The sequence below is a fragment of the Proteus sp. fly-1089 genome (assembly GCF_040138965.1).
Taxonomy (GTDB): domain Bacteria; phylum Pseudomonadota; class Gammaproteobacteria; order Enterobacterales; family Enterobacteriaceae; genus Proteus; species Proteus vulgaris_B.
This window is the reverse complement of record NZ_JBEETS010000008.1, coordinates 115,344-173,014: the sequence shown is the minus strand read 5'-3', so window position 1 is coordinate 173,014 and position 57,671 is coordinate 115,344. Positions and strand designations below refer to the sequence as shown.

Sequence of the window (57,671 nt, the reverse complement as noted above, 5' to 3'; positions counted from 1 at the left end):
TCATCACCCCGGCCATTAATAATCGCTTTCATCATATACAAACTAAAACCTTTTGCCTGTTCAAACTTAATTTCAGGAGGCATAGAAAGCTCTTGTTTTGCAGTTACGACATCCACAATCACAGGACCATCATGTTCAAAAGCTTCTTTCAGTGCCTTATCCAGATCTTCCCCTTTTTCGACGCGAATACCTTTGATACCAGATGCATTAGCAATGGCTGCAAAATCAGGGTTATGCAAATCTGTGCCATCCGTTAAATACCCCCCCGCTTTCATCTCCATAGCCACAAAACCTAATACACTGTTATTAAAAATAACCACTTTCACTGGCAAATTCATTTGTGCTAACGAGATAAAATCACCCATTAGCATAGTAAATCCACCATCGCCACACATTGCAACAACTTGGCGTTTTCTATCTAATGCTTGTGCACCAATAGCTTGAGCCATCGCATTTGCCATAGAGCCATGATTAAACGAGCCCAGCAAACGACGTTTTCCATTCATTCCTACATAACGAGCCGCCCACACGGTTGGTGTTCCGACATCACAGGTAAAAATGGCATCATCATTTGCCAACTCACTCAATCTACGTGCTAGATATTGTGGATGAATAAGTTCTCGTTCACTTGGTTGTGCAAGTGCATCCAAATCTTGTCGTGCTTTCGAGTAATGTTTCAATGAAGCATCAAGGTGAGAGGTATCTGTTTTCTCTTTTAAACGAGGCTGTATAGCATTTAGCGTTGCTTTAATATCACCAATCATTGCCATATCGACATGACAATGTGAACCGAGACTACTTGGATTAATATCGATTTGAATAATATTGGCTTTTGATGGATAAAACGCGCGATAAGGAAATTGTGTTCCTAATAGCACCAGCGTATCCGCATTTTCCATCGCATGATAACCTGATGAAAAACCAATTAACCCAGTCATTCCTACACTGTACGGATTTTTCCACTCAATGTGCTCTTTGCCTCGCAATGCATGTACAACAGGTGCTTTTAAAGTTTGAGCTAATTTAATCACTTCATCGTGTGCCTGAGCGCACCCTGCACCACACATTAAGGTAATATTTTTTGCGTTATTCAGTGCATCAGATAATTTTTCGATTTCAAAGCGATTAGGCATAATCAGTGGGAACTGCAGCGGATACCAATTTTCAGGCGCATCTTCTGGAGCGGGTTTTAGCGCGACATCACCCGGTAAAACCACAACCGCCACCCCTTTTTTCAAAATCGCGGTTCGCATAGCGATAGCGAGAACTTGCGGGATCTGCTCTGGGTTCGAAACTAATTCACAATAATGACTGCATTCACGGAAAAGCTCTTGAGGATGAGTCTCCTGAAAATAATTGCTACCAATTTCAGCAGAAGGAATATGGGCAGCAATGGCTAACACTGGTACATGATTACGATGGCAATCAAAAAGCCCATTGATAAGATGTAAATTTCCCGGCCCACAAGAGCCAGCACAAACCGCCAATTCGCCATTGACTGCAGCTTCGGCACCTGCAGCAAATGCGGCCACTTCTTCATGGCGAGTTCCCATCCACTCAATTGTTCCCATTTTTCGCAAGCTATCACTTAATCCATTGAGTGAATCACCTGTCACGCCCCAAATACGTTTTACACCTGCATTATGGAGTACTTTAGCAATATAAGTTGCAACTGTTTGCTTACTCATGGTGATCTCTTTCCTCAGTTTTGGGTAAATTATATCTCTGCGCGCTAAGCCTATTTCCTTGTGTTCTTCGATTTCTTTCCCTTACCTGCTTACAGAGAAATTTATTTTACTAACTCAAATATAAAGAATAACACCTATCACTATAATGTCACTGTCGTGATAAAGTAAGTCTCGGTAAAAAATGTAAAAATAAAATATCACTTCCAAATACATTCATTAAATTTATAATAATCGCATTAAATAAGAATATATCTCATTAATAACGTATTATTATTTAATAAATAATGGACAAACATTGTTTATAGGATTATTTTAATAATTAAAATAATTTTTAATTATGGTTTTCCTCATCACATTTTTATTAACAATTAAGCTGACTCATTTCAGCCTTACTCACTGTCTTTATTCAAAAATTTAACTTTTTTCTATTTGTTAATAAATTTATCACCATTGTATTATTTCATGCCCCATGAAAAAGAGGTATGAAGTAAACATGACATTGGTCACGCTACCTTTTGCTTTTTGTCCTCTAGAATAAAGCCTGATTATTTTTCAACGGAGATTAACGGATGGACAAAAGTAGAAGTCCGATAAAGGTTTTCTTTATTAGTATTCTGGCAGTCCTTTTCTTAATTTTTATTTCACAATACGTGATTGGTAAAAAAGAAATTAAGATTGGCATTGCAGTAATACCTATTCTACCAATGCTCTTTGCTGTCATTATTGGTATGTGTATATCTGCTGGATTTACCCGTAAAAAAATTAAAGTATGGGGTAAATTATTTACAGAAAAAGAAGAAGGCTTCTGCGGTAAAATGGTAGGTTTTAGCCTACTTATTTTAGGTACTCAATATGCAGGGATGATTGTTCCTAATATTAAAATGATTTTAAGTGTCGGCATTCCTTTATTTGTTCAGGAACTCGGAAACTTATTACCAGTGTTAATTGCAGTTCCATTAGCGATTAAATTTGGATTTGGTCGTCGTGCAATTGGTGCTTGTTCATCTATTAGCCGTGAACCTTCTATTGCTGTTATTCAAGGTAAGTTTGGTACAGGCTCGCAAGAATATATTGGTGTATTAGCCATTTATTTATGTGGTTCTGTTATTGGTACTTTGTGGTTTAGTGTATTAGGTAGTATTGCTCCATTAACAGGGTTACACCCACTTGCGCTTGCCGCAGGCTCTGGCGTGGGATCTGGTTCAATGTTAAGTGCTGCATCAGGTGCATTAATTAATGGTCTTGATGAAGCTTTAGCACAGCAAGTATTAAGTGTTGCTGCTGCATCTAACTTATTATCATCAGCACTTGGCGCACTGTCATTAACCTATTTAGGTTTACCTCTTTCAGAAAAAATTTATAAAATTTTCACCAGAGGCAAAACTGCATGAAAAATATAATTATTGATATGAAATTTGTATTCGTTGCTATTTTACTGGCAATGTTTACTCAGACGTTAACATCAGGGATCGCTCTTTATGCAATGTGGGATAGCTTTATTGCTATGTCATTAGTGGTATTTATTTCACTCGTTGCAAAACATTATTTACCTTCATCTTTACCAACATTTGCTTATGCAACAATTATCGGAATACTTATTTGTTTACCCGAAACACCAGTAAGAGATTTCTTTATTAGTTCGATTGGTAAAGTCTCTTTCTTATCTTGTTGTGTACCTTTATTAGCATTTGCTGGTTTATCTGTTGGTGGTCAATTAGAAGAACTTAAGAAAATGTCATGGAAAGTTATTCTTATTTTCATGATTGTTTCAACATGTTGTTTCTTTGGAGCATCAATCGTCGCGCAAATTGGATTTACTATCCAGGGAGTTATCTAATGAATAATATTTATAATGTCAGTGAAAAACTCTTTCAATTAAATGACTTTAGTAAAAAAACACGACAAGACTTGCACAAAATACCTGAGTTATCAGGTGAAGAATATAAGACATCAAAGTATTGTCGTGAATTAATGGAAAGTTTTGGTTATCAAATTAAAACTTTTGATGGATATACCGGCTTTACTGCTGACTTAATTGTTAATGCTGAATTTCCATTAATTGCCATCCGTGCTGATATGGACGGATTAGAAATGCCAGACTTAACCAATAATGAACATAGCTCAATTCACCAAGGTTGTGCGCATAACTGTGGTCACGATACTCATATGACCATGGCATTAACCAGTGCAAAATATCTTGCCGAAAATAAAGAAGAGATGAGCGCGAACGTCCGCTTTATTTTCCAAATGGCTGAAGAAGATATGCGTGTTCCTGGTGCTGAAAAAATGGTTGAAATGGGTTGTATGGAAGGCGTTGATGAAACCTACGCACTTCATAATGATGCAGCTATTGAAACGGGTTGTGTACGCTTTAATGATGGCGTGATGTCATCTTATGGCTCAGCATGGACATTAGATGTTTATGGCGTTTCTGCTCATGGTTCAACACCACACAAAGGTTTAGATGCCATTCGCGAAGCAACTCGCCTAATTGATTATATGGATTATGTTGTTGCGAAAAAAACAGATCCATTTAGCCCTGCAGTCTTTGGTTGTGGCATGATCAATGGGGGAACTATCCCTAACGCATTAGCTGACCACGTTCAAGCTCGCGGTACTATCCGTTCTATGGATGAAAATACCGACCAAGTACTGAAAGCTAGTTTTGATGAAATTGTGGCTCGTAGTACGGCTGGTGGATTTAAAACTACATTAAGCTATAGCGGATACCCTGCTGTTGTGAATCATCCAACTGCACATCAGCGTTTATTAGATGCAATGCGTAAATTCTTACCTGAAGAGAATATTGAATCAAACGGTAAGCCAATGACAGGCAGTGAAGACTTTAGCTATATGGTTAATGCGACTAAAGGTAAAGTCGGAGCCATGTTCTTCTTAGGAAGTGGTAACCAAGCGAAAGGAATTAATAATTACCTTCACGCTAATCCTTATTTTGTCGATGATGATTGTTTATTAGTTGGCGCTCAGATCTTTGTTAACATTCTGACTCGCTAATCTTTTATTATTCTGCCCAAAGCCCGTTATTGCCCCCGCACAACGGGCTTTTTCTATTCTGTTATCTATTCTGCAACGCTATTATTGATATTCACAGAGCGTAAATCAGGTAATTCTTGGTAGACCTCTTTACTATGCCATTGGCTTTCCCACTGTTCTGGCATCTGAATAATATTTTTATCAATATGTGGTGCATAAAGAGAAATAAACTCATGCATATAATCCTTCATATGAGTATGTTTACTGACACAAATGTGGGTATAACTCGGTTGTACAAGATGATCGATATTTATACATTTTAATGCTCCACTATCTTCCGTTTCATCATAAGAAGCCGTTGCAATAACACCAATACCTAAATGACGCTTAACGTAATATTTAATAATCTCTGTATCCGTTGCTGTTAATGCTACTTTGGGCTTAAGATTATTTTTATAAAATACCTTGTCTAACTTCGATCCTCGCGTAAAACCAAAAACATAAGTAATTAATGGATACTCTGCCATTTGTTCAATAGTAACTTGTTCATCATCTTGTAATTCAGCAAGAGGATGGTCATAAGGAACGAGTAAACTACGTGTCCAGCGATAACAAGGTAGGGTAATTAAATCTTCATACAAGTGCATAGACTCTGTTGCTATAGCAAAATCAACATCACCATTTTTAACCATCTCAGCCAACTGTGCTGGAGCCCCTTGATGAAAATGCAAAGAAATATTCGGGTAATAGCGACGAAAATGGTCAATAACATTGGGCAATGAATAGCGAATTTGGGTATGTGTTGTTGCAATATGCAAATCAACTTTTTTATTACGATCTTCTTCAGCCACAATACTTTTAATACGATCAACTTGTCCGAGAATATCACAGGCAATTTTATGCACTTCTTTACCCATTGGGCTTAATGCCAATAAATTATTATTTTTACGGACAAACAGAGATACACTGAGTTCATCTTCTAATATTTTGAGTTGTTTACTAATTGTGGGTTGAGAGGTGTAGAGTTTTTCAGCCGCATTAGTAATGTTGAAATTATTTTTTACGACTTCAACAAAGCTTTTCAGTTGATTAATGTTCATAGAGGTACCTGGGTTAATCTGCACAAATGCGCGGTTAATTATTAATTTTATAAATTTTTATTCTAAATATGCGTAATAGAGAAACTATCTTTAATATCTCTGTCTTGATATCTCATCATACTATCTTGATTTAATCTTATAATAAGCATAGCGAGATCTATTCTATTATCCACACATTCACTTTAACTATTCGAAAGAATAATAAAGCAAAATAAGGTGTTATTATTTTCTACTTATCTATCAACCTTTGTATTATGCACAATACTCATACAAATGCGTTAGCCTGAATCAAAAAAACAATAAATCCACCTAACTCAATGTTATTAAGATAGAATTTTAATTTTACTTTCACGATTTTATTGCAAACACTTTCATTTCACCTAAGCTAAATTTACAATCACTAACACCATAAATTTTACAGAAAAGCAGAATTACGTTATGATAACGATCACATTTTAATACTTAGAGGCTATGTTTTGTTATATCAAAACAACAAAGAAAACTTCCTATTATCTTATTCAATCTCATCTATACTTAATAAATATTCTCTTATCTATTAGCTTAATATCACTATTTAATTTTGGTAGAAGTAAGCTGTTTTTTAGTGAATTTTTATCACTCACTCTTCTCGCTAACAAATAGTCACTTCATTTCTTTTAATTAATTGAATAACAAGAAATTACGAATACCTTAATAAAGGTCACTTAATATGAAAATGAAGAAAAAAAGAAACAAACCACTACAAATCAATGATATAACCATTATTGATGATAGTAAGCTCAAAAAAGCCATCACTGCTGCCGCATTAGGTAATGCCATGGAATGGTTTGACTTTGGTGTTTACGGCTTCCTTGCTTACGTTTTAGGTCAAGTCTTCTTCCCTGGAGCATCACCTGGCGTACAGATGATCGCGGCTCTTGCCACCTTCTCTGTACCATTCTTGATAAGACCATTAGGCGGTGTTGTATTTGGAATGCTAGGGGATAAATTTGGTCGCCAGAAAGTTTTATCTGTCACCATCATTATTATGGCACTCAGTACGTTTGCCATCGGTCTTATCCCTGCGTATGAAACCATCGGTATTTGGGCACCAGTCTTATTATTACTTGCCAAGCTAGCACAAGGCTTCTCTATTGGTGGTGAATATTCAGGAGCTGCAATTTTCGTTGCTGAATACTCACCAGATCGTAAACGTGGATTTATGGGAAGCTGGTTAGATTTCGGTTCAATCGCAGGCTTTGTCATGGGTGCGGGTGTTGTTGTACTTATCTCAACTATTTTGGGTGAAGCCGCATTTCATGAATGGGGATGGCGTATTCCGTTCTTCTTAGCATTACCGTTAGGTCTTATTGGCTTATATTTACGTCATGCTTTAGAAGAAACACCTGCATTCCAACAACATGTTGATGCAATGAATAGCGACGACCGCAAATCTATTCAAGATCCACCTCGTGTTTCATTACGTGAAATCGCATCGAAATATTGGAAAAGTTTAACCGTATGTGTAGGTTTAGTGATTGCCACTAATGTCACTTACTATATGTTATTAACCTATATGCCGAGTTATTTATCTCATAACCTAAACTATTCGGCAGATCACGGTGTGCTGATTATCATCGCGATTATGATAGGTATGTTGTTCGTACAACCTGTAATTGGGTTATTGAGTGACAAAATTGGCCGTAAACCCTTTGTTATTGGCGGTAGTATTGGCTTATTTGTCCTTGCTTACCCTGCGTTTATGATGATTAACAGTGATGAAATCGGTTTAATTTTCTTAGGATTATTAATTCTTGCGGTTTTACTTAACTGTTTTACGGGAGTAATGGCATCTATTTTACCGGCCATATTCCCGACTCATATTCGTTATAGTGCATTAGCAATCGCATTTAATATCTCCGTATTAATAGCAGGTGCAACACCAACAGTAGCTGCATGGTTAGTTGAAGCGAGCGGTGATTTATATATGCCTGCTTATTATCTGATGATTGTTGCCGTTGTCGGTTTGATCACGGGGATTAAGATGATTGAAACTGCCAATAAACCGTTGCGTGGAGCAACACCGGCAGCATCTGATAAATCAGAAGCTAAAGAAATTTTGTCAGAGCACTATGATAGTATTGAACACCGTGTTGAAGATATCGAAGCGGAAATTGAAGCATTGCAGAAAAAACGCCAAGCCCTTATCGATCAACATCCTAAGTTAGATTAAGAGAGGTTACATGCACCCGTCCCCTGTTCATTTAGTTTGGTTTCGTAATGATTTAAGAGTGATGGATAACAAAGCACTCTTTAATGCTTGCCAAGATAAACACGCACAGGTGCATGCCCTTTTCACTATTACGCCTGAACAATGGAGAGCCCATCATATGGCTTTGTCATGTCAGGCGTTTATTCATGATGCATTACTTAATCTTTCGATATCACTGGCACAACTTAATATTCCACTAACATTAGTGATTAGCGACACTTATTCAAATGCCGCTAATGAAGTCGCGCGCTATTGTCAACAACATCAAGTTACTGCGCTTTTTTTCAATCACCAATATGCCTTTAATGAGCAATGCCGTGATAAAAAAGTGACAGAATTACTAGAGAACAAGACAACCGTTTATGCCTATCATGACAATGTGTTTATTCCACCGGGTAATGTAGTCACCCAACAAGGGGAGATGTATAAAGTTTTTACTCCCTTTAGAAATGCATTCTTGCGACTCTTTTTTTCACAAGATAACGCTTCGTTACCTATTCCAGAGATCAGAACACATCAAAAAGCAGTATCACCTTTAAAAGCTCCGCTGTTTTCACTTGAAAATACAAGTTCACCCTCTTTTATCGCCACTGAAGAAGAAGCACTTAAACGCTTAAAACAATTCTGTTATGAAAGCGCCCCACACTATGCAAAATGGCGAGACATTCCTGCAGTTGATGGCACAAGTCGATTATCCCCTTATCTCACTCATGGATTACTGTCTGTTCGCCAATGTTTTAATCGCCTATATCAAACAGAGCCTGATTTTCTAGAAAATAGTGCATCAGGTGCTTTTATCTGGTTTAACGAATTAATTTGGCGAGAGTTTTATCAACACTTAATGGTGGCAAATCCCCATTTATGCAAACACATTGCCTTTCAGCTTTGGACAGAAAAAATTAATTGGCGCAATGATAAAGAGGAATTTAATGCTTGGGCACAGGGTTTAACCGGATTTCCTATTATTGATGCAGCAATGCGACAGCTTAATCATACAGGTTGGATGCATAACCGTTTACGGATGCTCACCGCCAGTTTTCTCGTCAAAGATCTGTTAATTGATTGGCGGTGGGGTGAACGTTACTTTATGTCCCAACTTATTGATGGTGATTTCGCTTCAAATAATGGCGGCTGGCAATGGGCCGCATCAACAGGAACCGACGCAGTACCTTATTTTCGAATTTTCAATCCCACAACCCAAGGTCGTAAGTTTGATCCCGATGGCGAATTTATTCGTCATTGGCTTCCTGAGCTAGCCAATGTGCCTAGTCGATATATTCACACCCCTCATGAGTGGGCGGCAAAAACTAATAATCCTCTTGATTATCCATTACCGATAGTTGATCACGCCAAAGCACGAATAAGCGCGATTGAGTCTTATGAAGAGGCAAAAAAAGGGTAAGATAGTAAAACTTTATTTATTGATAATTGGCTCAATCTTGTGAAAACACCCCAAATTTCTGTCATCATTCCTATGTTTAATGAAGCGTCTCGTATTACGAGATTATTGGATAGTGTGATCACTCAAACTTTCACCGATATTGAAGTCATTATTATTAATGATGGCTCGACAGATAATAGTGCTGAAATCGCAACGTCTTATTGTCAAAAAGATGCACGTGTGAAGCTTTATCATCAAACTAATCAAGGATTATCCAGTGCAAGAAACACGGGGTTAAAATATGCTCAAGGTGAATGGATAGTTTTTTTTGATAGTGATGATTTTATTAAGCCTGAATTACTCGCACATTGGTATCAACTAGCCGTTACGCAACACGTTGATGTTTTAATTGGCAATGGCGAACGATTCAATCCAAGTGATCTTAAAAAGCACCAAAGACCAATCCATCAACGACAGCCTTATCAAAAAGTCATAAAAGGTAGTGAGTGGATCATTTATGCCGTCGCTCAACATCAATGGCCTCATTTCGTTTGGTTGCAATTAATCCGACATGACTTAATAAAAAAATACCAACTGCAATTTACTGAGGGGCTTTATCATGAAGATATTTTGTGGACAACGCAATTAGCGCTTGTTGCAGAGCGGATAGGTTTTGATAACCAACCTCTCTATTATTACTGTGCTAATCCTGACTCGATTACACGTAAACCCGACCCACAAAAAGAAGCCAAGCGAACACAAAGTTATTTGCAGATAATCTTACAACTATTAAAAGAAGCCGATAAACAATCTGATCAGTTATTAGCAAAAGCACTCCGCCAACAGGCCGTTCGTGAATTAGGCAGTTTTTTTATTCTTTTTCGTAAATGTTGTGATGCAAAAAATCAAAAAATAATTGCAACACAATTTTCTAGTTACTCTTTATTTTCCTCTCTCAATAAAGGGGTAACTGATTGGCATCAACGCTGGTTTATTTTTCGTGTTAACTGCATTTTATTTATCGCATCTTTAAAATAAATAAGCATAAAAAACAGCGCCTAATTAAGCGCTGTTTTTCATTTTTAATTCGCTCAGCACTAACCAGTATTACGCATACCCGCTGCAATACCGGCAATCGTCACCATTAGCGCTTGTTCAATACGGGGATCAGACTCGCTATGAGTACGAGAGCGCTGTAATAACTCAGCCTGAAGTACATTTAATGGATCGGTATACACATTACGTAGTGCAATAGATTCCGCTACCCATGGTAAATCCGCCATTAAATGCTCATCTTTTGAAATTGCCAAGACACTCTTAATATCATCAGAAAGTTGTTGGCGTAATTTCGCTCCTAATGGCCATAAACGCTCTTCAACTAAACGTTGATCATAATATTCCGCTAACCATAAATCTGCTTTGGCATACACCATTTCCAACATAGCAATACGTGTATTGAAGAACGGCCAGTTCTCACACATATCGTCTAATACCGTTTGTTTTCCGCTATCGATTTCATGCTGTAATGCAGCACCAGCGCCTAACCAAGCAGGTAACATTAAGCGATTTTGTGTCCACGCGAAGATCCACGGGATAGCACGTAATGTTTCAACGCCGCCCGTTGGGCGACGTTTGGCAGGACGTGAGCCAAGAGGTAATTTTCCTAATTCCCCTTCTGGGGTTGCCGCCCTAAAGTAAGGCACAAAGTCTTCTTGCCCTCGAACATAATCACGATACATTGCACAAGAAACGTCAGACAATGAATCCATCACTTCAATCCAAGGGGCTTTGGGCTCTGGTGGTGGCAGTAAATTCGCCTCTAAAATCGCACCAGCATAGTGAGCAAGGCTACTAATTGTCACTTGTGGCAAACCAAACTTAAAGCGGATCATTTCACCTTGCTCAGTTACACGCAGGCCACCTTTCAGGCTTCCGGGTGGTTGAGAAAGTAATGCTGCATGAGCTGGTGCACCGCCACGACCAATAGTACCGCCACGTCCATGGAATAGTGTTAATGTTACACCTGATTTTTCACAGAGCTTGATCAACGAATCTTGAGCACGATATTGTGCCCATGACGCAGCCATCACACCTGCATCTTTTGCAGAGTCTGAATAGCCAATCATCACCATTTGCTTATCATCAATTAAATCGCGGTACCACGGAATATCAAACAAACGCGTCATCACGCTTTCAGCGTTATTTAAATCTTCAAGTGTTTCAAATAACGGAGCAACAGGTAAGCGAATATCCGCACCCGCTTCTTTTAATAAAAGTTTTACTGCTAATACATCAGAAGGCACTTTTGCCATTGAGATAACATAAGACGCGATAGAATCTTTTGGTGATTGTGCAATAACACGGCAAGTCTCAAATACTTCTTGTGTCGGAGCACTAGGCTGCCAATTTGTAGGAATAAGAGGACGCTTAGAGTTTAATTCTTCTAGTAAGAATGTTTGCTTTTGTTCTTCCGACCAAGTTGCATAATCGCCTAACTCTAAATATTGTGTTAATTCAGAGAGCGCTTCCGTGTGATTGGTACTTTCTTGGCGAATATCCAGTTTAACCAGTTGTAAGCCAAAACAACGGATACGACGTAATGTATCCAACAGTTGCCCATTGGCAATAATACGCATACCGCACTGAGTCAGCGATTGATAACACGCATACAGTGGTTCCCAAAGCTCTGCATTATCAATTAATAGCCCTTCAGGTGGTAAAGATTGTTGGCCTTTAATACGTTGTTCTAAATAATCACGAGTCACTTGTAAGCGAGTGCGTAACTGTTTAGCAATTTCACGATAAGGCTCTGCAACATCAGCACCACCCGCCAATTCACGTAATTCAGGTGTACTTTCTGTCATCGAAAGTTCTGAAACAAGGACTTGGATATCATTTAAGAATAAATCAGCGGCTTTCCAACGGCTTAATAGTAAGGCGTGGCGTGTGATCTCAGCTGTAACGTTTGGGTTACCATCACGGTCTCCTCCCATCCATGATGTAAAACGAATAGGTGAGGCTTCTACAGGTAAGTTGTAATCTATCGATTCTTTAAGCTGTTCATTAAATTCACGTAAGAAAGCGGGCACGCCTTCCCATAAACTATTTTCAACAACAGCAAAACCCCATTTTGCTTCATCAATTGGCGTTGGACGGATTTTTCTAATTTCATCTGTGTGCCATGATTGAGCAACTAACTGGCGTAAGCGACGCATAATATTCGTGCGTTCATAATCGGCTAAATCATCATGGTCGAGTTGAGATAAACAAGTATTCACTTCAACCAGCTTATGGATCAGTGTACGACGTGCAATTTCAGTTGGATGCGCCGTTAATACCAGTTCAATAGAGATTTGTTCTACGGCTTCTTTTAATTGTGCGTCCGTAAAATTCTTATCTTTCAGTCGAGAGATTAATTTTGCCAATGCCACCGGATTACTCGCAGCTTCACCATGAGGTGAAATGCTATGGTATTGTTCGGCTACATTCGTCAGGTTCAAGAATTGATTGAATGCTCTAGCAACAGGTAATAATTCATCATTAGAGAGATTCTGTAACGTGAGTAACAGCTTTTGTCGCTGTACTTCATTACCCGCTCGTGATGATTTAGATAATTTTCGAATAGATTCAACCTTATCTAAAATTTCTTCACCAAGTGCTTCTTTTATTGTATCTCCAAGTAGCTTGCCAAGCATACTGACATTGCTACGCATAGCAGAATATTGTTGATTCATGAGACTCCTGACCTTGTCTTTGTGGCGGTAACAACATGCATCTTCCTATTAGAAAAGTCATGTCCTCCCAGTTGTGTAATTAACTTTCATTTCTAATGTGACTTTATTTTGATTTTTGTGATAAGCCACACTGCTTTTTTTACTTAGCCTACTATTCATATCAGAAAATAATCGTTTTGGGGGATTTTTCTGAAATTTAATTACGACTTTAGTCTTATAAGAATGGCTAATATTCGTGTTGTTTTGGCTCAATTTTGCCAAGAATAAGGACATTTTTTCGTTTCTTATCTACTAAGAAGAGTTTTTTACTAGAAAGGAGAGAATATATGAAAATTTATCTGGCGAAAAATTTAGATGATTTTTTTTAATATTGATAATTTGTCTGGTCTGTTTTTGCTTTTTAGCTTATTTCTCTGATGTGTTATAGCCAATAGCGCTATCTCATCTCTTTATTTCCTTATCTTTTACATTTTTACTCGATTAAATTTTCCGATTAAAACTTTCATAAGATAAAAACGAATAAAGCGCTGAAAAGTCAGCGCTTTAAATTAAGAATAACGAATTATTTTTTCAGTAAATTAAATTGTCTGTTGTAAAATACGTGGTAAATCGAATTGTACTCTTAATAACGTTCAAATACGTTGTAACTGTACTTCAACTTCCACTCAAGACGCTTAAATTTCACATCATGAGCTACTGACAATAGTTCTCTTTAGCTTGATGGTTCACCTCCGTCATTTCATTTCTTAGTGGGACAATATGTCTTACTACTTTTGACATCAATCGCTCCTTTGTGACTAGAGATACTTCAAGTATAGCCAAAGAATTAAAAAAAATTGAGTGATATGACACAAAAATGACAAAAGGTTATCAGCATAAAATAATTCGCTGATAACCTTCATAAAAAAGAAATAATTAAATTATAGTAATTGAGAAAGACGGTTTAAATCTGATTGAATTGCGCCAGCGGTCACATCTCTTCCTGCTCCCGGCCCTCTTATGACTAATGGGTTATCACGATACCAACGACTTTCAATCGCAAACAAATTATCTCCAGGTAACAATGATGCCAGTGGATGATCTTTTCTCACTGCTTCCACACCCACCTTGGCTTTTCCATTGGCATCAAAACGCGCGATATACCTCAATACCATATCCATTTCATTTGCTGCGGCTAATCGCTGTGCCATCTGCTCATTGATCAACGCGCTGTTATCAAAGAACTCTTCTAGCGACCCTGTTTCAGCTTGTACAGGCACTAAAGATTCAACTCGTACTTGCTCTGGCTCAATGTCATAACCCGCTTCACGAGCAAGAATAACCAGCTTACGCATTACATCTTGTCCTGATAAATCAATTCGCGGATCAGGCTCTGTTAATCCTTGTTGCCATGCTTGTTCTACCAATTCACTAAATGGCACAGAGCCATCAAATTGTAAGAATAACCACGATAATGTACCTGAAAAAATACCACTAATTGATAAAATAGAATCGCCACTTTCACGTAAATCGCGCACTGTATAGTTAATTGGTAAACCTGCGCCTACAGTGGCGTTATATAACCAATGACGGCCAGTTTTAGAGAAGGCGTCTCGTGTGGTGCGATAGCGCAAACTTGATGCAGAGCCTGCAATTTTATTAGCGCTAATAACATGAAAACCATAGCTGGCAAAATCTTCATAAGATGCAGCAAGGGACTCATTCGCTGTAATATCAACAATCACTAAATCATCATAAGGGTGTGCTCTCATCCAAAGATAAAGTGATTCTTCAGTATGTTCTGTTGCTTCTTCATCAAAGAAAGCCAAGGCACGACTAGGATCAATGCCTTGATAATCAAGTAAACTACGGCGGCTATCAACGACACCAGCAAGAATAAATTCAAAATCACTGCGTGCGGATAACGGCTCTTGTTCTCGAGCAAAAAGCTCTAACCAACGAGAGCCAATATTGCCTTTACCAAACAGCACTAAACCAATTTGTTTTTCAGCTCTAAATAATGTTTGGTGTAAACCTTGTAATAGATGCTCAGTATAATTGCGCAATACAGCAACTAAGCTGATGTTATCTTCAGCATGCCAAATAAATTCAACCGGTTGATCTTTAAGTTGCTGATAAAAACGGTGGCAATGCAGTGGATTTTTACACACACCGGCCCCAACTAACGCCACTAAAGAAAACCCTTCACGTAAATGTAATTTACCCGGCAAAACTGCATCTTGTAATACATCTAACGCACTGTTAGCCACTTCACTGGTATAACAAAGTTGTAAAAGTTGGCTATCTTTATCCACACCCGTTGCTAAAGGACGAATTTGCGCACGCTTAAGCAATTCATCAACTTCTTTTGCTACTTGCTCAAAATTTTGATGAGAAGAGAGTTGTAGCTCAATTAAACAAACATCGTCATGGCTTGTGACTATCTTAGCGCCAGTTCCTGATGCTAAGACACGTTCTATGCGAGTAGAACCCTGCTCTGGTTGATAACTACAACGAAGTTGCAAATCAATGTTACTACCTGACACGGGTTGCAATGTCCGTGTATGTAAAACTGGAGCGGCTAAACGCGCCAATTCACTGGCTTCATCTAAGCGTAATAAAGGTAATAAGCAGGCATCTTTAACTTTACGTGGATCAGCGCTATATACCCCTGCAACATCACTCCAAATGGTTACTTTTCCGACATCAGCTAACGCACCGACTTGTGTCGCTGAGTAGTCACTACCGTTACGACCCAGTAAAACGGTTTCACCTTGTTGGTTACGACTAATAAAACCCGTTACTACAAAACGGCTTTCAGGATGCTTGGCTAATAGTGATTGCAATAATGGTCGAGATAACGTTTCGTTTACTTGAGGTTGTGCGGCTCTTTCTGCACACAGAAATTCACGAGCGTCTAACCAAACACTCGGTAAACCTTGTTCAGTCAGTAATTTTGCCATTAATTTCGCAGACCAAATTTCACCATGACCGACAACTTCGGCATAAGTCGCATCTGTAATAGGCTTATCAAGCAAATAACTCAAACGTTCGAGATCAGCAATAAAGGATTGAGAAAGAAGTTCGGCATTCTCTTTTGAAAGAAGTCCTTCGATTAAGGATAATTGGTAACGTCGTAATGTTTGCTGAACTTGATGCGCTGAAATGCGATCACTTTGACTTAGTTTGAGCCAGCTAATTAGCTGATTAGTTGTTGAACCTGCTGCTGAAACAACCATAAGATCATTAGGTTGGCTATAGTTTGTCATGATATTCACGACACGTTGATAACATTTTATGTCTGCAAGACTGCTACCACCGAATTTATGTAACTGGCGGCAAATCGGTTCCGCCTGTTGTTTAATTGCCACTACGCTCATGATCCATGGTTACCTTTTAGTTGCTGCATCAAACGCACTTTGCAAATCGTTAATTAAATCCTGACTATCTTCAATGCCTACTGAGATACGAAGTAATGAGGAACTTATTCCTGCTGTTATTTTCGCCTCTTCTGACATGCCTGCATGTGTCATCGTGGCAGGGTGACAAATTAAGGTTTCTACCCCACCTAAAGATTCTGCCAGTGTAAAGAGTGTTAATTGAGATAAAAAGAGTTTAATCACTGCCAATCCGCCTTTTAACTCAAAACTTAACATCGCACCGAAACCTTGCTGCTGTTTTTTTGCTATTTGATGGCCTGCATGATTTTCCAGTGCGGGGTAATATATTTTCTCGACTAAAGGTTGTGTCTGTAAAAATGCCACTAATGTCTGCGCATTTTCTTGTTGAAGTCGAATTCGCGGCACGAGTGTTCTTATACCTCGTAATAATAAATAGCTATCAAACGCGCCAGATGTAACACCGATATTATTTGCCCACCAGCTTAACTCCTCAAGCAGTTTCTGACTCTGACAGATAACAACACCTGCCACAATATCAGAATGCCCGTTAAGGTATTTTGTGCAGGAATGCACAACAATATCTGCGCCTAATGTTAGTGGCTTTTGCAAAATAGGACTCATAAAAGTGTTATCCGCCACCACTAAAGCTCCTTGATGATGAGCCAATTCGCTGATCTTTCGAATATCCGTTATTCTCAGTAATGGGTTGCTAGGAGTCTCAATAAAAACAATTTTAGGCTTGTGAGTTAAAGCTTGTTGTAATGCGACATCATCATTTTGATCAACAAAAATGACACGATAAGCGCCACGTTCTTGTTGACTATTAAACAGACGATAACTCCCCCCATAACAGTCATGAGGTGCAACAATGACATCACCTGGTTTAAGAAAAACCGTGCAAATTAAATGAATTGCTGACATTCCACTACTTGTGACAACTGCGCCTACACCACCTTCTAGCTCAGCTAATGCTTTTTGCACCATATCGCGAGTGGGATTGCCACGGCGAGAATAATCATGTTCGCGAGGCTGATTAAATTCTAAAAAATTATAGGTACTAGAAAGATAGATAGGCGGTACTACACAACCAAATTGTGAGTCTTCATTTAGCCCATTATGGATAGCAATTGTTGCTGTTTTCTTCGTCATACAGGCACCTTGTCACAGAGATAAGTGGGAAAGTCGACAACAGCATATCCAATTAGACACCAAGACGTCAACACATCTAGACATCTAAACTCCTTTACGGATAGATTAAGTAATGGAATAATACATGAATTAAGGATATCGCCAGTGATAATTGCTTTTTCTCTCATCTTCAGTCAGAAGAGTCGGTGGTTTTAGAAAAGTCATGATAAACTGGCATCGCCCATCAGAATGTGGGTTTTCCCCTATTCTGACTTCAACTAAATGATATTAATTAAGGTAATCCATGGCTGAATGGAACGGTGAATATATCAGCCCTTACGCTGAGCATGGCAAAAAGAGTGAGCAAGTAAAAAAAATTACAGTTTCAATTCCTTTGAAAGTGTTAAAAATTTTGACTGATGAACGCACTCGCCGTCAGGTTAATAACCTAAAACATGCAACCAATAGTGAATTATTGTGTGAAGCATTTTTGCACGCATTTACCGGACAGCCTCTCCCAAATGATGAAGACTTACGTAAAGAACGTAACGATGAAATCCCTGAAGAGGCAAAAGAAATAATGCGCCAGCGCGGGGTTGATCCCGATACTTGGGAGTATTAATCAGCGTCAATTTTTTGACTTATTGCTTGATTAACACGAACAAAAAAGCCCAAAGCAAAAACTTTGGGCTTTTTTTCAATTCCAAACTGTCCGCAAGATATTAGACTTTGCTGATATCTTGTGACAACAAATATCTTATTTGCTGCCTGGGATTTTGAAACGTTTGTTGAACAGATCAACACGACCACCGGTTGCAACATCACGTTGTTTACCAGTATAGAATGGGTGGCATTTATCACAAACGTCCAGATTCAGGTTGTGACCTGCTGTGGAGTTGATTTTCATAACGTTACCGCAAGAACAAGATGCAGTAATTTCTTCGTATTTAGGATGGATATCTTTTTGCATGGAAAACCTCTACTAAGGCCGTGTCGCCATTCAGCCCACAGCCGAACACCACACGTCGTGTTGATTGAAATTAAGTGTCTGGTAATTTATCTACCAAAGGGGGCGGATCATACAGAATATCCACTAAACGCGCAATGAAATCTGCACACTTTTTGTGATATTCTTAACGCTACCTTTTCGCTAAAACACTCGGAAACCCTGATATGACTATAGTTCAGGTAATTTTACCTGTACCACTGTTCTCCTCCTTTGATTATCTGTTACCAGAAGAGATCAATGCGCCTGTTATTGGCAGTCGGGTGATTGTTCCTTTTGGGAATAAACGCCGTTCTCTTGGCATTGTCAAAGGGCTCAGCACACATAGTGAGTTTCCTATCGAAAAGCTAAAACCTATTGAGGAAATTCTCGACACTGAAACACTCTTCCCGGGTGTACTGTGGGATATGTTAAATTGGGCTTCCGCATATTATCACTACCCTTTAGGAGAAGTATTATTTCATGCCATGCCTATTTTATTACGACAAGGCAAACCGGCTGAATTTACTCCATTATGGCAATGGTATGCCACAGAAGAGGGAGCTAATCTCGACCTTAACAGTTTAAAAGGGGCGAAAAAACAACAACAAGCCTTAGCAGCACTTCGTCGTACACCTTTATATCGTCACCAGCTTGATGAATTCGATATCACCACGGCAACACTCAATAACCTAAAGAAGAAAGAGTTTGCAGACTTACGCCCAATACAACCGGCCCCCATACATTGGCACAATGATTTTGCAGTGCAAGGCGAACGATTTAAATTAAATACTGAACAAGCTATCGCGGTTGGTGCCATTACGGCTCAAGCTGATCAATTCTCACCTTGGTTATTATTAGGGATCACTGGTTCAGGCAAAACAGAAGTTTATTTAAGTGTATTAGAAAAAATTCTCGCACAAGGTAAGCAAGCCTTAGTTCTAGTACCTGAAATTGGCTTAACACCTCAAACTATTCGTCGTTTTAAAGCCCGTTTTAATGCCCCTGTAGATGTTTTACATTCTGGATTAAATGATACAGAACGTTTAGCCGTTTGGTTACGAGCCAAGCGTGGTGATAATGCAATTATTATTGGCACACGTTCAGCACTTCTTACTCCTTTTCAACATCTTGGTATTATTATTATCGATGAAGAGCACGACGGCTCTTATAAACAACAAGATGGTTGGCGTTACCATGCTCGTGATTTAGCGGTATTCCGTGCAAAACAAGAAAATATTCCTATTGTGATGGGAACAGCAACGCCATCAATTGAGACCAGTTTTAATGTTGAACAAAAGAAATATCAGCAATTAACACTCACCCAACGAGCAGGCAATGCGAAGCCAGCAACCGAACACTTGATTGACTTAAAAGGACAACCACTTACAACAGGGCTGTCTCCTATTCTTATTAAAGCGATAAAAGAGCATCTGAATGCAGGAAACCAAGCCATGCTCTTTTTAAATCGTCGCGGATTTTCACCCGCATTGTTATGCCATGAATGCGGGTGGATAGCAGAATGTCCTCGCTGTGATCACTATTACACACTACATCAAAAACATGGCATGTTGCGTTGCCATCAATGTGATAGTCAACGACGAATTCCAGCGCAATGCCCACAATGTGGTTCAACTAATTTAATGCCTGTAGGGTTAGGAACAGAGCAACTTGAGCAAGGGATTGGTGAGTTATTTCCTGATACGCCTGTAACACGAATTGATAAGGATACCACCAGCCGTAAAGGGGCCTTAGAGCAACAACTTGAAGATATTTACCAAGGTGGCTCCCGCATTCTTATTGGTACACAAATGCTAGCCAAAGGGCATCATTTTCCGGATGTGACTTTAGTGGCTTTATTGGATGTTGATGGCGCTCTGTTCTCCAGTGATTTTCGCGCGGCCGAACGCTTTGCCCAGCTTTATACACAAGTATCAGGTCGTGCTGGCCGAGCAGGTAAGCAAGGCGCCGTATATTTACAAACTCACCAACCTGATCACCCACTTTTATTAACGCTATTAGAGAAAGGCTATGATGCTTTTACCAAAGAAGCCTTACAAGAGCGACAAGCCACCTTCTTACCGCCTTATTCCAGCCATATAATGATCCGTTCAGAAGATCATAATAACCAACGTGCGCCTCAATTTTTACGGCAACTCAAACAGTTTTTTGAACAGCACCCAATGCGAGATCCCCATTTATGGGTTATGGGGCCTGTTCCTGCTATTCAAGCTAAACGTGGAGGGAACTATCGTTGGCAATTATTACTACAACATCCTTCGCGGGGTTATTTACAAAAATTAATGTCTGTCACTTATCATCAAATTGTGGCTTTACCTGAAAGTAAGAAAGTAAAATGGAATATTGATGTTGACCCAACAGATTGTTGATCGTCTATTTATATCTATTTGAATATATTTTAGCCACATTTATGTTGATAATAAAATTCTGATTAAATACTAGTTACAGTTCAAGACTATTTATCAATTTTGCGAACTAACTCATAAAAACGATTGGTATCACACTTTTTATGCAAACTAGGTAACAGTATCTATTTAAAAAGCGGGTAGAATAACAATTTAGAATATTTCTCGAATTAAAACCGTCGATAAAATCTTTTTTTGAACACCGGCGGTTTTTTTGCAAATAAAAAAGCAATCGTTTAACTAAACCATCCAAAAGGGAGGTATGGGGTTTGCAACAGAATAATAAAGATAATACGCAAGCAACAATGAAAGATGTTGCCCTTGCAGCCGGCGTGTCCACAGCAACTGTGTCACGTACTTTAATGAATCCGGAAAAAGTATCCTCACAAACCCGCCAGAAAGTTGAACAGGCTGTTCTTGACGTGGGCTATTACCCACATAACCTGTCAAAAAATCTTAAGCGCAATGAGTCAAAAACGATCCTTGTGATCGTCCCTAACATCAGTGATCCTTTTTTTACTGATGTTGTGTGTGGCATTGAAGAAACTGCGGCACAACATGGTTATCTCGTTCTTATTGGTGATTGTAAACATCAGCAAAAACACGAAAATGCATTTATTAATCTCATTATCACCAAACAAATTGATGGTATGTTGCTTCTTGGTTCACATATTCCTTTTGATGTTTCCAAAGAAGAGCAAAAAAATTTGCCTCCAATGATTATGGCGAATGAATTTGCGCCTGAGCTCGAATTACCTACTGTTCATATCGATAATCTCACTGCATCTTTTAGAGCAACGCACTATTTACAACAAATGGGGCATAAGCGTATTGCTTGTATTACAGGTCCTGAAGATATGCCTTTATGCCGTTATCGTTTGCAAGGCTATATTCAAGCAATGCGTAGAACAGGTGTACCTTTACGTGAAGATTATATTATTCGTGGTGATTTTACCCATGAAAGCGGTGCAGAAAGTCTGAAAAAGCTAATTTCTTTACCTGAACCACCGACAGCCGTATTTTGCCATAGCGATATTATGGCAATTGGTGTGATGTGGCAGGCTAAAAAATTAGGATTGGAGCTACCAAGAGATCTCTCTGTAATTGGTTTTGATAACCTTGATATCACACGTTATAGCGAACCCGCACTAACTACAATGGAACAACCTCGTTATGAAATTGGACGTCAATCTATGTTGTTATTGCTCGATCAATTACAAGGTAGACCTGTTGCACCAGGTTCTCGTTTATTAGATTGCGAGCTAATTATAAGAGATAGTGTCTGTCAGCTTAAAAGCTAGGCAAAACACACTATGTTAAGTAACATATCGTTCGTGATACCAATTCCTTTAATTATCAGCGAATCGAACTGTGGCACAACGAGACTATGTGGGACGAGGGCAGACATCTGCTCGTCGCAAAAAAACAACGAAAAGTAAAAGTAAAAAGGCTGCTAAAGGGTTGCCTTTAACAACACTTATCACGGCAATCGCAATTGTGGCGCTGTTTATCGGCGGCCTCTATTTTATTACGCATAATAAAAAAGAAGCCGTAGAAACAGAACCAGCAATCACTGGGCAGCATCCAGCGAATAGTTTACCGCCTAAACCGCAAGAGCGTTGGCAGTACATTAAAGAACTGGAAAATCGTCAGGTGGGCACACCTTTATTGCCCGAATCGCCCTCTTCAGGTAGCCAGATTAATCCGAAAGCAACACTTTCACCTGAGCAGCTGCGATTTTTACAACAAATTGAAGCAGATAAACGTCAACCTGCTGTTCAGTTACCCGAAGTCCCTTACAATGGGGAAGTTCCGCGCTCGCAAGTGATAGTAACACCACCAGCAACACCCCAGCCTTCTGTTGTTCAACAACCAACACAGGCTCAACCAGAGCAAGCGCCTGCACCTACTGTTGTTACACCGCCTAAACCTGCTGTTATTGAAGCAAAATTTTTAGTGCAATGTGGCTCATTTAAAAAGACAGAGCAAGCTGAATCAGTAAGAGCAACACTGGCTTTTTCTGGCGTTGAAAGTCGAGTAACAAAAGGCAATGATGGCTGGATACGCGTATTATCAGGCCCTTACAGTAAAGAACAAGCCAATTCAGTAAGTAGACAAGCCGCCGGTGCTGGCGTATCAGGTTGTATTCTTCGCTCTTCTGGGGGTTGAAAAATAAATTTTCTCCCCCACCTATAATTCTAATTCACATTACGGGCAGTGCTGTATTTCAAATATAGCTACTTCCCGTCTCATTTTTATTGATTAAACCAGGGGCTGACTCATGACTACAATCGTAAGTGTTCGCCGTAAGGGCCAAGTTGTAATCGGTGGTGATGGACAGGCGACGATGGGTAATACCGTCATGAAAGGCAATGTTCGCAAAGTACGCCGTCTTTATAACGACAAGGTCATTGCGGGATTTGCTGGCGGCACTGCTGATGCTTTTACTCTTTTTGAACTGTTTGAACGCAAATTAGAACTTCACCAAGGGCATTTAACCAAAGCTGCGGTAGAGCTAGCAAAAGATTGGCGTACAGACAGAATGCTACGCAAATTAGAAGCGCTACTTGCTGTTGCGGATGAAAACACATCCCTTATCATCACGGGTAATGGTGATGTTGTTCAACCAGAAAACGATTTAATTGCTATCGGTTCTGGTGGCCCTTATGCACAAGCAGCGGCAAGAGCTATGCTAGAAAATACTGAACTTTCTGCACGCGAAATCGCTGAAAAAGCGCTGAGTATCGCTGGAGATATCTGTATTTACACTAACCATAATGTCAACTTTGAAGAACTCTCTTCAAAAGAGTAAGGATTTGAGAGCATGTCTGAAATGACTCCTCGCGAAATAGCCAGCGAACTTGATAGATTTATTATTGGTCAAGACAAAGCGAAACGTGCTGTGGCAATTGCCCTACGTAACCGCTGGCGTCGTATGCAGCTCGACGAAGCGCTGCGCCATGAAGTAACACCTAAAAATATTCTGATGATTGGCCCTACTGGTGTGGGTAAAACTGAAATTGCACGTCGTTTAGCAAAATTAGCCAATGCACCTTTCATCAAAGTAGAAGCAACTAAATTCACAGAAGTGGGTTATGTGGGTAAAGAAGTTGATTCTATTATCCGTGACTTAACCGACTCTGCGGTCAAAATGGTGCGTAGCCAAGCGATTGATAAAAATCGTTTCCGTGCTGAGGAAATGGCTGAGGAACGCATTCTTGATGCACTTATTCCACCTGCGAAAAATAACTGGGGTGTCACAGAGCAAGCCTCTGAACCTTCAGCCGCTCGTCAATCTTTCCGTAAAAAATTACGCGAAGGTCAATTAGACGATAAAGAGATTGAAATTGAATTATCTGCAACACCAATGGGTGTTGAAATCATGGCTCCTCCAGGAATGGAAGAGATGACAAATCAATTACAATCTATGTTCCAAAATTTAGCCGGGCAAAAACAAAAAGCGCGTAAGATGAAAATCAAAGATGCGTTTAAGCTGATTGTTGAAGAAGAAGCCGCTAAATTAGTTAATCCTGAAGAGCTTAAACAACAAGCTATTGATGCAGTAGAACAACACGGTATTGTCTTTATTGATGAAGTAGACAAAATCTGTAAACGTGGCGGTCAAAGTTCTGGCCCTGACGTTTCTCGTGAGGGTGTACAACGTGACCTCTTACCACTGGTTGAAGGTTGTACAGTTTCAACAAAACACGGTATGGTAAAAACAGACCATATCCTGTTTATTGCGTCAGGTGCTTTCCAAGTTTCCAGTCCTTCTGATTTAATTCCTGAGTTGCAAGGACGTCTGCCAATTCGCGTTGAACTTCAAGCGCTGACAGCAGAAGATTTTGAGCGTATTCTTACAGAGCCTAATGCATCGTTAACAAAACAGTATGAAGCTTTAATGGCAACCGAAGGGGTTTCTATTAGCTTTACTGAAGACGGTATTCGCAAAATTGCTGAATCAGCATGGCGTGTAAATGAAACAACCGAAAATATCGGTGCTCGTCGTTTACATACTGTTTTAGAACGCTTAATGGAAGAAATTTCCTACGATGCAAGCGAACGACAAGGCCAATCTATATTGATTGATGCAGAATATGTGAAACAGCATCTGGATGAGCTTGTAGCAGATGAAGATCTGAGTCGATTTATTTTATAATCAACTTGTGCGATCCTTATCAGCAATATTTACGTGGGAGGCTTGCCTCCCATTCTTATTTTTATAATAACAACGAACATGAGTATCGAATTTCAGCATGAGCTCTCTAAATTCCACTAGCCGGACTCAAGCCTGGCTTGAAAGTTTACGACCCAAAACACTGCCTTTAGGGTTAATTGCCATTGTGACTGGTTCCGCATTAGCGTATTGGATGGGGCATTTTGAGCTACCTATTGCACTGCTTGCTATTTTGACAGCGGGCACATTACAAATTCTATCAAACCTTGCTAATGACTACGGTGATGCAGTAAAAGGCACTGATACAGAAGAGCGTTTAGGGCCACTTCGTGGAATGCAAAAAGGCGTAATAACAGCAGCTCAAATGAAAAAAGCGCTGATCCTTAATGTTATTATTTCCTGTATCTGTGGTATTGCACTGATTATTGTCGCCTGTAAAAAGCCAGAAGACGCTATTGGCTTCTTAGTGATGGGATTACTCGCCATTGTCGCAGCCATTACCTATACCGTAGGCCGACGCCCTTATGGCTATATGGGATTAGGTGATATTTCTGTCTTAATATTCTTTGGTTGGCTAAGTGTCATCGGAACTTATTACTTACAATCTAACACCTTCGATATTGTCACCCTACTTCCAGCTACAGCCTGTGGTTTACTGTCTGTCGCCGTTCTAAACATTAACAATATGCGCGATTTAGAAAGTGATATCCAAGCGGGTAAGAATACATTAGCCGTTCGCTTAGGCCCTGCTGGCTCACGAACTTACCATACCTGTGTCATTTTTCTCTCTATTGCTTGCTTAATTATCTTCACGCTTTTGTATATGCACCGCTGGACAGCATGGCTATTCTTACTCGCAACACCAATGCTTTTATTGCATATTAAACGTGTTAATGCCGATCATTCTGGTGAAGCGATGCGCCCTTTACTTGAACATATGGTAAAAGCAGCACTACTCACTAACGTGCTCTTCTCTTTAGGTTTAGTTTTAGAATAATTTAGCCCGATTGTTGATTTGACTCACTGAATTTTCAGTGAGTCTTTTGCCAACAGCCCCTGTTAAGGGATATACTGGCTTTTCCTGTGGCAACCTGACGTAATCTCCTATGAAATATGATACTTCTGAACTCTGTGATATCTATCAAGAAGATATCAATGTCGTAGAACCGCTTTTCTCAAACTTTGGTGGTCAAAGTGCCTTTAGTGGGCAAATCATCACCGTGAAATGTTTTGAGGATAATGGCCTGCTTTATGACTTACTTGAAGAAAATGGCAAAGGCCGTATTCTTTTAGTCGATGGCGGTGGCTCTGTACGTAAAGCCTTAATTGATGCTGAACTCGCACAACTTGCCGTTTCTAATGAATGGGAAGGTATTGTGGTTTACGGTGCAGTGCGTCAAGTTGACGCATTATCAGAGCTTGATTTAGGTATTCAAGCCATGGCGGCAATACCCGCAGGTTGCCCAAGTGAAGGTATTGGTGAAAGTGATATCCGCGTCAATTTTGGCGGTGTTACATTCTTCTCTGGTGATTATCTTTATGCCGATAACACAGGGATCATCTTATCAGAAGAGCCTTTAGGCTTAGATGAAGATTTAATTGAAGAATAATTTTACTTTTATCTGCTTTCTTATGATTTAAGATACAAAAGCCACCGTCTGGTGGCTTTTGTTTTTAGGCTTCAGAGACAAAACAAAGACAATTATTGTACATCTTCCATTTTGCCTAACAAGGCGCGTAAACGCTCTTGCCAGCTTGATTGCTCTTGTTTCAATTCTTCGTTTTCACGAACAAGCGCTTCTTGCGATCCTTTAGTTGCTTGAACTTCTTGGTTCAGCGCATCATTTTTTTCTTTTAGCTCTTCAATTTCCATCTGTAATAACGTGATGGTATCAATAGCTTGTTGTACTTTTGATTCTAACTTTTCGAAAACTTCAAATGACATACTGTAATCCCCCATATAATCGATACTTCCGATTGTAAGTAGCCTATCAACAACTGTCTAGCATCTTCCGTGGAATTACATTCTTTTTTCAATTTATCAAAAACACTGGTCAGATCACATTACAAATGTCGAACAAGTCACTAATTAAGAGCGTTTTCACTCATTTTCTTGATGAGACACACAAATTTCAATTTCGCTTATTCTCGTTTACGCTCATTAACGATAAATTTACAGTTATCTTTTCAATTCGAAAAGAATACTAACAATAAATAACCCTCTTTCAGGATAGAATATATGAGCCAGACGAAAACCTCTCTTACAGGTCAATGTCTTTCTGAGTTTATCGGAACCGCATTGCTAGTCTTCTTCGGCCTTGGTTGTGTTGCAGCAGCACGTATCGCTGGTGCTCAGCTAGGTCTTTGGGAGATAAGTATTATCTGGGGGCTGGGTGTTGCCTTAGCCGTTTATCTTACCGCGGGCACATCTGGTGCTCACCTGAACCCTGCTGTTACCGTTGCATTTTGGTTGTTTGCCTGCTTTGAGCGCAGAAAAGTTATTCCTTATATCATTGCACAAATGCTAGGTGGCTTCTTTGCTGCCGCTGTTGTTTACTTTATGTACTACAGCGTTTTTCTCGACTACGAACAAGTTAATGGCATTGTCAGAGGCTCACAAGAAAGTCTCTTCACTGCCGGTGTATTCTCTACTTATCCCGCAGCTCAAATTTCTGTTGCACAAGCCTTTGTTGTCGAAATTATTATCGCCGTTATCTTAGTTGGCTTAATTTTAGCACTTACTGATGACGGTAACGGGGTTCCTAAAGGTCCTTTGGCCCCTCTATTAATCGGTATTTTAATCGCTGTTATTGGTGGTGCATTTGGTCCATTAACCGGATTCGCCCTAAACCCTGCCCGTGACTTTGGTCCGAAACTGGTTGCGTACTTTGCTGGCTGGGGTGATATTGCACTGACTGGTGGACGTGATATTCCTTATTTCTTAGTTCCAATGATTGCTCCATTTATCGGTGGTATCTTGGGTGCATTGGCTTACCGTAAATTAATTGGCCGTCACTTACCTTGCGATACCTGCAAAATTGAAGACGATAAATAATACTTAGAGCAAGATTGTTGATTATCAGAACAGGTTACTAACATGACAACAGAAACAAATACATCAAGCGAAAAAAAATACATTGTTGCACTTGATCAGGGTACAACCAGCTCACGTGCCGTAGTTATTGATCACGATGCAAATATCGTCAGTATCTCACAACGCGAATTCACTCAAATTTATCCTAAGCCAGGCTGGGTTGAACATGATCCAATGGAAATTTGGGCAACACAAAGTGCAACCTTAGTTGAAGTATTAGCAAAAGCAGATATTCCATCTGATCATGTAGCGGGTATTGGTATCACAAACCAACGTGAAACCACCATTGTATGGGATAAAGAAACGGGTAAACCTGTTTATAACGCAATTGTATGGCAATGTCGTCGTACTGCCGATTTCTGTACCCGCTTAAAAGATAAAGAAGGTGTTGAAGAATATATTCGTCAAAATACTGGTTTAATGGTTGACCCCTATTTCTCTGGTACAAAATTAAAATGGATCCTCGACAACGTCGAAGGTGCGCGTGAAAAAGCAGAAAATGGCGAGTTGTTATTCGGTACTGTCGATACTTGGTTAGTTTGGAAAATGACACAAGGTCGTGTTCACGTTACCGATTTCACTAACGCTTCACGTACCATGTTATTTAACATCCACTCTTTAGATTGGGATCAGAAAATCCTCGATCTGCTGGATATTCCTCGCAATATGTTACCAAAAGTGGTGCCATCTTCAGAAGTTTATGGCCAAACCAACATTGGTGGTAAAGGGGGTACTCGTATTCCTATCGCGGGTATGGCAGGTGACCAACAAGCTGCACTTTATGGTCAACTTTGCGTACAAAGTGGTATGGCGAAAAATACCTATGGTACAGGCTGCTTCTTACTGATGAATACAGGTACAGAAGCTGTTCGCTCTAATCATGGTTTGTTAACAACTATCTGCTGTGGCCCTCGTGGCGAAGTGAACTATGCATTAGAAGGTGCCGTATTCGTTGGTGGTGCATCCATTCAATGGCTACGTGATGAGTTAAAACTCATTGATGAAGCAACTGACTCTGAATACTTTGCAACTAAGGTTAACGATACTAATGGTGTCTATGTTGTTCCTGCCTTTACCGGCTTAGGCGCACCATATTGGGATCCGTATGCCCGCGGTGCTATCTTTGGTTTAACCCGTGGTGCTAACCGTAATCATATTATTCGTGCAACCTTAGAATCTATCGCTTACCAAACACGTGATGTTTTAGATGCAATGCAAGCCGATTCCGGTGCACGTTTACAATCATTGCGTGTTGATGGTGGTGCGGTTGCCAATAACTTCTTGATGCAATTCCAGTCTGATATTTTAGGCACTCGTGTTGAACGTCCTGTTGTCCGTGAAAGTACAGCATTAGGTGCGGCATTCCTTGCGGGTCTTGCTATTGGTTTCTGGAATGATTTAGAAGAAGTTAAAAATAAAGCGGCGATTGATAAAGAATTCCGCCCTGGTATTGAAACCACTGAACGTAACTATCGTTACAATGGTTGGAAAAAAGCCGTTGCCCGAGCACAAGAATGGGAAGATCGCGGTTAATAATTTAAAAGTTGAGAGAGATGTAGCCTAGGCTACAAAACCAAAATGCCGAGAAATTCTATTCTCGGCATTTTTTATTTAATTTACTACGCTAATGATCTAAATAGTATGTTCTTCATGGCTAAAACGGTGAGCCAAAGGAAGCCAACAAAGCATAATAGCCACTGACATAGCAAACATAATCATACCTAAGCTAAATTGATTGTGTTGTGGTAATAAGGCTGAAAACCATGTTGCAACACCTGATCCCACATTTTGTAATCCACCCACCAGAGCACCCGCAGAGCCTGCTAAATACGGAAATGGCTCCATTGCACCCGTTGTTGCTAATGGAAATAACATACCAGCACCAAAGAAAAATAGTGCGGCAGGTACCAGAAGAGTCCAAATATTAATGATATTTAGCCAACCGGGGAGCCACATTAAAATACCGGCTGATAAACAACAAAAAACAGAGTGCCACATCAATTGCACAAAGGTTTTACCTTCACGACCAGCATACCAAGCCCCAAAGAATGCGGCAGGGATCGGTAAAATAAATAATATACTGATAGTAATACTATTTAAGCCTAATACTCCGCCCATTAAGACACCGCTTGATGCCTCAAAAACCGCAATACCTGATAATGCACAAATTAGCATAATCAAAAATGCACTGAAGGTACTATTGGAAAGTAGCAAGTAAAATGAGGACAGCATTTTACGTTTCTCAACTTGTACTGGGCGAGTTTCGGGCATCCAACGATACATACAAAAAAGAACACTACTTCCCAATAATAATAAGAAGATATAACACGCATGCCAGCCAAAGAAGTGAGCGACAACACCACCAATCATCGGCGCTAATAATGGGCTAACTAAAACCCCCATGTTTAACAAACTATTGGCGTAACGTAATGCCGTACCTGTATATAAATCACGAGGTTGAGTACGCGTCATGACACCAGCCACACCTGTTCCCATCCCTTGTAAGGTACTTGCAATAACCAGCGTGGTTAAATTTTGTGAAAAAATCGCTACCAGTGTTGATAAACAAAAAATCGTCATCCCGACTAAAATAACAGGACGACGCCCTACTTTATCGGAGATAGGCCCATAAATGAGCTGTGAAAAACCATAAGAAAAAAGATAAGCGCCCATTACTTGCTGTACAGCACCTGTCGGCTCACCAAAGTAAACCGCCATATCCGCAATCACTGGAACATAGATGGTTTGCGTCATTTGACCCACAGCAACCAGTGCAATTATCAATAATAATAGATTTGCATGCTCTAACTTTCTCATTTCTTTTCTTTGCTCAGGAATTTCAAATAAATAAATTAACGGACAGGCGTACGCTACAGAGAATTTATAAAAATAAACTCTGCAAAATATGCACCTTTTAAGAATGAGACTAAGTTAACAAATTTGTAGAAATTTGCGAGATAGTCAGCAATTTTTGTACACCGCCTAATGTCAGAGAAAAACACCATAGTTGTCAATATAAATGTACATATTGTGTCATTCATTGACAAAATTTCAGTTAAATAACATCACCACATCATCTTGATAAATAAAAAATCGCTTCCTATTTAGAATGAATAAGCGACATAAACGCATTTATCGTAAGGAGATAACCTCTATGGCAAATTGGGTGAATGGAAAAGTTATCCAAGTTAATCGCTGGACTGACACGTTAATAAGTCTTGTTGTAAATGCCCCTGTTGATAAATTTACAGCGGGGCAATTTGCAAAATTAGCATTAGATATTGATGGCGAACGAGTGCAACGTGCCTATTCTTATGTGAATGCGCCGAATGATCCTAACTTAGAATTTTATCTGGTGACTGTACCCGAAGGAAAATTAAGTCCTAAATTAAGTGCTCTAGAAATAGGGGATGAATTACTTGTCACAGAACAAGCTAGTGGCTTTTTTGTATTAGAAGAAGTTCCTAGCACCAATACACTTTGGATGCTTTCTACAGGAACAGCCATAGGGCCTTTTTTATCAATTTTACAATTAGGCCAAGATCTGGATAGATTTGAAAATATCGTTCTTGTTCATGCAGTTCGATATGCTAATGACTTAAGTTATCTCCCTTTAATGGAAAAACTCGTTGAGCGTTACCAAGGGAAATTACGTATTCAAACTATTGTTAGCCGTGAAAATCATATTGGCTCATTAACAGGTCGTATCCCTGCATTAATTGAAAGTGGCGCCTTAGAAAAAACGGTAGGCTTAACCATTTCCCCAGAAGAGAGCCATATTATGTTATGTGGTAACCCACAAATGGTAAGAGATACCCAGCAACTATTAAAAGAACAACGAGAAATGCGTAAACACTTACGACGTAAACCGGGGCATATCACCAGTGAACAATATTGGTAATATGAACAGAAGAATAAATAAGGGCAATTTTCTCTTTTGCCCTTATCTGATTTATTTTAATAAAAAGGATTAACGCCAGCGACGGTAATTCACTTGCTCTGTGTGTTTACCAAAGTAGTTTTCACTTTGATTGCCAATAAATACACCACAATCAAGCAACATAATCATCCCAATAAAGGAAGGAAGAAAACGCCCCATCGCCCATTGCCAAAAAGGTTCTAAACTGCTTGTATCAGCCAGTCCCAGCATCACGGCAAGTAAAAGCAATAAAAGCCATATTCCTCTTTTATTTCTATCATGGAGTCTTTTAGTAAAAATCGCACATAAAGGATACAGAATAAAGAAGATCAATATCCACGTTACAATAGCAGGTAATGGATAAATCATATCATTGATAATAAAAAGGCCTAAAAAAAGAGCAAAACAAGCACCTAAACCTGCCCAGAAATCACGGCGTCCAATTCGCCCTTTGAATGAAAATGCCCAATGTTGTAAGGTCATAAATTCTCAATAATTTACTTAATGTGTGAATTACACTGTCCATTTAGTATCAAATAATACAGACTAGTCAATAACAGCACTGACAAACGGAGGACAGATGATAAAAGAAAGTACACTTTCTACGTTATACCTGATAATCATAAGCATTGCTCTTTGTTTGCCAACTACTGTTTTTGCAACAGGGATATCTGTCGCACAAAAGCAGCCCACTAAAGATGATATCGCCTATCTTAAACAGGATGCACCCGTTTTTGAGATAACGATCCCGGAGCTACGAGCAAAATTCAACCAACAAAATCCATTGCTCTCGCTTAATGAATATAAAATTATCACTAATCACGATATTGCCATTCCGCTTGTCAGAGCCGCAACTCGTATTACACCTTATCTTTACTCTTCAGCAATATTAGAACGTGGTAGTGAGAAAATTAAAAGCCTACAACTGACGCTTATCCACACACCAGACTCACCTGAATTAGAAAAAATGAACCGTGAGTTCACCACACAATATATTATGACTTTGATCGCTCAATTTGACCCTTCAATAACGCCTACACAAATTCAAGAAGTTCTCGATTTATTTGCATTTAAAAACAAAACTCCGGCTTATGTAAGCCATAATGTTGGCGCAATCCGCTATATTATTGCGCATGAAGGTGAACAATTAACAACCTTTGCCATTGAACCGATTAAGCTTTCTTTAAACAGCAAGATCGTTTCAGCTATTCCGTGATAAAAAACAAAGCTATTCTATTCATTGTTCTCTATACTGTTGTGTATCAACAGAATTCATGTTTATTAGCAAACTAAATTTAAACCACTCGGTTGGAGGAAAAGTTATGCGCCATCCATTAGTCATGGGTAACTGGAAACTCAACGGCAGCATTCATATGGTTCATGAATTAATTGCTGCACTACGTAAAGAAGTTAGCGGTGTTGCAGGTTGTGATGTTGCTATCGCACCACCCGCAGTTTACCTATGCCAAGCACGCCATGAGATTGGTGGAAGCCGTATTGCATTAGGTGCTCAAGATACAGGTGTTAACTTATCGGGCGCTTTTACTGGTGAAACTTCAGCAGAAATGCTGAAAAACGTTGATGTTAAATACGTTATCATTGGTCACTCTGAACGTCGTACTTATCATAAAGAATCTGACGAGTTTATCGCTCAAAAATTCGGCGTATTAAAAGAGCTAGGTTTAACGCCAGTATTATGTATTGGTGAAACTGAAGCAGAAAACGAAGCGGGTAAAACGCAAGAAGTCTGTGCTCGCCAAATTGATGCTGTTTTAAATGCTCATGGTGCAGCTGCATTTAAAGATGCGGTTATTGCTTATGAACCAATCTGGGCTATCGGTACCGGTAAATCTGCAACTCCAGCACAAGCGCAAGCTGTTCATAAATTTATTCGTGATCATATCGCGAAGAAAGATGCCGCTATCGCTGAACAAGTTATCATCCAATATGGTGGCTCTGTTAACGATAAAAATGCAGCTGAACTGTTTGGTCAACCAGACATTGATGGCGCATTAGTCGGTGGCGCTTCACTGAAAGCTGATGCATTTGCCGTTATCGTTAAAGCAGCAGCACAAGCAAAAGCGAAAAAATAATTTTTATCTTTCAGGCTTACGCCTTTAATAGATAAAAAAATAAAGAAAATCACCTTGCTGAATATAAAACCAGAAGGTGATTTTTTTGTTTTTGCTTTATGACATATCAACGACGACTTATTTCATCAAACACACCACCTGTCGCAAAATGTATTTTCTGTGCTGATTGCCAATCACCAAAAACCTCATCAATCGTAAATAGTTCGAGTTTTGGGAAACTGTTCTGGTATTTCTCAGCAATCACTTTATCTCTAGGGCGATAATAGTTTTTTGCTGCAATCTCTTGTCCCTGTGGTGAGTAAAGATAGTCTAAATATGCTGTGGCAATTTCTCGTGTTCCTCGTTTATCAACAATTTTATCCACTACAGATACCGTAGGCTCTGCAAGAATAGAAACCGAAGGTGTAATAATCTCAAACTTATCGGCACCTAATTCATTAATTGCCAATAATGCCTCGTTTTCCCATGCAATCAATACATCACCAATACCCCGTTCAACAAATGTATTGGTTGCGCCTCGCGCTCCTGAATCTAACACTTCAACTTGCTGATAAAGTGCTTTCACGAATGCTTTTGCTTTTTCGCTATCTTGATGATTAGCTTTTAACCCATATCCCCAAGCGGCAAGATAGTTCCATCTTGCACCACCAGAAGTTTTAGGGTTAGGTGTAATAATGGAAACACCGGGGTTTATCAGTGAATTCCAATCCGTTATCTGCTTAGGATTTCCTTTTCTCACCAGAAAAACAATCGTTGAAGTGTAAGGTGCGGAGTTATCAGGTAGTCGTGTTATCCATTGCTTATCAATGCTTCCTCTTTGTGCAATTGCATCAATATCATAGGCAAGAGCTAATGTCACAACATCAGCCTCAATACCATTAATAACTGACGTGGCTTGTTTTCCTGATCCACCATGCGATTGACGAATAGTGACTCTATCTCCCGTTTTCTGTTCCCAATATTGACTAAATGCTTGGTTATATTGTTGATAAAGCTCCCTTGTCGGATCATAAGAAACATTTAATAACTGAATATCTTTAGCCCATAAATTATTAGAAAAAAGCAATGCAACTAAAGTCGTTGATAATAAACCCCATTGTTTAAACATATCGCTCCATCCCCTATCGTTAAATATTTAGCTAGGCTGACAGAAAGTTTTATAACGATGAAATAACAAAAAGCCGATTGATATACACAACAGGAATATAACTATCTATACAAGGGATGTTAGGCAATGTTGATGGAGAATAAGATTATTAAATGAAATGTTTTCACTCGAGAAACTACTCTGACACGGAGACAACATGTATCAGAGTAGTTCACGAATAAGGATAGTACTCAGAAAGGCTAGGGTATTACGATAACACTATTGATTAATAGAGTTTTTTCGCTGTTTCATACCAATCAGCTTTAAAGACACGTTTCATATTCATAACCGCATCAATAATATCATGGTGAACCAGTTTTTCATTTTGAATACCAACACAACGACCGCCGTAACCTTCTAATAGCAGTTGTACAGAATAAGCACCCATACGTGAGGCTAAAATACGATCGTAAGCAACAGGGGAACCACCACGTTGAATATGACCTAATACTGTTGCACGTGTTTCATGTTTAGTTTCAGCTTCAATAAAACGAGCTAATTCATGCACATCACAAACGTGTTCTGTGATTGCGACGATTGCGTGGCGTTTACCACGTTCAATACCTGCTTTGATTTCCGCCAGTAGCTCATCGCGATTAAACGGTAATTCTGCCTCAGGTAGAACAACAAATTCACATCCACCTGCAATTGCCGCAGACAAGGTTAAGTCACCACAATAACGGCCCATCACTTCTACGATAGAGATACGTTTGTGAGACGTTGAAGTATCACGTAAACGGTCGATTGCTTCAACTGCCGTTTCTAACGCCGTGAAATAACCAATGGTGTAATCAGTACCGGCTACGTCATTATCGATTGTGCCGGGTAAACCGATACAAGGAAAACCAGCTTCCGTTAATTTTTTCGCACCTAAATAAGAACCATCACCGCCAATAACAACTAAAGCATCAAGCTCATTTTGTTTCATGTTATCGATGGCAACAGCACGCACATTGTCTTCACGGAATTCAGGGAAACGAGCAGAACCAAGGAATGTACCACCACGGTTGATCATATCTGACACGCTAAAACGGTCGAGTTTTTTCATGCGATTTTCATATAGCCCCATATAGCCATCAAAAATCCCATAGACCTCTAAACCTTCACTTAGTGCGGCACGAACAACACCACGGATCGCGGCATTCATTCCGGGTGCATCACCACCACTTGTTAAAACCCCAATTCTTTTGATCCCATTGACCATGATTACCTCTGATTCTTATTCGATGTAATTATTGCAAAATTGTTGGAATAACTTTTTATTTCAATATCGGCTTATCTGGTGTTATTTTCCGATATCGCAAATGCTGAATTGATTCAACAATACCATTGTACGCATATTTTTTACCAGTTCATCATTATCGTACATTTTTTTTCATAAACTTGATGCGCATTAAACTAATCAGACAGTCTGTATAAAGTTTAGACTATCTTATCTCAAATGTGTTTCTCTAATAAGTTAACACTTTTTATACAGACACTTTACTGCCTTTTTGCATTCACCTCAAAAAAACGCTATTTATGCTAAAAAATAGCATCGGCATATTTTGATAAATATTCAGTTTTTCTCTAGTACAGCATTCTATCTAACGTTTATCTCTCTATTTCGTGATGACATTCATTCAACGAAAATAATTATCTAAGGTACATTTGTGACCCACAACAAAGTTCTCTGGGTGATTTACCGCTTTTCAACCTAGACTGATACAGTAGAACTCACACTTACATAGGAGGTTTTATGTTTGATTTAACGGGTAAAATCGCTTTGGTTTCAGGTGGTGCAAAAGGCATTGGTAAAGGTATTGTCATCGCCCTAAAAAAGAGTGGAGCTAAGGTGATTATTGCGGATATTGATGATGTTGCTGGCAATAAAACAAAACAAGAATTAAATGTCGGTTTTATGCACCTGGATGTCACTCAGCAATCCGCCTGTGAAAAAGTGGTTGATGATGTCGTAAAAGAGTATGGCAAACTTGATATTCTTTGCTCCAATACTGGCATTTTCCCTCAAGCAACGATTAAAGAGATGACCGAAGCTGATTGGGATAAAATGCATACAGTTAATTTGAAAGGTATGTTTTTTTTAGTGAAAGCAGCACTTAGTGTAATGGAGAAACAAAAACAAGGTCGCGTGATTATCACCTCATCCATTACAGGAGCAATCACAGGCTATCCAGGTTGGAGCCACTACGGCGCAAGTAAAGCAGGACAACTTGGCTTTATGCGTAGCGCAGCATTAGAATATGCTCGTCATGGTATTACCATTAATGCCGTGATGCCTGGAAATATCCTCACTGAAGGCTTACAAGCCCAAGGTGAAGCATATTTAAATCAGATGAAGGCTTCTATCCCAACACATACTTTAGGTGAGCCAGAAGATATCGGCTACGCCGCCGCCTTCTTTGCCTCAAATGAAGCAAAATATATTACAGGCCAGACAATTATCGTCGATGGTGGACAGATTTTACCTGAATCGCCAGAGGCGTTGTTGTAGATTTCGGGCAAAAAAAAGCCCCTCTCCAGAGGGGCTGCAAAAGACAGGGATGGTGTCTATGGCAAGGAAAAAACTTCGTTGTTGCTACTTACTCTCTAACTAGGTACTGCTGCACTACACTCTTACTTACTTCATTACTAATTCTGTTGACCTTGTTGGTCAAAATCTGACATTTGCTGTTGGTAATTCTTTTCCAACTGCGCTTTCTGTTCTGGGGTTAATAACTGATACATCTGATTATGGACTTTCGCCATTTCAACATGGCGCTCAATCGCTTGTTTATCCATATCCTGCATTTGTGCTCTTACTGCAGCTTCATCAAATTGAGGTGCAGTAACTAATTTATGCATATTCTCATGACGTTGACGGTAGTTTCCGTTATATCTGTCTTGATGATGCTGGCGCATTAAATCGCGCATTTGAGTACGTTGTTGCTCGGTTAATGTGATGCCGTTAAACATATGAGATCCACCATAATTGCGATCCATCATATGTCCACCGTTATTCATCATATGGCCACGTTGTCCGCGGTGACCTCTATAATCACGGTCGCCATGCATACCATAGCCATAACCGCAGTGATAATTACCATTATATTGTTGCTCAGTAGGCGGATTGGTATTTGCGGTTTCTGCTAATACCACCGTCGGAGCTGCTAAAAACATTGATGCTAATGCAACTACTGCTACTTTACGCATTGCTCTTACTCCTAAACTCGGTGATTAATACCGACCTAATTAATGCTACCTAAATATGTGTAATTCTTTGCTATGTGGATTACTATACAGTTGCGGCTGCAAACTAGCGTCAGAGCGTGTAAAAGAACGTAAAGTCATAGATTCGCGCTATTTATTATCGTATTTTTCTCTTGGAGGAATTGACGAATGCATAAAATCTTATTAGTGGATGACGATCGCGAATTAACATCGCTATTGAAAGAACTGCTTGAAATGGAAGGCTTTAATGTTGTAATCGCCTCTGATGGCGAACAAGCACTTAAACTTTTGGATGCTTCTATCGACTTGTTATTACTGGATATTATGATGCCACGTAAAAACGGGATTGAGACACTCAAAGAGTTACGCCAAAATTTCCAAACCCCTGTCATCATGTTAACGGCAAGAGGCAGTGATCTTGACCGAGTACTTGGTTTAGAGCTTGGTGCTGATGACTATTTACCAAAACCTTTTAATGATAGAGAACTGGTTGCTCGTATCAGAGCTATTTTACGTCGTTCTAACTGGAGCGAACAAAAACAGACTGATAGCAATACATCTCCAACATTACAGGTTGATAAACTACAACTTAACCCAGGCCGACAAGAAGCGAGTTTTGATGACGAACCGCTAGAGTTAACAGGAACTGAGTTTACTTTGCTTTATCTACTTGCTCAGCATTTGGGACAAGTCGTATCACGCGAACATCTAAGTCAAGAAGTGCTTGGTAAGCGCTTAACGCCTTTTGATAGAGCGATTGATATGCATATTTCCAATTTACGCCGTAAATTACCAGAAAGAACAGATGGACAACCGTGGTTCAAGACTTTACGTGGACGTGGTTATCTGATGGTTTCAATAACTTGATAAATATTCTTTATGATAAATAGTCTGTCAGCGCGTATTTTTGCAATATTCTGGCTGACGCTAGCATTAGTTCTTATGCTAGTTATGATGGTTCCAAAGCTGGACTCGCGCCAGCTTACACCTCTTTTAGAGAGTGAATACCGTCAAGGTGTTATGCTAGAACAACATATCGAAGCGGAATTAGCACAAGATCCCGCGAACGATCTCCTTTGGTGGCGTCGATTAATTCGCGCTATTGATAAATGGGCACCTCCTGGTCAGCGTTTAATTATCGTAACCAGTGAAGGACGCATTATCGGCGCTCAACGTAATGAGATGCAGGTTGTCAGAAATTTTATTGGTCAATCTGATAACGCCGATCACCCTAAAAAGAAAAAATATGGCCGTTCTGAGATGTTAGGGCCATTTTCAGTAAGAGATGGTGAAGATCATTACCAGCTTTATCTTGTTCGTCCATCAAGTAGCCCTCAATCTGATTTTATCAACTTATTATTTGATAAACCGTTATTGCTACTCATATTTACCATGCTTATCAGCACACCGTTATTAGTGTGGCTTTCTTGGAGCCTAGCAAAACCAGCAAGACAACTTAAGAATGCGGCTGATGATGTTGCGAAAGGTAATTTACGTCCTCATCCTGAACTAGAAACAGGCCCTCAAGAGTTTTTAGCAGCAGGCACCAGCTTTAATCAGATGATAAGTGCCCTCGAACGCATGGTTGAGGCACAACAACGATTGATTTCTGATATTTCTCACGAGCTTCGCACACCATTAACACGCTTACAATTAGCGAGTGCATTGTTGCGTCGTCGTAGTGGTGAAAGCAAAGAGCTAGAACGTATCGAAACAGAAACTCAGCGCCTTGATGGTATGATTAATGACTTGCTGGTACTTTCTCGTAATCAACATAAAAATGAGTTATTACGTGAAACGGTAAAAGCCAACGAGCTATGGGATGACATTTTAGATAACGCTAAATTTGAAGCTGAACAAAGTAATAAGACACTGCAAGTCACAACGCCTCCGGGAGCATGGCCTATTTACTGCAATCCATATTCTCTGGCGAGTGCATTTGAAAATATTGTTCGTAATGCCCTGCGTTATTCAAATTCTCGCATTGAAGTTGCCTTTACTGAACAAAATCAAGGTATCACCATTATTGTTGATGATGATGGCCCAGGTGTTAGCCCTGAAGATAGAGAACATATCTTCCGACCATTTTATCGCACTGACGAAGCAAGAGATCGTGAATCAGGTGGCACAGGCTTAGGATTAGCCATTGTTGAAACAGCAGTAAGCCAACATAGAGGCCATGTTAAAGCTGATGATAGCCCATTAGGCGGGCTGAGGGTTGAGATTTGGTTGCCGAGAGCGGGAAAATAAACCTAATTTAATTAAATTACATAAAGAACCACTAGTCATTCAAATCTTATGATTAGTGGTTTTATTTTCATGTTATCTGTAAATATAGTTTTTCATTTCAATAATATCTTACTGAATAACATAATCAGATAACAATCATCTCTAAATATATCACTTATTACACTTTTATAACTTAACCAACAGACTATCTAATAATATTACCCCAGCAATGCATTACCGCATTTCATAAAGCTCTCTTTAAGACTAATATATTTACATTGTGTATAATAACAAAATTATACACATCATGAACTCTGGGTACTTTCCCAGTGCGGTAGCTATATTTTTAGCTTTCAGAGAATCAGTTAATGAATACAATAACAGTCACAAGCCCATTGTTCCCACCATTAGAAACTTTAGAACCTTACTTAAAAGATATATGGGATAAAAAATGGCTAACGAACAATGGGTATTATCACCAATGCCTTGAAAACGCGCTTTGTGAATACTTAGATGTCCCTTATATCAGTTTATACTCGAATGGAACATTAGCCTTAATAGCAGCAATCAATGCATTAGAACTTGAAGGTGAGGTGATAACGACACCATATAGTTTTGTTGCAACAAGTCACGCTCTATTACACAGCAATATCTCTCCTGTCTTTGTTGATATCGAACCAGATACCTATAATATCGATCCCAGTAAAATAGAAGCTGCAATCACAGATAAAACAAGTGCTATTTTACCTGTTCATGTTTATGGTCGCCCATGTAATTATGAAGCAATACAAAAAATTGCAGATAAGTATAATATTCCTGTCATTTATGATGCAGCTCATGCCTTTGGCGTTAAAGAAAATAACCGCTCAATATTAAACAATGGTGATCTATCTATTTTAAGTTTTCACGCAACTAAAACTTACTCCACCATCGAAGGGGGAGCAATTATTTGTCACACCAAAGAAATGAAAGAAAAACTCGATAGATATAAAAACTTTGGTTACACAAATGAAACAGTAATTGATGAGTTAGGCTTCAATGCGAAACTCAATGAAGTACAAGCTGCATTTGGCCTAGCTACATTAAACTATATCGATGAAGCAATAGATAAAAGAAGAAAAGTCTCTGAGTTTTATCATGCTCATTTGAGTAATATACCTGGCATTACTCTACCTAATATACCAGAAAACTTAATGTGGAATTATTCTTACTATCCTATAATAATCGATGAAAATAAATATAGTAAAAAAAGAGATGAGCTTTATCTAAAATTAAAAGATAATAATATAATCAGCCGTCGGTATTTTTATCCATTAATCACTGACTTTAATATTTATAACCAATACAAAGTAGAAACACCAATTGCAAAAAAAATATCTGAAAGTGTTATTTGTCTACCAATTCATCATTTATTAAGTAATGATGATTTAAACAGAATTATAAATGTTATTAAAAGCTAAAAAAATGACAATAAATAAGTTAAAAACACCTCTTCCTGAAAAAGAAATAATTGATAGATGGAGCTCTGAAGAGGTTATCGTTAGTGTAATATGTTGTACGTATAATCAAGAAAAATATATAGAAGACACTATACTTGGTGTGCTTTGCCAAAATACATCTTATAGATATGAATTTATTATACATGATGATTGCTCTACAGATTCAACATCAAATATAATAAAAAAATATGCAAACAACTACCCCACTATAATTAAACACATCATTCCATCTAAAAATATTTATTCACAAGGAATACAACCTGGAATTAATGCATTTTCATTTACAACAGGTAAGTATATTGCTTTATGTGAAGGTGATGATTTTTGGATAGATGAAAATAAACTAACAAAACAAGTTAAAATTTTAGAAACAGAAAAAAATATTAATTTATGTTTCAGCTCAGCTTATACACTACAACCCAATGGAAAAATTGAGATTGTTGCAAACTATAACGATCAAGTTTCTATTTCATCTCTTTCCACTGTTATTCGTCAGGGTGGTGCATATATGCCCACTGCTTCCATTATATTTAGAAGAGAAGTTTTCAAATTATTTAAAGATAATTTTTCAAGAGCCTCTATTGGCGACTATTATTGCCAAATACTAGGTAGTATAAGAAAGGGAGCTATATATTTACCAGATATTACATGCGTCTACCGTATTAATTCAGTAGGTTCTTGGTCCGAAAATAGAAAAAATATTAATAAAGAATTTTTAATTTCAGAAATAAATGAATACGAGAAATACTTATATAAATTGATTAATTTTGGTGCCGATAAAATAGATATAAATTTTGCATTAGCAGATCTCATGAGGATAAATGCCAATCAGTTATTCCTTAAAAAAGAATGGTGTAGCTCAAAATCATTAATTATAAAATCTTGGGATCTTTATAAAAATATAAATAGAAATCAAAAAAAATTATATTTATATAGAAATTTTTTACCTATTTTATTTTTACGAGAAAAAATAAAAATGTTATTAAAGAAGATAAATTTCAAAAAAAAATCAGGATAGAAATATAATGAAATTAGCTGTTATGCAACCCTATCTGTTCCCGTATATAGGATACTATCAATTAGCTTACTGTAGTGATCTTTTTATATTTTATGATGATGTTAATTATATAAAAAAAGGATATATAAATAGGAATAATATAGCAACTAAGAATGGAGTTTTTTTATTTTCACTACCAATAAAACAGGCGTCTCAAAATAAGTTAATCAATGAACTATATTTCACTGAAGAAACAAAAAAAATATTATTAACAATAGAAATGTCATATTCTAAGTCAAAATATTTTCATGACATCTATCCATTAATTGAATCAATATTCAATAATAAAAAAAGAAATGTATCAAATATAACATCACTATCAATTATTAAAGTATTTGAATATCTTTCATTAGATTTCAACTATAATTTTTCCTCAAGCATTGATTATGATCGAAAAAATAGTGCTCAAGAGAAAATATATGATTTATGTAAAATAAATAATTCAAAACAATATATAAATGCAGTTGGAGGAATAGATCTCTATGATAAAGAAGAATTTCAAAAAAGAAATATAAAATTAGGATTTATCAAACCATCAATCACAAATTATCCACAAATAAATTCATCTACCTTTATAGGTAATTTATCAATGATTGATATTCTAATGAACTGTAGTAAAGATGAAATAATTAATCAACTCAATAATTTTAAAATTATATAGGCTAAATATGTCATTCTATACTCAAGAACAACTATTAGAAATCGGTTTTAAAAGTATTGGTGAAAATTGTAAAATAAGTACAAAAACATCCATATATAGACCGGAAGAAATCGAAATTGGAAATGACTGTCGTATCGATGATTTTGTTATTTTATCTGGAAAAATTCATTTAAAAAACAATATTCATATTGCCGCATTTTGTAACCTAAGCGCAGGTAAATGCAGTATTTTATTTGAAGACTTTTCTGGGTTAGCATATGGTTGTCATGTATTCACTGGGTCTGATGACTATAGTGGTAGAACAATGACAAATCCAACTGTACCGCTGAAGTATAAGGGATTAAAGGAAAAAAATATCATAATTGGCAAACATGCAATTATAGGAACAAATTCAATTATTATGCCTGGAGTTAATATTGCAGAAGGGACAGCTGTTGGCGCTTTATCTATGGTTACAAAAAACACAAAACCATGGGGTATATATTTTGGCAATCCAGCAAAAAGAATCAAAGAAAGGAAAAAAGACTTATTAAATTTAGAACAAGAATATTTAGAAAGTAAAAAAAATCATAACCAAGGATAATTTATTGATAAAAATATTAAATAACTCATTTCACTAATATAACAATAATTTTATCTGATCAATTCTGATGCTATTAACTCACATAAGTCCTAGCTTGTTGCATCCATTTCAAATCAATATTAATTCAATAGTATTAGCTAAAAAACTATCCATTATTAATCAGCTAGCTCTATTGATACCCCCCTACTCTTTGATTTTCCTGCTTAGTATCTTATGTGAACCCAATAACTAGATAAAATTATAATAGAGCTGTATCACAACAAGCAGACACTATCATAAAACCACATCCGTGTAATAACATACTGATATTTAACAATAAATTCAATAATAGTACGTAACGTATAAGTGTTTTAAAATTAAGTAATTAAACTGTTGCATCAAAACATCCTGCCACCTATTGAGGAATAAGTGGCATATTCCTTTTGCTAGCATCTAATGATGCAATTCAGAATGATCTGGCTGAATCGAGCGTTATTCCAGTATTTATATATCCTCAATCAATGCTAAAATACCCAGCTATTACTTGACCGTCTGGTTTGAAGAGTCTACTCTCAGTGCGGTTTTCAGCATATAGTTAAAGTATGCTTATATAATAAAACTCTTATATTACATATAGTTAAGGGTTTTCTGAGATGAATTCTGGCGCTCTGGGGGCCGTAAACCCAGTGCGGTAGCTATGGAAAAATATGATTAATCATCCATCAAATAAAAAAGTCGCATTCATAATGAGTGTTTATAAAAATGATCAAATTTCATTTTTGAAAGAATCATTAGATAGCATCCTTATTCAAACACATAATAATTGGATACTAAGGGTAAAAATAGATGGTCCTGTAGAGTCATCTATAATTGAGCTAATAGAGAAATATAAAAATAATAACCCTTCTTACGATATAAAATTCTTCTACAGAAATGAGAATAAAGGATTAGCAAAATCATTGAATGAACTCATTGATTATATTATAGAATATGACAATGATGTAACTTATATAGCAAGAATGGATGCAGATGATATTAATTTTCCAGATAGATTAGAAAAGCAAGTCTTATTCTTAGAAAAAAACAAGGCTGTGGATGTTATAGGAAGTAGCTGTCAAGAATTTGGTACAAATTTTTCTATTATAAAAAAAATGGAAACAGGGCATCGTAAATTAGTTGATAATATTTTCAAAAAATGTCCTTTCGTTCATCCCAGTGTTATTTTTAGAAAATCTATTTTTTTAAATGGTTTTAGATACCCTATAAATACTGTATTGTCAGAAGATCTAGCTTTCTGGTTTTTGTTAATTGAAAATGGATGTGAATTTTCTAATATCGAAAAACCACTTATCCATTATCGAACATCTGATGATATGTTAAAAAGAAGAAAGGGATTAAAAAAGGCTTTTAATGAGATAAAAATAAAGACCTATTATATGAAAAAATTGAAAATGACCAATATGAGAAACATTTTTTTTATTTTTTCTTATTTCTTAATCCGAATTTCACCAACCTTTTTTGTCCGATATTTATATAGATACTTAAGATGACCATAACATTTATTTATTGTTTTATGTTTTTTTCTGCTATATTTTTACCGACAATTAGAATATCAGGAATGCCCATATTAATACCTGATATTCTAATGTGCTTTACATTATTTTTATCTATCATAGAATTAATAAAAAGAAAGACATATATAAATAAAGGTATATTTATCCTCATATACCCGATTTTATTTAGCTTAATGATAGTATTATATAGGATTTTATTTAATGAACATCTATTTTTAAAAGATATATTATTACCTCTTATTCAGATTAAAATGGTACTATTTTTATTTAGTTCTTTAATCCTATGGAAATATTTAAAAAAAGAATTTCTTTTTAAATTTATTATAATTTCCGTCATAATTCAGCTAATAATAGCCACATTACAAAAACTAAATATTCCTTTATTTTCAAATGGATTATTTTATAACTATGCTGTTTATAATGCGATGAGTAATGTTTACTATGGTGGAAATATTGATCACATTATAAATACTCACTTAAAAGTTGCATTTAGACCTATTGGTTTAATCGGTTCGCCGACCATTTTAGCTACTTACTTTCTTGTTATTTTTTCTCTTTGGAGTATTATGAATTTTAGTAAAAAGAAAGTAATCTTAATAGGATACTCGTTATTACTTTGCTTTAGCAAAATAACCATTTTAAGTTATATTCTTTACAACTTTGTCGTTAACCTATTAAAAACAAAATCGATTAAAAAAATATTAATAATTATTACAAGTGGGATAACATCACTATTATTATTTTTCCTTTTTCTTGTTACAAATGATAGAATTTATAATTATTTTATCAGAAGTATTGACGGTTCTGATTATGGTGTTACTCATAGGAAATCAGTTTTAGATTATATATCAAATCTAAATATCGAATCTATTTTATTTGGTATTGGTGGCGAGCCACCATTTATCTTTGATAGTGGTACACTCCTTACTATTTTTAGATTTGGTATCGTGTATTTATTGTTGATATACTATTCATATTATATGATATTAAAAATATTTAGCACTAAAAACAGCCACTTGTATCTATTTTTAATCTATATATTAGCAGATATGACAATCGGTGTATTTCATAATCAAATGTTTTTCTATTTAATAAGCTTTAGTATCTTATACAGTAAATATATAAAAGAAAAAAATGAAATATAAACTTTGGAAATACATAGATCAATTTCTATTTGCCTTAATAAATATTGGTACTATATTATTCATATCTAAATTTATAAATGAATACGAAGCAAGTAAATATATTTATATAACAACATTTACATCATTATCTTTAGTTGTGAATGCTGCATTCATAATTTCACCAACTTGGTACTACTGTACTAACATTGAAAAATTAAAAGAATACCACTCTTTTAATTTAATATTATTAATATTATCTAGTATCATAGTCAGTATTTTTATATGTAATCTTATGCATGAAAAAAACTTATTCTTATCTATCAATATATTACTTCTCTGTTTATTATTCCCCCTATTTGACTATCTAAGAAGAATTTTATATATCCTAAAAGACGAGAAAAAAGCAGGAATAAGTTCACTACTACTTGTATGTATCACTTTATCATCTTATGTAGCACTTAAATTTGTCTATAATATAGAAGAATATATATATTACATATCTTACTTAATATTATCTTTATTTATTTCATCTTTATTTATATTAATTCAAATAACACTTAAATATAAAGTAATCTTTCATATAAAAATGTTATTCTCTCCTCAAAAGCTAAAAAATTATATCAATTTAGGCAAATGGTCAGCTTTATCAATGTTTTGTTTTTGGATTTCAACTCAGGGTATATTTATTATTTTTAACAATCATATATCAGATCAAGCCTTTGTAATTTCTAAAGTTTGTTTAAGCTTTTCAAGTATTATTGCTATTTTCTTCTCTGCAATAGAAAATAAATTAATGCCTTCATTGAGAAAAAGTATTGTTAATAAAGATCTTATTAATATAGAAAAAACAAAAATAAAATACTTTAAAAATGGATTACTTATATCTATTTTATTTACCTTTATTTCTATCATTTCTTATTTTTTATTATATGATTTTAATTATACTGCATTATTTATTCTTTTAATGCTATGTTTTTATCAAACTTTTAGTGGAATATTTAAGATATATGCATACTTACTTAAATCTATAAATAAATATAATACATTATTTTATATAAACTTATTCTGTACAATGGCAACATTAACATTAGCAAGCATTTTTCTGGATAAAAATAATTTTCTAATTAGTATTATAGTTTTAACATTTGGAATATCCACCTCTATTTTATATAAAATAGCATTACATTTTCACTTTCACTTGAGATAAATTTTAATGGTAAACCTAAATCATATTAATACAAAAATAGGTATTTTAGATACAAGCATTTGCTCTATGAATGTTGGTGATTTTATTATAATGGATTCATGCTATAAAGTGATATCTGAATTATTCCCAAATGCTCAAAAAATTCATTTTCCTACGCATGAGAGAATAACTAGAGTCGGTCTAAAAAGACAAAAAGAAATCGGATTAAATTTTTTATGTGGCACTAATTGCCTTAATTCATCAATGCTTTTACATAGACAATGGAATGTTGGATACTTAAACTCAATATTAATGAAACCCGTTATATCTCTCGGTGTAGGTTGGGGAAACTATCAAAATTCTCCAGATTTCTATACAAAAACATTACTAAAGAAAATATTTTCCAATCAACATTTATTATCAGTAAGAGATAGCTATACAGAGGAAAAATTTAAGCAAATCGGTTTAAACAATGTTATAAATACATCATGCTCAACTATGTGGACATTAACTCCAGAGCATTGTCAATTAATTCCAAAAAATAAGGCTGACGATGTTGTATTTACTTTAACAGATTATAGAAAAAATAAAGAATTTGACCTAACTTTAATTAAATCATTAAAAAATGCATACAAAAATGTGTATTTCTGGGCTCAAGGCTCCCAAGATTACAACTATTTTATGAGTTTTAATAATGAAATAAATAATATAAATGTAATACCAGCTAATTTAAAATCTTTTGATTATATTCTTGATAATCATAGATCTTTAGATTTTATTGGTACTAGACTTCATGCCGGAATTAGAGCCTTACAAAAAGGTAAAAGAACTACTATAATTTCAGTTGATAACAGAGCTGAAGAAAAAAAGAAAGATTTCAATTTAAATGTAATACCTAGAGATTGGGATATATCTAACTATATAGATTTCTTTAATAATCCTTATACTACTGATATTAAAATCCCATTAGAAAATATTACTAAGTGGAGATCTCAATTTGAATAAAATAAATATTCTCTTTGTTATATCCTCTCTAGAAAAGGGTGGTCCTGTAAATCAGTTATATGAGCTACTATCAAAAATAAATGAAAATAACTTCAATATAATAGTACTTTCCTTATCCAATTTTGAGAAAGAAAGATCAAGATATAATGATTTTCTAAAATTAAATATAGAATTAATATCATTTAATTATGATGGATATAACTTTTTCAAGATAAATTCCGCACTCAAAAACATTATGTTACATAAAAATGTCGATGTGGTTATTTCTCAAGGATTCAGATCTGATATTTCGTTACCTAAACTAGTAAACCTGAAAAAAATATCTATTCTTCATAACTATATATATCCTGACTACAGATATGAATACGGATTAGTTAAATCGATAATAATGTCATTACTTCATATTTATGCATTAAAAAAAGTAGACACAGTAATTTCTGTATCTCAAAGTGTTAGTGAATATATAAAATTAAAGTATAATTTAGCTTCAAAGTACATTAGAAATGGCGTAAAAGAAAAAAAAATAAATCTATTTAATGAAAAAAAAACCATCAACTTAGTTTATGTAGGTAACTTAGATAAAAGAAAAAATGTTAACGCCCTTTTAAAATCATTTAATATGCTAGATGGTAATTTCAAGTTGCGTATTATAGGCTCAGGTCCAGAAGAAGAAATATTAAGAAAAAAATACTCATTTAATAGTAAAATTATCTTTGAAGGTTATAGTAATCATGTAGATGATATTCTATCTGAATCAGATATTTTTATATCTGCATCTACTTTTGAAGGATTACCAATGGCAGTATTAGAGGCTTTATCTATTGGAATTCCTTGCATTTTATCTGACATCCCCCCTCATAATGAAATTATTAATTTAAATAAATGTTTCGGTGAGATTTATAATTTTAATGAAGATAATAACCTCGATGAAAAAATTAGTTCTTGTATAAAAAAAGATAGTCAAGATATTCATAACAACTTTATAAAATACTTATCATCTAGCCGAATGGCGAAAGAATATGTAGATATAATAAAAAATAAATTTGATTAAGATATAATTAAGTTAAAAAATCTCATCTATATTATGTTTATATAAAGGCTTAGATAAGAGAAACTATGAAAATCACCATCTCCGGTACCGGCTATGTCGGTCTATCTAACGGAATACTTCTTTCCCAAAACAACAAAGTTGTTGCGTTAGATATCAATAAAGAAAAAGTTGAATTACTGAACAAAAAAATATCTCCAATTACAGACAAAGAAATTGAAGAGTTTTTAGCAACCAAAGAGCTCGACTTTACAGCAACATTAGATAAAGAATTCGCTTATAAAGATGCTGAGTTCGTTATCATTGCAACCCCAACCGATTACGATCCTAAAACAAACTACTTCAATACCTCTTCTGTAGAGTCTGTGATCCGTGATGTTTTAGAATATAATCCAAACACGACAATGATTATTAAATCAACCATTCCTGTTGGTTTTACAAAAGAAATGAGAGAAAAATATAATACGAATAATATTATCTTTTCTCCTGAATTCTTACGTGAAGGTCGTGCGCTTTACGATAACTTATACCCTTCTCGTATTGTGATTGGTGAACAATCAGAAAGAGCACAAAAATTTGCGGACCTTTTACAACAAGGCGCATTAAAGAAAGATATTGATGTTCTTTTTACAGACTCAACAGAAGCAGAAGCAATTAAATTATTCGCAAACACTTATTTAGCGCTACGTGTTGCTTACTTTAATGAATTAGATAGCTATGCCGAATCTTATGGTCTGAACTCAAAACAAATTATTGAGGGTGTCTGCTTAGATCCTCGTATCGGTAATCATTACAATAACCCATCATTCGGTTATGGCGGTTACTGCTTACCAAAAGACACTAAACAACTTTTAGCAAACTACGACTCTGTTCCTAATAATATTATTAGTGCAATCGTAGAAGCTAACCGCACACGTAAAGACTTTATTGCAGACTCTATTATTGCAAAATCACCAAAAGTCGTCGGTGTGTATCGTTTAATTATGAAGTCGGGTTCTGATAATTTCCGTTCTTCTTCTATCCAAGGCATTATGAAACGTATTAAGGCCAAAGGGATTGAAGTGGTAATTTATGAGCCAGAGATGAAAGAAGAAACTTTCTTTAACTCAAGATTAGTTCGTGATTTAAATGAGTTTAAATCAATCTCTGATGTGATTATTACAAACAGAATGGCATCTGCACTAAACGATGTTGAAGAAAAAGTTTATACTCGTGATCTCTTTGGTAACGATTAAACCTATTTTTTATGCTCAATATCGTCTTATTTGAACCCGAAATTCCACCGAATACGGGTAATATTATCCGCCTGTGTGCTAACACAGGCTTTCATCTTCATTTGATCCAACCTTTGGGTTTTACTTGGGATGATAAACGCCTACGTCGTGCAGGGCTTGATTATCGTGAATTTGCTGATATTAAACAGCATCATGATTACTATGCTTTTTTAGAAAGTGAAGGTTTAAACCCAGATAATGCACAATCACCGACAGGTGCGCGTGTATTTGCGTTAACAACAAAAGGCACACCAGCACATAGCAATGTGAGCTATCAAGATGGAGATTATCTCCTTTTTGGACCTGAAACCCGTGGGTTACCGCCTTATGTATTGGATAATATGCCAACACAGCAGAAAATCAGAGTTCCAATGCTTGCTGATAGTCGCAGTATGAACCTATCAAACACCGTTGCCGTTGTGGTTTTTGAGGCATGGCGTCAACTCGGTTATCCTGGTGCATTGCTAAGAGACTGAAATTAAAAAGCGCTGATCATAAATAATGACTAGCGCTTTTTTTATTTCAAACAGCTAAAAATTTAATTTATGACTCTGATAATTGTCTGATTTCGGCAACAACTTTTGTAATATACCGACACTCTTCTCCCACATCCTTTAATACTAATGCGTGAGCACCAATTACTGCATTATCACCAATCTCTATCTCACCACCGATAATCGAAGAATTACAACCAATATAAACATGGTTGCCAACTCGAATATCTGCTTTGCCATCCTTTTCTTTTACTCCAATGGTCACACCTTGCATTAAGGTTACGTTCTCACCTAATTGGCAGTAATTAGTCAGTACAATCCCGATTGGATGTGGTAACGAAAGGCCTTTACCTATGCGAGTTCTTAATGAGATATCGTTACAATATTTACGATTGTTTTTAGCACCAATACGAATGCCTAATTTTTTAAGAAAACGATTTTTAGAAAAATAAAAGAATTGGGCGACACGCCACCAAAATAGGTAACGTGAACGTTGGCAAAAAAAGACACGGTGAAAAAGACGTATCCAACTAAAAGGCTTGTTATCGCCAATATACTCGGCGTGTAAGCAAGCCTTAAGTTCAGAAAGTGTAACTTCTGCTAATGCCATTAAATGCCATCACCACATTCAAAACCCGGCACCACACCATTAAAGTGTTGATCCATATCGAATGAAGGCTTGTCACTGGTAGGTTTACCGACAATGCGAGCAGGAACGCCAGCAACGGTAGTGTGTGCAGGAACTTCATGTAAAACGACTGATCCCGCACCAATTTTGGCACCGCGACCAATCTCAATATTACCAAGGATTTTAGCACCCGCACCAATCATCACACCTTCACGGACTTTAGGGTGACGATCTCCCCCTGTTTTGCCTGTCCCGCCTAAAGTGACAGACTGTAGGATTGAGACATCGTTCTCAACAACTGCTGTTTCACCAATCACAATACCTGTTGCGTGATCAAGCATAATACCGTGGCCAATGCGCGCAGCAGGGTGAATATCGACACCAAAGGTCACAGAAATTTGATTTTGCAGATAAACAGCAAGGGCTTTGCGATCTTGGTTCCACAACCAGTGAGCTATACGATAAGCTTGTAAGGCATGAAAGCCTTTTAAATAAAGCAGTGGTGTTGAGTATTTATCAACAGCCGGATCACGCAAGCGAACCGCTGAAATATCATAAGCAGCACATTCAATCATCGAGGCATCGCTACGATATGCTTCTTCAACAATTTCACGAACAGCAATCGCAGGCATAGTCTGAGTCGCTAATTTATTCGCCAGCATATAACTTAAGGCACTACCTAAGTTTTCATGCTTGAGTAATGTCGCATGGAAGAAGCTCGCCAAAATAGGCTCACAATCCGCCAAACATTTAGCTTCACCTTTAATATGATCCCAGACTTTTTTTAGTTCTTCTAGCGACATGCTCACTCTCATTCTTTTACATTGAAGCCTAAGTAAAAACTTAGGCTTCTTATGTTTAAAACCAAAACTGATGCCTTAAGCAACTATCTAAAATAGACTTAGAATAGATTACTGTCTATCTCATCTTTAGTGGCTCTACCTAATAAAGATAATGCCGCTTCTTTCGCGTCTTTATGTTGATATAAAATTTGGTAGATCTGCTCAGTAATAGGCATTTCAACACCAACTTGTTCTGCTAATGCGCGGACTTCCTTGGTATTGCGATAGCCCTCAACTACTTGACCTATTTTTTCTTGTGCCGTATCAACATCAAGCCCTTGACCTAACATCATGCCAAACCGACGATTACGAGATTGGTTATCGGTACAGGTTAAAACTAAATCCCCCAACCCCGCCATTCCCATAAACGTTGCGGCATCTGCACCTAATGCTTTACCTAAACGACTCATTTCAGCAAGGCCACGAGTAATTAGTGCTGTACGTGCGTTCGCACCAAACCCCATACCATCAGACATACCTGCGCCAATAGCAATCACGTTTTTTACCGCGCCACCTAATTGCACACCGATAAAGTCAGGATTTTTATACACACGAAAACTTTTACCACAATGGAACAACTGTTGTAACTCTTCAGAAAAGGTGTTGTCCGTTGATGCAACAGAAATCGCAGTAGGCAGACCTGCAGCAAGTTCTTTGGCAAAAGTAGGGCCAGATAAAACTGCAAGCGGGATTTCATTACCTAATACTTCACGCGCTACATCTTGCAATAAGCGACCAGTATGAGCCTCAAGTCCTTTTGTCGCCCAAACAACACGTGCATCCTGACGTAAAAAGGGTTTGATCTGCTGTAATACGTCACCAAAAACATGGCTTGGGATCACAACCAGAATATTACGGCTGGCTTCAATGGCTTTTTGCAAAGAAGCTTCCATGTATAAACTATCAGGAAAGGAAACATCGGGCAGAAATGCCTGATTACAGCGTGCTTGTTCTAACGCCGCAACATGCTCAGGATCATGACCCCAAAGCACAACATCATGGCCATTGCGCGCTAAGGTAATCGCTAAAGCGGTGCCGTATGAACCGGCACCGATAACTGTCATAGAAGCGTTCATTAAGCTTCTTCAGCCCCTTCATTAGCAGCATCAGTTTGTTGCTGTTGTAAATAGTTCATAAACAACGCATCAAAGTTAACTGGTGCTAAGTTCAGTTGTGGGAAAGTACCACGGCTGACTAAGTTAGTGATACATTCACGAGCATAAGGGAACAGAACGTTAGGGCAATATGCACCTAAGCAATGTGCTAATTGAGTGCCTTCAATGCCTTCAACAGTGAAGATACCTGCTTGTTGCACTTCACACAGGAATGCAGTCTCGTTATCCATAGTTGCAGTTACTGTGACACGCAAAATAACTTCATACACGTTTTCAGCTAAAGTATTAGAAGATGTATCTAGATCTAATTTAACTTCTGGTTGCCACTCTTTTTGGAAAACTTGTGGAGCATTAGGCGCTTCAAAAGAGATATCTTTTGTATAAATACGCTGAATTTGAAAAGTCATCTCTTGGTTTTGCTGTTCTGACATAATAATCTTACCTTTTTATATCCTTATTAATTGAATAGCAGTAAGTATAGAACTCAATCTGCTCGCTCGTTATTTTTTACCCTTAGCCAGTGGTAAATTTTCACCACTCCAGCCTGAAAGACCATCTTTTAAGATAAAGACTTTTTCAAAACCGAGTTTAATTAGGCTTTCAGCAGGTTTTGCACCTTCAATGCCTGACGGTGATACAACAATAACTGGCTGTGATTTATATTTCTCCAGCTCAGCAATATTATTATTTTTGATTTCAGAAGGCGTTAAATTGATAGAATCAATGATGTGTCCTTTACGGAATTCATCACGGCTACGGATATCAACACATACCGCATTCTCTTTATTTATCAAAGAAATCGCTTCTGTACGGGAAATATTTTTCGTCTTAGAAAAAAGCCCTTTAAAGGTCAATACAATGACCGCCACCAGCAGCGCAACCCAAACAAAACTTAACAGGGTGTGCCGGTTGAAAAATTGCATTACTTCTTGCAGCATAGGATGCAATCACTCTCGTTAGTTAAAAATAGTATCAAAGAGCCAAAGTATACCTTTGTCATGGCGCAATTACAGCCTATTCCTGCGTTTCTCTTTCAGTTTTTGCGGAAAGTTTCTCAACAATCATTTTTTTTATTGACGGATTTATGTACCATTAGCACCGGATTTATGAAAAATGATGAATTAAAAAGGTCACCCCTTTTTACTCTACAAGATCCCTCTTCAGGCAAGCTATTAATAAATCAGCATCCCTTATAATGGCTATTTACGTAGAAATTGCCCTTTGCGTAAAATTCATACCTGTCTGAGAAACAACAATCTGTTATTTATTTAAAAGTATTGAGAACACGAGCATGTCGCAAACAAATCAAGTGCCTAAAATTGGATTCGTTTCATTAGGTTGTCCTAAAAATTTAGTGGACTCTGAACGTATCCTAACCGAACTGCGCACAGAAGGTTATCAAGTTGTTCCTACCTATAATGATGCTGATTTAGTCATCGTCAACACCTGTGGGTTTATTGACAGCGCAGTACAAGAATCACTAGAAGCAATTGGTGAAGCACTCGATGAAAACGGTAAAGTCATTGTTACCGGTTGTTTAGGTGCAAAAGAGAATCAAATTCGTGAAGTGCACCCAAAGGTACTCGAAATCACAGGGCCTCATAGTTATGAACAAGTTTTATCACATATTCATCACTATGTGCCAAAACCTGATCACAACCCTTTTATCAGCCTTGTACCCGAACAAGGTGTCAAGTTAACACCTCGCCATTACGCCTATTTGAAAATTTCTGAAGGTTGTAATCATCGTTGTACGTTCTGCATCATCCCATCCATGCGTGGTGATTTAGATAGTCGCCCAATTGGTGAAGTATTAAATGAAGCCAAAAGATTAGTCAACGCAGGGGTAAAAGAATTACTGGTTATCTCACAAGATACGTCTGCTTATGGTGTTGATACTAAGCACCAAACAGGGTTTTGGGATGGAATGCCAGTTAAAACCAGTATGGTGAGTTTATGCGAACAGCTCGCAAAATTAGGGATTTGGGTTCGCTTGCATTATGTTTACCCATACCCACATGTTGATGATGTTATTCCTTTAATGGCTGAAGGCAAAATTTTGCCTTATTTAGATATTCCATTACAGCACGCAAGCCCGAAAGTTTTAAAACTAATGAAGCGCCCTGGCTCCGTTGAGCGCACCTTAGAGCGTGTAAAACGCTGGCGTGAAATTTGTCCTGAATTAACCTTACGTTCTACTTTTATTGTTGGTTTTCCGGGTGAAACAGAAGAAGATTTCCAAATGTTATTGGATTTTCTCACCGAAGCACGTTTAGATCGTGTAGGTTGCTTTAAATACAGCCCTGTTGATGGCGCGAAAGCGAATGAATTAGCCGATCAAGTACCTGAAGAAGTAAAAGAAGAACGCTATCACCGTTTTATGAAACTACAACAACAAATTTCGACTGAACGCTTACAAGAGAAAATTGGCAAAGTGCTACTTGTGATGATTGATGAAGTCGATGAAGAAGGCGCTATTGGTCGAAGTATGGCTGATGCACCTGAAATTGATGGTGCAGTTTACCTTAACGAGCAGTTTGATGTAGAGCCAGGACAAATCGTTCGTGTTCTTATTGAACACGCAGATGAATATGACCTTTGGGGTACTATCGTCGAATAATTTCTCTCGTGAACAGCGTGATATTTTATTGCGCTGTCACACTGAT

General features: G+C 37.3%; 51 protein-coding genes (1 of these 51 only partly in view). 34 read left to right on the top strand and 17 right to left on the bottom strand.

The window, feature by feature from the left end; translation table 11 throughout:
* Positions 1 to 1,688, bottom strand: the 5' portion of a protein-coding gene (poxB, locus tag ABN080_RS16245; protein WP_340894632.1) for a ubiquinone-dependent pyruvate dehydrogenase. The gene continues 37 nt to the left of window position 1, outside the view; the window shows 1,688 of its 1,725 coding nt (coding positions 1-1,688); it begins with the start codon at positions 1,686 to 1,688; its stop codon lies off the left edge, out of view.
* Between the two features lie 569 nt (positions 1,689 to 2,257).
* Between poxB and ABN080_RS16240 the strand changes: the two genes are divergently transcribed.
* Genes ABN080_RS16240 through ABN080_RS16230 form a run of 3 tightly spaced genes read left to right on the top strand, consistent with a single transcriptional unit; the run spans position 2,258 to position 4,703 of the window.
* Entirely contained in the window at positions 2,258 to 3,079 is an 822-nt protein-coding gene (locus tag ABN080_RS16240) for a DUF3100 domain-containing protein (RefSeq protein WP_023583450.1), read from the top strand.
* Positions 3,076 to 3,525, top strand: a complete 450-nt coding sequence (locus ABN080_RS16235; protein WP_006534124.1) for a hypothetical protein — start codon at positions 3,076 to 3,078, stop codon at positions 3,523 to 3,525. The genes ABN080_RS16240 and ABN080_RS16235 overlap by 4 nt, the downstream gene beginning before the upstream one ends.
* Positions 3,525 to 4,703 (top strand): M20 metallopeptidase family protein, encoded by a 1,179-nt coding sequence (locus ABN080_RS16230; protein ID WP_164525835.1) that lies wholly within the window; start codon positions 3,525 to 3,527, stop codon positions 4,701 to 4,703. The genes ABN080_RS16235 and ABN080_RS16230 overlap by 1 nt, the downstream gene beginning before the upstream one ends.
* Positions 4,704 to 4,768: 65 nt before the next feature.
* Here the strand turns inward: ABN080_RS16230 and ABN080_RS16225 are convergent, their stop codons facing one another.
* Entirely contained in the window at positions 4,769 to 5,782 is a 1,014-nt protein-coding gene (locus tag ABN080_RS16225; RefSeq protein WP_072070616.1) for a LysR substrate-binding domain-containing protein, read from the bottom strand.
* A gap of 709 nt (positions 5,783 to 6,491) precedes the next feature.
* Between ABN080_RS16225 and proP the strand changes: the two genes are divergently transcribed.
* Genes proP through ABN080_RS16210 form a run of 3 tightly spaced genes read left to right on the top strand, consistent with a single transcriptional unit; the run spans position 6,492 to position 10,452 of the window.
* Positions 6,492 to 7,994 carry a glycine betaine/L-proline transporter ProP gene (gene proP, locus ABN080_RS16220; protein ID WP_196554598.1) on the top strand — a complete coding sequence of 501 codons (1,503 nt, stop codon included), beginning with the start codon at positions 6,492 to 6,494 and terminating at the stop codon, positions 7,992 to 7,994.
* 10 nt (positions 7,995 to 8,004) lie between these two features.
* Complete coding sequence (gene phrB, locus ABN080_RS16215; RefSeq protein WP_349441518.1) at positions 8,005 to 9,435, top strand: deoxyribodipyrimidine photo-lyase; 1,431 nt, start codon at positions 8,005 to 8,007, stop codon at positions 9,433 to 9,435.
* A 39-nt stretch (positions 9,436 to 9,474) separates the two neighbouring features.
* Positions 9,475 to 10,452, top strand: a complete 978-nt coding sequence (locus tag ABN080_RS16210; RefSeq protein WP_349441517.1) for a glycosyltransferase — start codon at positions 9,475 to 9,477, stop codon at positions 10,450 to 10,452.
* 59 nt (positions 10,453 to 10,511) lie between these two features.
* Here the strand turns inward: ABN080_RS16210 and ppc are convergent, their stop codons facing one another.
* The 3 genes from ppc to metB form a co-directional block, all read right to left on the bottom strand.
* Positions 10,512 to 13,148 (bottom strand): phosphoenolpyruvate carboxylase, encoded by a 2,637-nt coding sequence (gene ppc / locus ABN080_RS16205; protein WP_164525832.1) that lies wholly within the window; start codon positions 13,146 to 13,148, stop codon positions 10,512 to 10,514.
* Between the two features lie 920 nt (positions 13,149 to 14,068).
* Entirely contained in the window at positions 14,069 to 16,507 is a 2,439-nt protein-coding gene (locus tag ABN080_RS16200) for a bifunctional aspartate kinase/homoserine dehydrogenase II (protein ID WP_197269682.1), read from the bottom strand.
* A gap of 9 nt (positions 16,508 to 16,516) precedes the next feature.
* Positions 16,517 to 17,677, bottom strand: a complete 1,161-nt coding sequence (gene metB, locus ABN080_RS16195; RefSeq protein ID WP_349441516.1) for a cystathionine gamma-synthase — start codon at positions 17,675 to 17,677, stop codon at positions 16,517 to 16,519.
* 283 nt (positions 17,678 to 17,960) lie between these two features.
* On the opposite strand from metB, the gene metJ reads away from it, so the two are divergent.
* Positions 17,961 to 18,278, top strand: coding sequence for a met regulon transcriptional regulator MetJ (metJ, locus tag ABN080_RS16190; protein WP_006534139.1), 318 nt, complete (start codon positions 17,961 to 17,963; stop codon positions 18,276 to 18,278).
* Between the two features lie 135 nt (positions 18,279 to 18,413).
* Here the strand turns inward: metJ and rpmE are convergent, their stop codons facing one another.
* A complete protein-coding gene (gene rpmE, locus ABN080_RS16185) occupies positions 18,414 to 18,626 on the bottom strand; it encodes a 50S ribosomal protein L31 (RefSeq protein ID WP_006534140.1) in 213 nt (70 codons plus the stop codon).
* Positions 18,627 to 18,829: 203 nt separating this feature from the next.
* Between rpmE and priA the strand changes: the two genes are divergently transcribed.
* The 7 genes from priA to rraA all read left to right on the top strand — a co-directional run bounded on the left by priA (position 18,830) and on the right by rraA (position 26,854).
* Positions 18,830 to 21,031: a primosomal protein N' gene (priA, locus tag ABN080_RS16180; RefSeq protein ID WP_349441515.1), complete on the top strand. Its 2,202-nt coding sequence runs from the start codon at positions 18,830 to 18,832 to the stop codon at positions 21,029 to 21,031.
* A 305-nt stretch (positions 21,032 to 21,336) separates the two neighbouring features.
* Positions 21,337 to 22,368 carry a DNA-binding transcriptional regulator CytR gene (gene cytR / locus ABN080_RS16175; RefSeq protein WP_072070625.1) on the top strand — a complete coding sequence of 344 codons (1,032 nt, stop codon included), beginning with the start codon at positions 21,337 to 21,339 and terminating at the stop codon, positions 22,366 to 22,368.
* A 70-nt stretch (positions 22,369 to 22,438) separates the two neighbouring features.
* Positions 22,439 to 23,236, top strand: a complete 798-nt coding sequence (locus tag ABN080_RS16170) for an SPOR domain-containing protein (protein WP_196554603.1) — start codon at positions 22,439 to 22,441, stop codon at positions 23,234 to 23,236.
* 112 nt (positions 23,237 to 23,348) lie between these two features.
* Positions 23,349 to 23,879 (top strand): ATP-dependent protease subunit HslV, encoded by a 531-nt coding sequence (gene hslV, locus ABN080_RS16165; protein ID WP_006534149.1) that lies wholly within the window; start codon positions 23,349 to 23,351, stop codon positions 23,877 to 23,879.
* Positions 23,880 to 23,891: 12 nt separating this feature from the next.
* Positions 23,892 to 25,226, top strand: a complete 1,335-nt coding sequence (gene hslU, locus ABN080_RS16160; protein WP_072070627.1) for an ATP-dependent protease ATPase subunit HslU — start codon at positions 23,892 to 23,894, stop codon at positions 25,224 to 25,226.
* Positions 25,227 to 25,323: 97 nt separating this feature from the next.
* Positions 25,324 to 26,241 (top strand): 1,4-dihydroxy-2-naphthoate polyprenyltransferase, encoded by a 918-nt coding sequence (locus ABN080_RS16155; protein WP_349441514.1) that lies wholly within the window; start codon positions 25,324 to 25,326, stop codon positions 26,239 to 26,241.
* A gap of 109 nt (positions 26,242 to 26,350) precedes the next feature.
* Positions 26,351 to 26,854 carry a ribonuclease E activity regulator RraA gene (rraA, locus tag ABN080_RS16150; RefSeq protein ID WP_072070629.1) on the top strand — a complete coding sequence of 168 codons (504 nt, stop codon included), beginning with the start codon at positions 26,351 to 26,353 and terminating at the stop codon, positions 26,852 to 26,854.
* Between the two features lie 92 nt (positions 26,855 to 26,946).
* Here rraA and zapB read toward each other — a convergent pair whose 3' ends face one another.
* Positions 26,947 to 27,189: a cell division protein ZapB gene (zapB, locus tag ABN080_RS16145; RefSeq protein ID WP_072070630.1), complete on the bottom strand. Its 243-nt coding sequence runs from the start codon at positions 27,187 to 27,189 to the stop codon at positions 26,947 to 26,949.
* A 294-nt stretch (positions 27,190 to 27,483) separates the two neighbouring features.
* Here zapB and ABN080_RS16140 point away from each other — a divergent pair, with 294 nt between their 5' ends.
* Entirely contained in the window at positions 27,484 to 28,299 is an 816-nt protein-coding gene (locus ABN080_RS16140) for an MIP/aquaporin family protein (RefSeq protein ID WP_349441513.1), read from the top strand.
* A gap of 42 nt (positions 28,300 to 28,341) precedes the next feature.
* Entirely contained in the window at positions 28,342 to 29,871 is a 1,530-nt protein-coding gene (gene glpK, locus ABN080_RS16135; RefSeq protein WP_115351274.1) for a glycerol kinase GlpK, read from the top strand.
* A 99-nt stretch (positions 29,872 to 29,970) separates the two neighbouring features.
* Here glpK and emrD read toward each other — a convergent pair whose 3' ends face one another.
* Positions 29,971 to 31,155, bottom strand: a complete 1,185-nt coding sequence (gene emrD, locus ABN080_RS16130; RefSeq protein WP_072070633.1) for a multidrug efflux MFS transporter EmrD — start codon at positions 31,153 to 31,155, stop codon at positions 29,971 to 29,973.
* Between the two features lie 337 nt (positions 31,156 to 31,492).
* Between emrD and fpr the strand changes: the two genes are divergently transcribed.
* Positions 31,493 to 32,239 carry a ferredoxin--NADP(+) reductase gene (gene fpr / locus ABN080_RS16125; RefSeq protein ID WP_349439611.1) on the top strand — a complete coding sequence of 249 codons (747 nt, stop codon included), beginning with the start codon at positions 31,493 to 31,495 and terminating at the stop codon, positions 32,237 to 32,239.
* Positions 32,240 to 32,308: 69 nt separating this feature from the next.
* On the opposite strand, the gene ABN080_RS16120 is transcribed toward fpr, so the two are convergent.
* A complete protein-coding gene (locus ABN080_RS16120; protein WP_196554606.1) occupies positions 32,309 to 32,740 on the bottom strand; it encodes a DUF805 domain-containing protein in 432 nt (143 codons plus the stop codon).
* A 97-nt stretch (positions 32,741 to 32,837) separates the two neighbouring features.
* Between ABN080_RS16120 and ABN080_RS16115 the strand changes: the two genes are divergently transcribed.
* Positions 32,838 to 33,473 carry a DUF1454 family protein gene (locus ABN080_RS16115; RefSeq protein WP_196554607.1) on the top strand — a complete coding sequence of 212 codons (636 nt, stop codon included), beginning with the start codon at positions 32,838 to 32,840 and terminating at the stop codon, positions 33,471 to 33,473.
* 106 nt (positions 33,474 to 33,579) lie between these two features.
* Positions 33,580 to 34,350, top strand: a complete 771-nt coding sequence (gene tpiA / locus ABN080_RS16110; RefSeq protein WP_069366847.1) for a triose-phosphate isomerase — start codon at positions 33,580 to 33,582, stop codon at positions 34,348 to 34,350.
* A 106-nt stretch (positions 34,351 to 34,456) separates the two neighbouring features.
* On the opposite strand, the gene ABN080_RS16105 is transcribed toward tpiA, so the two are convergent.
* Together ABN080_RS16105 and pfkA are read right to left on the bottom strand one after the other, a co-directional pair.
* On the bottom strand, positions 34,457 to 35,458 hold the full coding sequence (locus ABN080_RS16105) for a sulfate ABC transporter substrate-binding protein (RefSeq protein WP_196554608.1): 1,002 nt from the start codon (positions 35,456 to 35,458) through the stop codon (positions 34,457 to 34,459).
* Positions 35,459 to 35,723: 265 nt separating this feature from the next.
* The gene (gene pfkA, locus ABN080_RS16100; RefSeq protein WP_072070638.1) at positions 35,724 to 36,701 is read right to left on the bottom strand and encodes a 6-phosphofructokinase; all 978 of its coding nucleotides are present in this window, start codon (positions 36,699 to 36,701) and stop codon (positions 35,724 to 35,726) included.
* Between the two features lie 534 nt (positions 36,702 to 37,235).
* On the opposite strand from pfkA, the gene fabG reads away from it, so the two are divergent.
* Positions 37,236 to 37,991 carry a 3-oxoacyl-ACP reductase FabG gene (gene fabG / locus ABN080_RS16095; protein WP_349441512.1) on the top strand — a complete coding sequence of 252 codons (756 nt, stop codon included), beginning with the start codon at positions 37,236 to 37,238 and terminating at the stop codon, positions 37,989 to 37,991.
* A gap of 137 nt (positions 37,992 to 38,128) precedes the next feature.
* Here the strand turns inward: fabG and cpxP are convergent, their stop codons facing one another.
* Positions 38,129 to 38,689, bottom strand: coding sequence for a cell-envelope stress modulator CpxP (gene cpxP / locus ABN080_RS16090; RefSeq protein ID WP_072070672.1), 561 nt, complete (start codon positions 38,687 to 38,689; stop codon positions 38,129 to 38,131).
* A 186-nt stretch (positions 38,690 to 38,875) separates the two neighbouring features.
* On the opposite strand from cpxP, the gene cpxR reads away from it, so the two are divergent.
* From cpxR to trmL, 13 genes are all read left to right on the top strand, one after another.
* A complete protein-coding gene (cpxR, locus tag ABN080_RS16085) occupies positions 38,876 to 39,574 on the top strand; it encodes an envelope stress response regulator transcription factor CpxR (protein WP_109409897.1) in 699 nt (232 codons plus the stop codon).
* A 12-nt stretch (positions 39,575 to 39,586) separates the two neighbouring features.
* Positions 39,587 to 40,957 carry an envelope stress sensor histidine kinase CpxA gene (gene cpxA / locus ABN080_RS16080; RefSeq protein ID WP_196554610.1) on the top strand — a complete coding sequence of 457 codons (1,371 nt, stop codon included), beginning with the start codon at positions 39,587 to 39,589 and terminating at the stop codon, positions 40,955 to 40,957.
* 347 nt (positions 40,958 to 41,304) lie between these two features.
* Positions 41,305 to 42,396 carry a DegT/DnrJ/EryC1/StrS family aminotransferase gene (locus ABN080_RS16075; RefSeq protein ID WP_349439609.1) on the top strand — a complete coding sequence of 364 codons (1,092 nt, stop codon included), beginning with the start codon at positions 41,305 to 41,307 and terminating at the stop codon, positions 42,394 to 42,396.
* Positions 42,380 to 43,453, top strand: a complete 1,074-nt coding sequence (locus tag ABN080_RS16070) for a glycosyltransferase (RefSeq protein WP_349441511.1) — start codon at positions 42,380 to 42,382, stop codon at positions 43,451 to 43,453. The genes ABN080_RS16075 and ABN080_RS16070 overlap by 17 nt, the downstream gene beginning before the upstream one ends.
* A 7-nt stretch (positions 43,454 to 43,460) precedes the next feature.
* Positions 43,461 to 44,153, top strand: a complete 693-nt coding sequence (locus ABN080_RS16065; RefSeq protein ID WP_349441510.1) for a WbqC family protein — start codon at positions 43,461 to 43,463, stop codon at positions 44,151 to 44,153.
* Positions 44,154 to 44,160: 7 nt separating this feature from the next.
* Positions 44,161 to 44,736: an acyltransferase gene (locus ABN080_RS16060; protein WP_349441509.1), complete on the top strand. Its 576-nt coding sequence runs from the start codon at positions 44,161 to 44,163 to the stop codon at positions 44,734 to 44,736.
* Between the two features lie 686 nt (positions 44,737 to 45,422).
* Positions 45,423 to 46,265, top strand: coding sequence for a glycosyltransferase (locus ABN080_RS16055; protein ID WP_349441508.1), 843 nt, complete (start codon positions 45,423 to 45,425; stop codon positions 46,263 to 46,265).
* Positions 46,262 to 47,434, top strand: a complete 1,173-nt coding sequence (locus ABN080_RS16050; RefSeq protein ID WP_349441507.1) for a hypothetical protein — start codon at positions 46,262 to 46,264, stop codon at positions 47,432 to 47,434. Before ABN080_RS16055 ends, ABN080_RS16050 begins: the two co-directional genes overlap by 4 nt.
* Positions 47,424 to 48,620, top strand: coding sequence for a hypothetical protein (locus ABN080_RS16045; protein ID WP_349441506.1), 1,197 nt, complete (start codon positions 47,424 to 47,426; stop codon positions 48,618 to 48,620). The genes ABN080_RS16050 and ABN080_RS16045 overlap by 11 nt, the downstream gene beginning before the upstream one ends.
* Positions 48,621 to 48,686: 66 nt before the next feature.
* Positions 48,687 to 49,604, top strand: a complete 918-nt coding sequence (locus ABN080_RS16040) for a polysaccharide pyruvyl transferase family protein (protein ID WP_349441505.1) — start codon at positions 48,687 to 48,689, stop codon at positions 49,602 to 49,604.
* Positions 49,597 to 50,655, top strand: a complete 1,059-nt coding sequence (locus tag ABN080_RS16035; protein ID WP_349441504.1) for a glycosyltransferase family 4 protein — start codon at positions 49,597 to 49,599, stop codon at positions 50,653 to 50,655. Before ABN080_RS16040 ends, ABN080_RS16035 begins: the two co-directional genes overlap by 8 nt.
* A gap of 65 nt (positions 50,656 to 50,720) precedes the next feature.
* Positions 50,721 to 51,887, top strand: coding sequence for a nucleotide sugar dehydrogenase (locus tag ABN080_RS16030; protein WP_072070439.1), 1,167 nt, complete (start codon positions 50,721 to 50,723; stop codon positions 51,885 to 51,887).
* A gap of 11 nt (positions 51,888 to 51,898) precedes the next feature.
* The gene (gene trmL, locus ABN080_RS16025) at positions 51,899 to 52,402 is read left to right on the top strand and encodes a tRNA (uridine(34)/cytosine(34)/5-carboxymethylaminomethyluridine(34)-2'-O)-methyltransferase TrmL (protein ID WP_036933349.1); all 504 of its coding nucleotides are present in this window, start codon (positions 51,899 to 51,901) and stop codon (positions 52,400 to 52,402) included.
* 67 nt (positions 52,403 to 52,469) lie between these two features.
* On the opposite strand, the gene ABN080_RS16020 is transcribed toward trmL, so the two are convergent.
* The 5 genes from ABN080_RS16020 to ABN080_RS16000 all read right to left on the bottom strand — a co-directional run bounded on the left by ABN080_RS16020 (position 52,470) and on the right by ABN080_RS16000 (position 55,943).
* Positions 52,470 to 53,030 carry a serine acetyltransferase gene (locus tag ABN080_RS16020; protein WP_349439601.1) on the bottom strand — a complete coding sequence of 187 codons (561 nt, stop codon included), beginning with the start codon at positions 53,028 to 53,030 and terminating at the stop codon, positions 52,470 to 52,472.
* Complete coding sequence (gene cysE / locus ABN080_RS16015; protein ID WP_196554624.1) at positions 53,030 to 53,851, bottom strand: serine O-acetyltransferase; 822 nt, start codon at positions 53,849 to 53,851, stop codon at positions 53,030 to 53,032. Before cysE ends, ABN080_RS16020 begins: the two co-directional genes overlap by 1 nt.
* Positions 53,852 to 53,949: 98 nt before the next feature.
* Entirely contained in the window at positions 53,950 to 54,966 is a 1,017-nt protein-coding gene (gpsA, locus tag ABN080_RS16010; RefSeq protein WP_023583407.1) for an NAD(P)H-dependent glycerol-3-phosphate dehydrogenase, read from the bottom strand.
* Positions 54,966 to 55,436, bottom strand: a complete 471-nt coding sequence (secB, locus tag ABN080_RS16005) for a protein-export chaperone SecB (protein ID WP_006534205.1) — start codon at positions 55,434 to 55,436, stop codon at positions 54,966 to 54,968. Before secB ends, gpsA begins: the two co-directional genes overlap by 1 nt.
* A gap of 69 nt (positions 55,437 to 55,505) precedes the next feature.
* Positions 55,506 to 55,943: a rhodanese-like domain-containing protein gene (locus tag ABN080_RS16000; protein ID WP_023583406.1), complete on the bottom strand. Its 438-nt coding sequence runs from the start codon at positions 55,941 to 55,943 to the stop codon at positions 55,506 to 55,508.
* Between the two features lie 353 nt (positions 55,944 to 56,296).
* On the opposite strand from ABN080_RS16000, the gene rimO reads away from it, so the two are divergent.
* Positions 56,297 to 57,625 (top strand): 30S ribosomal protein S12 methylthiotransferase RimO, encoded by a 1,329-nt coding sequence (gene rimO / locus ABN080_RS15995; RefSeq protein WP_072070442.1) that lies wholly within the window; start codon positions 56,297 to 56,299, stop codon positions 57,623 to 57,625.
* The last annotated feature ends 46 nt before the right edge of the window (positions 57,626 to 57,671 follow it).

Bases quoted from the DNA above. Each gene is read 5' to 3' on its own strand.
- proP (WP_196554598.1), top strand. From the start codon at position 6,492: ATGAAAATGAAGAAAAAAAGAAACAAACCACTACAAATCAATGATATA.
- gpsA (WP_023583407.1), bottom strand. From the start codon at position 54,966: ATGAACGCTTCTATGACAGTTATCGGTGCCGGTTCATACGGCACCGCT.
- fabG (WP_349441512.1), top strand. From the start codon at position 37,236: ATGTTTGATTTAACGGGTAAAATCGCTTTGGTTTCAGGTGGTGCAAAA.
- ABN080_RS16075 (WP_349439609.1), top strand. From the start codon at position 41,305: ATGAATACAATAACAGTCACAAGCCCATTGTTCCCACCATTAGAAACT.
- ABN080_RS16040 (WP_349441505.1), top strand. From the start codon at position 48,687: ATGAATGTTGGTGATTTTATTATAATGGATTCATGCTATAAAGTGATA.
- ABN080_RS16230 (WP_164525835.1), top strand. From the start codon at position 3,525: ATGAATAATATTTATAATGTCAGTGAAAAACTCTTTCAATTAAATGAC.
- emrD (WP_072070633.1), bottom strand. From the start codon at position 31,155: ATGAGAAAGTTAGAGCATGCAAATCTATTATTATTGATAATTGCACTG.
- phrB (WP_349441518.1), top strand. From the start codon at position 8,005: ATGCACCCGTCCCCTGTTCATTTAGTTTGGTTTCGTAATGATTTAAGA.
- ABN080_RS16140 (WP_349441513.1), top strand. From the start codon at position 27,484: ATGAGCCAGACGAAAACCTCTCTTACAGGTCAATGTCTTTCTGAGTTT.
- ABN080_RS16105 (WP_196554608.1), bottom strand. From the start codon at position 35,458: ATGTTTAAACAATGGGGTTTATTATCAACGACTTTAGTTGCATTGCTT.
- cpxP (WP_072070672.1), bottom strand. From the start codon at position 38,689: ATGCGTAAAGTAGCAGTAGTTGCATTAGCATCAATGTTTTTAGCAGCT.
- priA (WP_349441515.1), top strand. From the start codon at position 18,830: ATGACTATAGTTCAGGTAATTTTACCTGTACCACTGTTCTCCTCCTTT.
- hslU (WP_072070627.1), top strand. From the start codon at position 23,892: ATGTCTGAAATGACTCCTCGCGAAATAGCCAGCGAACTTGATAGATTT.
- ABN080_RS16070 (WP_349441511.1), top strand. From the start codon at position 42,380: ATGTTATTAAAAGCTAAAAAAATGACAATAAATAAGTTAAAAACACCT.
- secB (WP_006534205.1), bottom strand. From the start codon at position 55,436: ATGTCAGAACAGCAAAACCAAGAGATGACTTTTCAAATTCAGCGTATT.
- ABN080_RS16055 (WP_349441508.1), top strand. From the start codon at position 45,423: ATGATTAATCATCCATCAAATAAAAAAGTCGCATTCATAATGAGTGTT.
- rraA (WP_072070629.1), top strand. From the start codon at position 26,351: ATGAAATATGATACTTCTGAACTCTGTGATATCTATCAAGAAGATATC.
- ABN080_RS16225 (WP_072070616.1), bottom strand. From the start codon at position 5,782: ATGAACATTAATCAACTGAAAAGCTTTGTTGAAGTCGTAAAAAATAAT.
- tpiA (WP_069366847.1), top strand. From the start codon at position 33,580: ATGCGCCATCCATTAGTCATGGGTAACTGGAAACTCAACGGCAGCATT.
- ABN080_RS16000 (WP_023583406.1), bottom strand. From the start codon at position 55,943: ATGCTGCAAGAAGTAATGCAATTTTTCAACCGGCACACCCTGTTAAGT.
- ABN080_RS16235 (WP_006534124.1), top strand. From the start codon at position 3,076: ATGAAAAATATAATTATTGATATGAAATTTGTATTCGTTGCTATTTTA.
- ABN080_RS16050 (WP_349441507.1), top strand. From the start codon at position 46,262: ATGACCATAACATTTATTTATTGTTTTATGTTTTTTTCTGCTATATTT.
- ABN080_RS16155 (WP_349441514.1), top strand. From the start codon at position 25,324: ATGAGCTCTCTAAATTCCACTAGCCGGACTCAAGCCTGGCTTGAAAGT.
- glpK (WP_115351274.1), top strand. From the start codon at position 28,342: ATGACAACAGAAACAAATACATCAAGCGAAAAAAAATACATTGTTGCA.
- ppc (WP_164525832.1), bottom strand. From the start codon at position 13,148: ATGAATCAACAATATTCTGCTATGCGTAGCAATGTCAGTATGCTTGGC.
- trmL (WP_036933349.1), top strand. From the start codon at position 51,899: ATGCTCAATATCGTCTTATTTGAACCCGAAATTCCACCGAATACGGGT.
- cpxR (WP_109409897.1), top strand. From the start codon at position 38,876: ATGCATAAAATCTTATTAGTGGATGACGATCGCGAATTAACATCGCTA.
- cpxA (WP_196554610.1), top strand. From the start codon at position 39,587: ATGATAAATAGTCTGTCAGCGCGTATTTTTGCAATATTCTGGCTGACG.
- ABN080_RS16060 (WP_349441509.1), top strand. From the start codon at position 44,161: ATGTCATTCTATACTCAAGAACAACTATTAGAAATCGGTTTTAAAAGT.
- ABN080_RS16030 (WP_072070439.1), top strand. From the start codon at position 50,721: ATGAAAATCACCATCTCCGGTACCGGCTATGTCGGTCTATCTAACGGA.
- rimO (WP_072070442.1), top strand. From the start codon at position 56,297: ATGTCGCAAACAAATCAAGTGCCTAAAATTGGATTCGTTTCATTAGGT.
- pfkA (WP_072070638.1), bottom strand. From the start codon at position 36,701: ATGGTCAATGGGATCAAAAGAATTGGGGTTTTAACAAGTGGTGGTGAT.
- ABN080_RS16120 (WP_196554606.1), bottom strand. From the start codon at position 32,740: ATGACCTTACAACATTGGGCATTTTCATTCAAAGGGCGAATTGGACGC.
- ABN080_RS16045 (WP_349441506.1), top strand. From the start codon at position 47,424: ATGAAATATAAACTTTGGAAATACATAGATCAATTTCTATTTGCCTTA.
- zapB (WP_072070630.1), bottom strand. From the start codon at position 27,189: ATGTCATTTGAAGTTTTCGAAAAGTTAGAATCAAAAGTACAACAAGCT.
- rpmE (WP_006534140.1), bottom strand. From the start codon at position 18,626: ATGCAAAAAGATATCCATCCTAAATACGAAGAAATTACTGCATCTTGT.
- ABN080_RS16240 (WP_023583450.1), top strand. From the start codon at position 2,258: ATGGACAAAAGTAGAAGTCCGATAAAGGTTTTCTTTATTAGTATTCTG.
- ABN080_RS16065 (WP_349441510.1), top strand. From the start codon at position 43,461: ATGAAATTAGCTGTTATGCAACCCTATCTGTTCCCGTATATAGGATAC.
- ABN080_RS16200 (WP_197269682.1), bottom strand. From the start codon at position 16,507: ATGAGCGTAGTGGCAATTAAACAACAGGCGGAACCGATTTGCCGCCAG.
- ABN080_RS16115 (WP_196554607.1), top strand. From the start codon at position 32,838: ATGATAAAAGAAAGTACACTTTCTACGTTATACCTGATAATCATAAGC.
- fpr (WP_349439611.1), top strand. From the start codon at position 31,493: ATGGCAAATTGGGTGAATGGAAAAGTTATCCAAGTTAATCGCTGGACT.
- hslV (WP_006534149.1), top strand. From the start codon at position 23,349: ATGACTACAATCGTAAGTGTTCGCCGTAAGGGCCAAGTTGTAATCGGT.
- cysE (WP_196554624.1), bottom strand. From the start codon at position 53,851: ATGTCGCTAGAAGAACTAAAAAAAGTCTGGGATCATATTAAAGGTGAA.
- ABN080_RS16020 (WP_349439601.1), bottom strand. From the start codon at position 53,030: ATGGCATTAGCAGAAGTTACACTTTCTGAACTTAAGGCTTGCTTACAC.
- metJ (WP_006534139.1), top strand. From the start codon at position 17,961: ATGGCTGAATGGAACGGTGAATATATCAGCCCTTACGCTGAGCATGGC.
- metB (WP_349441516.1), bottom strand. From the start codon at position 17,677: ATGACGAAGAAAACAGCAACAATTGCTATCCATAATGGGCTAAATGAA.